At 65.9% G+C, this 56,489-nt stretch carries 54 protein-coding genes (1 of these 54 only partly in view); 37 read left to right on the top strand and 17 right to left on the bottom strand.

All coding sequences use genetic code 11. The annotated features are described in order from the left end of the window. The first annotated feature begins 47 nt into the window (after positions 1–47). The 3 genes from BM197_RS16305 to BM197_RS09595 all read left to right on the top strand — a co-directional run bounded on the left by BM197_RS16305 (position 48) and on the right by BM197_RS09595 (position 4,753). Positions 48–1,223: an IniB N-terminal domain-containing protein gene (locus tag BM197_RS16305; protein ID WP_177216795.1), complete on the top strand. Its 1,176-nt coding sequence runs from the start codon at positions 48–50 to the stop codon at positions 1,221–1,223. Between the two features lie 120 nt (positions 1,224–1,343). Then, the gene (locus BM197_RS09600; protein ID WP_090710941.1) at positions 1,344–3,173 is read left to right on the top strand and encodes a dynamin family protein; all 1,830 of its coding nucleotides are present in this window, start codon (positions 1,344–1,346) and stop codon (positions 3,171–3,173) included. Continuing rightward, on the top strand, positions 3,170–4,753 hold the full coding sequence (locus BM197_RS09595; RefSeq protein ID WP_425435710.1) for a dynamin family protein: 1,584 nt from the start codon (positions 3,170–3,172) through the stop codon (positions 4,751–4,753). The genes BM197_RS09600 and BM197_RS09595 overlap by 4 nt, the downstream gene beginning before the upstream one ends. On the opposite strand, the gene BM197_RS16120 is transcribed toward BM197_RS09595, so the two are convergent. Beyond that, the gene (locus BM197_RS16120) at positions 4,640–5,161 is read right to left on the bottom strand and encodes a hypothetical protein (RefSeq protein WP_143095047.1); all 522 of its coding nucleotides are present in this window, start codon (positions 5,159–5,161) and stop codon (positions 4,640–4,642) included. The two genes, BM197_RS09595 and BM197_RS16120, sit on opposite strands and share 114 nt — an antisense overlap. A gap of 343 nt (positions 5,162–5,504) precedes the next feature. On the opposite strand from BM197_RS16120, the gene BM197_RS09590 reads away from it, so the two are divergent. After that, positions 5,505–7,001 carry an aspartate ammonia-lyase gene (locus BM197_RS09590; RefSeq protein WP_090711202.1) on the top strand — a complete coding sequence of 499 codons (1,497 nt, stop codon included), beginning with the start codon at positions 5,505–5,507 and terminating at the stop codon, positions 6,999–7,001. An 8-nt stretch (positions 7,002–7,009) separates the two neighbouring features. Here BM197_RS09590 and BM197_RS09585 read toward each other — a convergent pair whose 3' ends face one another. Next, entirely contained in the window at positions 7,010–7,891 is an 882-nt protein-coding gene (locus BM197_RS09585; RefSeq protein ID WP_090710940.1) for a fumarylacetoacetate hydrolase family protein, read from the bottom strand. A gap of 140 nt (positions 7,892–8,031) precedes the next feature. Between BM197_RS09585 and BM197_RS09580 the strand changes: the two genes are divergently transcribed. Beyond that, positions 8,032–9,132: a PrsW family intramembrane metalloprotease gene (locus BM197_RS09580; RefSeq protein WP_177216794.1), complete on the top strand. Its 1,101-nt coding sequence runs from the start codon at positions 8,032–8,034 to the stop codon at positions 9,130–9,132. A gap of 227 nt (positions 9,133–9,359) precedes the next feature. Here BM197_RS09580 and BM197_RS09575 read toward each other — a convergent pair whose 3' ends face one another. Continuing rightward, entirely contained in the window at positions 9,360–10,418 is a 1,059-nt protein-coding gene (locus tag BM197_RS09575) for a hypothetical protein (RefSeq protein ID WP_143095046.1), read from the bottom strand. Between the two features lie 80 nt (positions 10,419–10,498). On the opposite strand from BM197_RS09575, the gene BM197_RS09570 reads away from it, so the two are divergent. Then, the gene (locus BM197_RS09570; protein WP_090710937.1) at positions 10,499–10,873 is read left to right on the top strand and encodes an FKBP-type peptidyl-prolyl cis-trans isomerase; all 375 of its coding nucleotides are present in this window, start codon (positions 10,499–10,501) and stop codon (positions 10,871–10,873) included. A 3-nt stretch (positions 10,874–10,876) separates the two neighbouring features. After that, positions 10,877–11,404, top strand: coding sequence for an adenine phosphoribosyltransferase (locus BM197_RS09565; protein ID WP_090710935.1), 528 nt, complete (start codon positions 10,877–10,879; stop codon positions 11,402–11,404). On the opposite strand, the gene BM197_RS09560 is transcribed toward BM197_RS09565, so the two are convergent. Continuing rightward, positions 11,401–11,796: a DUF1304 domain-containing protein gene (locus BM197_RS09560; protein ID WP_090710934.1), complete on the bottom strand. Its 396-nt coding sequence runs from the start codon at positions 11,794–11,796 to the stop codon at positions 11,401–11,403. The two genes, BM197_RS09565 and BM197_RS09560, sit on opposite strands and share 4 nt — an antisense overlap. Positions 11,797–11,806: 10 nt before the next feature. After that, positions 11,807–13,033 carry a trans-sulfuration enzyme family protein gene (locus tag BM197_RS09555; protein WP_090710932.1) on the bottom strand — a complete coding sequence of 409 codons (1,227 nt, stop codon included), beginning with the start codon at positions 13,031–13,033 and terminating at the stop codon, positions 11,807–11,809. A gap of 107 nt (positions 13,034–13,140) precedes the next feature. Between BM197_RS09555 and BM197_RS09550 the strand changes: the two genes are divergently transcribed. The 3 genes from BM197_RS09550 to BM197_RS09540 all read left to right on the top strand — a co-directional run bounded on the left by BM197_RS09550 (position 13,141) and on the right by BM197_RS09540 (position 16,152). Then, positions 13,141–13,620: an Lrp/AsnC family transcriptional regulator gene (locus tag BM197_RS09550; protein ID WP_090710930.1), complete on the top strand. Its 480-nt coding sequence runs from the start codon at positions 13,141–13,143 to the stop codon at positions 13,618–13,620. An 81-nt stretch (positions 13,621–13,701) separates the two neighbouring features. Next, the gene (locus BM197_RS09545; protein ID WP_245762477.1) at positions 13,702–14,751 is read left to right on the top strand and encodes an LLM class flavin-dependent oxidoreductase; all 1,050 of its coding nucleotides are present in this window, start codon (positions 13,702–13,704) and stop codon (positions 14,749–14,751) included. A 27-nt stretch (positions 14,752–14,778) separates the two neighbouring features. Further along, positions 14,779–16,152 (top strand): MFS transporter, encoded by a 1,374-nt coding sequence (locus BM197_RS09540; protein WP_090710925.1) that lies wholly within the window; start codon positions 14,779–14,781, stop codon positions 16,150–16,152. 3 nt (positions 16,153–16,155) lie between these two features. Here the strand turns inward: BM197_RS09540 and BM197_RS09535 are convergent, their stop codons facing one another. Next, the gene (locus BM197_RS09535) at positions 16,156–16,524 is read right to left on the bottom strand and encodes a protealysin inhibitor emfourin (protein ID WP_090710924.1); all 369 of its coding nucleotides are present in this window, start codon (positions 16,522–16,524) and stop codon (positions 16,156–16,158) included. A 19-nt stretch (positions 16,525–16,543) separates the two neighbouring features. Continuing rightward, complete coding sequence (locus tag BM197_RS09530; RefSeq protein ID WP_090710922.1) at positions 16,544–17,674, bottom strand: M4 family metallopeptidase; 1,131 nt, start codon at positions 17,672–17,674, stop codon at positions 16,544–16,546. A gap of 96 nt (positions 17,675–17,770) precedes the next feature. Between BM197_RS09530 and BM197_RS09525 the strand changes: the two genes are divergently transcribed. Next, positions 17,771–18,658: an LLM class flavin-dependent oxidoreductase gene (locus tag BM197_RS09525; protein ID WP_090710920.1), complete on the top strand. Its 888-nt coding sequence runs from the start codon at positions 17,771–17,773 to the stop codon at positions 18,656–18,658. A 176-nt stretch (positions 18,659–18,834) separates the two neighbouring features. On the opposite strand, the gene BM197_RS09520 is transcribed toward BM197_RS09525, so the two are convergent. Further along, the gene (locus BM197_RS09520) at positions 18,835–20,340 is read right to left on the bottom strand and encodes an AAA-type ATPase lid domain-containing protein (RefSeq protein ID WP_090710919.1); all 1,506 of its coding nucleotides are present in this window, start codon (positions 20,338–20,340) and stop codon (positions 18,835–18,837) included. A gap of 161 nt (positions 20,341–20,501) precedes the next feature. Between BM197_RS09520 and BM197_RS09515 the strand changes: the two genes are divergently transcribed. From BM197_RS09515 to BM197_RS09505, 3 genes are read left to right on the top strand one after another with little or no spacing between them, the layout of a single operon-like run. Continuing rightward, positions 20,502–21,545 carry an amidohydrolase family protein gene (locus BM197_RS09515; protein WP_090710917.1) on the top strand — a complete coding sequence of 348 codons (1,044 nt, stop codon included), beginning with the start codon at positions 20,502–20,504 and terminating at the stop codon, positions 21,543–21,545. Further along, positions 21,545–22,360 carry a metal-sulfur cluster assembly factor gene (locus tag BM197_RS09510; protein WP_090710916.1) on the top strand — a complete coding sequence of 272 codons (816 nt, stop codon included), beginning with the start codon at positions 21,545–21,547 and terminating at the stop codon, positions 22,358–22,360. The genes BM197_RS09515 and BM197_RS09510 overlap by 1 nt, the downstream gene beginning before the upstream one ends. Continuing rightward, the gene (locus tag BM197_RS09505; protein ID WP_218151852.1) at positions 22,357–23,391 is read left to right on the top strand and encodes an NAD(P)-dependent alcohol dehydrogenase; all 1,035 of its coding nucleotides are present in this window, start codon (positions 22,357–22,359) and stop codon (positions 23,389–23,391) included. Before BM197_RS09510 ends, BM197_RS09505 begins: the two co-directional genes overlap by 4 nt. A 103-nt stretch (positions 23,392–23,494) precedes the next feature. Here BM197_RS09505 and BM197_RS09500 read toward each other — a convergent pair whose 3' ends face one another. Then, positions 23,495–23,695: a DUF5302 domain-containing protein gene (locus BM197_RS09500; RefSeq protein ID WP_090710914.1), complete on the bottom strand. Its 201-nt coding sequence runs from the start codon at positions 23,693–23,695 to the stop codon at positions 23,495–23,497. 264 nt (positions 23,696–23,959) lie between these two features. Further along, entirely contained in the window at positions 23,960–24,616 is a 657-nt protein-coding gene (locus tag BM197_RS09495; protein ID WP_090710913.1) for a pyridoxine/pyridoxamine 5'-phosphate oxidase, read from the bottom strand. Between the two features lie 183 nt (positions 24,617–24,799). On the opposite strand from BM197_RS09495, the gene rpsO reads away from it, so the two are divergent. Continuing rightward, on the top strand, positions 24,800–25,069 hold the full coding sequence (gene rpsO / locus BM197_RS09490; RefSeq protein ID WP_090710911.1) for a 30S ribosomal protein S15: 270 nt from the start codon (positions 24,800–24,802) through the stop codon (positions 25,067–25,069). A gap of 97 nt (positions 25,070–25,166) precedes the next feature. Here rpsO and BM197_RS09485 read toward each other — a convergent pair whose 3' ends face one another. After that, the gene (locus BM197_RS09485; RefSeq protein ID WP_090710910.1) at positions 25,167–26,852 is read right to left on the bottom strand and encodes a glycoside hydrolase family 13 protein; all 1,686 of its coding nucleotides are present in this window, start codon (positions 26,850–26,852) and stop codon (positions 25,167–25,169) included. Between the two features lie 101 nt (positions 26,853–26,953). Here BM197_RS09485 and BM197_RS09480 point away from each other — a divergent pair, with 101 nt between their 5' ends. Continuing rightward, positions 26,954–28,459 (top strand): amino acid permease, encoded by a 1,506-nt coding sequence (locus tag BM197_RS09480; RefSeq protein ID WP_090711199.1) that lies wholly within the window; start codon positions 26,954–26,956, stop codon positions 28,457–28,459. Between the two features lie 4 nt (positions 28,460–28,463). Then, a complete protein-coding gene (locus BM197_RS09475) occupies positions 28,464–28,922 on the top strand; it encodes a VanZ family protein (RefSeq protein ID WP_090710908.1) in 459 nt (152 codons plus the stop codon). Positions 28,923–28,925: 3 nt separating this feature from the next. On the opposite strand, the gene BM197_RS09470 is transcribed toward BM197_RS09475, so the two are convergent. Further along, positions 28,926–30,083, bottom strand: a complete 1,158-nt coding sequence (locus BM197_RS09470; protein ID WP_245762476.1) for an acyltransferase family protein — start codon at positions 30,081–30,083, stop codon at positions 28,926–28,928. Between the two features lie 143 nt (positions 30,084–30,226). Here BM197_RS09470 and BM197_RS09465 point away from each other — a divergent pair, with 143 nt between their 5' ends. From BM197_RS09465 to BM197_RS09450, 4 genes are all read left to right on the top strand, one after another. Further along, entirely contained in the window at positions 30,227–31,363 is a 1,137-nt protein-coding gene (locus tag BM197_RS09465) for an LLM class flavin-dependent oxidoreductase (RefSeq protein WP_090710906.1), read from the top strand. Next, a complete protein-coding gene (locus tag BM197_RS09460) occupies positions 31,363–31,983 on the top strand; it encodes an FMN reductase (protein ID WP_090710905.1) in 621 nt (206 codons plus the stop codon). Before BM197_RS09465 ends, BM197_RS09460 begins: the two co-directional genes overlap by 1 nt. A gap of 137 nt (positions 31,984–32,120) precedes the next feature. Continuing rightward, complete coding sequence (locus BM197_RS09455; protein WP_090710903.1) at positions 32,121–32,309, top strand: hypothetical protein; 189 nt, start codon at positions 32,121–32,123, stop codon at positions 32,307–32,309. 317 nt (positions 32,310–32,626) lie between these two features. Then, positions 32,627–34,900, top strand: coding sequence for a polyribonucleotide nucleotidyltransferase (locus BM197_RS09450; protein ID WP_090710901.1), 2,274 nt, complete (start codon positions 32,627–32,629; stop codon positions 34,898–34,900). A gap of 209 nt (positions 34,901–35,109) precedes the next feature. On the opposite strand, the gene BM197_RS09445 is transcribed toward BM197_RS09450, so the two are convergent. Then, a complete protein-coding gene (locus tag BM197_RS09445) occupies positions 35,110–35,580 on the bottom strand; it encodes an Lrp/AsnC family transcriptional regulator (RefSeq protein ID WP_090710900.1) in 471 nt (156 codons plus the stop codon). A gap of 244 nt (positions 35,581–35,824) precedes the next feature. On the opposite strand from BM197_RS09445, the gene pdhA reads away from it, so the two are divergent. Genes pdhA through BM197_RS09425 form a run of 4 tightly spaced genes read left to right on the top strand, consistent with a single transcriptional unit; the run spans position 35,825 to position 40,851 of the window. Next, positions 35,825–36,919: a pyruvate dehydrogenase (acetyl-transferring) E1 component subunit alpha gene (gene pdhA / locus BM197_RS09440; RefSeq protein ID WP_090711195.1), complete on the top strand. Its 1,095-nt coding sequence runs from the start codon at positions 35,825–35,827 to the stop codon at positions 36,917–36,919. Continuing rightward, on the top strand, positions 36,916–37,929 hold the full coding sequence (locus BM197_RS09435; protein ID WP_090710898.1) for an alpha-ketoacid dehydrogenase subunit beta: 1,014 nt from the start codon (positions 36,916–36,918) through the stop codon (positions 37,927–37,929). Before pdhA ends, BM197_RS09435 begins: the two co-directional genes overlap by 4 nt. Further along, positions 37,926–39,407 carry a dihydrolipoamide acetyltransferase family protein gene (locus BM197_RS09430; protein ID WP_090711193.1) on the top strand — a complete coding sequence of 494 codons (1,482 nt, stop codon included), beginning with the start codon at positions 37,926–37,928 and terminating at the stop codon, positions 39,405–39,407. The genes BM197_RS09435 and BM197_RS09430 overlap by 4 nt, the downstream gene beginning before the upstream one ends. A gap of 58 nt (positions 39,408–39,465) precedes the next feature. Then, positions 39,466–40,851, top strand: a complete 1,386-nt coding sequence (locus BM197_RS09425; RefSeq protein WP_090710897.1) for an MFS transporter — start codon at positions 39,466–39,468, stop codon at positions 40,849–40,851. Positions 40,852–40,898: 47 nt separating this feature from the next. Here the strand turns inward: BM197_RS09425 and BM197_RS09420 are convergent, their stop codons facing one another. After that, a complete protein-coding gene (locus BM197_RS09420) occupies positions 40,899–41,525 on the bottom strand; it encodes an SACE_7040 family transcriptional regulator (RefSeq protein ID WP_090711191.1) in 627 nt (208 codons plus the stop codon). Positions 41,526–41,845: 320 nt separating this feature from the next. Between BM197_RS09420 and BM197_RS09415 the strand changes: the two genes are divergently transcribed. The 8 genes from BM197_RS09415 (at position 41,846) to BM197_RS09380 (ending at position 51,351) form a co-directional block, all read left to right on the top strand. Next, positions 41,846–43,453 (top strand): carboxyl transferase domain-containing protein, encoded by a 1,608-nt coding sequence (locus BM197_RS09415; RefSeq protein WP_090710895.1) that lies wholly within the window; start codon positions 41,846–41,848, stop codon positions 43,451–43,453. A gap of 4 nt (positions 43,454–43,457) precedes the next feature. Beyond that, a complete protein-coding gene (locus tag BM197_RS09410) occupies positions 43,458–45,509 on the top strand; it encodes an acetyl/propionyl/methylcrotonyl-CoA carboxylase subunit alpha (RefSeq protein WP_090710893.1) in 2,052 nt (683 codons plus the stop codon). After that, positions 45,506–46,672, top strand: coding sequence for an acyl-CoA dehydrogenase family protein (locus BM197_RS09405; protein ID WP_090710892.1), 1,167 nt, complete (start codon positions 45,506–45,508; stop codon positions 46,670–46,672). The genes BM197_RS09410 and BM197_RS09405 overlap by 4 nt, the downstream gene beginning before the upstream one ends. A gap of 36 nt (positions 46,673–46,708) precedes the next feature. After that, complete coding sequence (locus tag BM197_RS09400; protein ID WP_090710890.1) at positions 46,709–47,224, top strand: MaoC family dehydratase; 516 nt, start codon at positions 46,709–46,711, stop codon at positions 47,222–47,224. Next, entirely contained in the window at positions 47,221–48,042 is an 822-nt protein-coding gene (locus BM197_RS09395; RefSeq protein ID WP_090710888.1) for an HpcH/HpaI aldolase/citrate lyase family protein, read from the top strand. Before BM197_RS09400 ends, BM197_RS09395 begins: the two co-directional genes overlap by 4 nt. Positions 48,043–48,200: 158 nt before the next feature. Further along, entirely contained in the window at positions 48,201–49,253 is a 1,053-nt protein-coding gene (locus BM197_RS09390; RefSeq protein ID WP_425435707.1) for an aldo/keto reductase, read from the top strand. Positions 49,254–49,354: 101 nt separating this feature from the next. Continuing rightward, positions 49,355–50,743: a M16 family metallopeptidase gene (locus tag BM197_RS09385; RefSeq protein ID WP_090710885.1), complete on the top strand. Its 1,389-nt coding sequence runs from the start codon at positions 49,355–49,357 to the stop codon at positions 50,741–50,743. A gap of 5 nt (positions 50,744–50,748) precedes the next feature. Next, on the top strand, positions 50,749–51,351 hold the full coding sequence (locus BM197_RS09380; protein WP_090710883.1) for a histidine phosphatase family protein: 603 nt from the start codon (positions 50,749–50,751) through the stop codon (positions 51,349–51,351). A 30-nt stretch (positions 51,352–51,381) separates the two neighbouring features. Here the strand turns inward: BM197_RS09380 and BM197_RS09375 are convergent, their stop codons facing one another. Next, positions 51,382–51,840: a GNAT family N-acetyltransferase gene (locus tag BM197_RS09375; RefSeq protein ID WP_090710882.1), complete on the bottom strand. Its 459-nt coding sequence runs from the start codon at positions 51,838–51,840 to the stop codon at positions 51,382–51,384. A gap of 58 nt (positions 51,841–51,898) precedes the next feature. Here BM197_RS09375 and dapB point away from each other — a divergent pair, with 58 nt between their 5' ends. Both dapB and BM197_RS09365 read left to right on the top strand, forming a co-directional pair. Continuing rightward, the gene (gene dapB, locus BM197_RS09370) at positions 51,899–52,639 is read left to right on the top strand and encodes a 4-hydroxy-tetrahydrodipicolinate reductase (RefSeq protein WP_090710878.1); all 741 of its coding nucleotides are present in this window, start codon (positions 51,899–51,901) and stop codon (positions 52,637–52,639) included. Then, positions 52,636–53,076: a tetratricopeptide repeat protein gene (locus BM197_RS09365; protein WP_090710876.1), complete on the top strand. Its 441-nt coding sequence runs from the start codon at positions 52,636–52,638 to the stop codon at positions 53,074–53,076. Before dapB ends, BM197_RS09365 begins: the two co-directional genes overlap by 4 nt. An 824-nt stretch (positions 53,077–53,900) precedes the next feature. Here the strand turns inward: BM197_RS09365 and BM197_RS09360 are convergent. Both BM197_RS09360 and BM197_RS09355 read right to left on the bottom strand, forming a co-directional pair. Continuing rightward, complete coding sequence (locus BM197_RS09360; RefSeq protein ID WP_090710875.1) at positions 53,901–54,794, bottom strand: TIGR01777 family oxidoreductase; 894 nt, start codon at positions 54,792–54,794, stop codon at positions 53,901–53,903. A gap of 27 nt (positions 54,795–54,821) precedes the next feature. Then, positions 54,822–55,250, bottom strand: a complete 429-nt coding sequence (locus BM197_RS09355) for an OsmC family peroxiredoxin (RefSeq protein ID WP_090710873.1) — start codon at positions 55,248–55,250, stop codon at positions 54,822–54,824. A gap of 191 nt (positions 55,251–55,441) precedes the next feature. On the opposite strand from BM197_RS09355, the gene BM197_RS09350 reads away from it, so the two are divergent. Then, entirely contained in the window at positions 55,442–56,248 is an 807-nt protein-coding gene (locus BM197_RS09350) for a thymidylate synthase (protein WP_090710872.1), read from the top strand. Further along, positions 56,245–56,489, top strand: partial view of a dihydrofolate reductase gene (locus BM197_RS09345; protein ID WP_090710870.1) — the 5' portion only. It continues 271 nt past the right edge of the window; 245 of the gene's 516 nt are visible here — the first part of the coding sequence; it begins with the start codon at positions 56,245–56,247; its stop codon lies off the right edge, out of view. Before BM197_RS09350 ends, BM197_RS09345 begins: the two co-directional genes overlap by 4 nt.

The following is a 56,489-nucleotide window of genomic DNA, read 5'->3' as shown; positions in this document are numbered from 1 at the left end:
GCGGCACAGACTGCACAACCTTGACATCACGATTGCGAGAACACGCCATGCCAATCACCACAGTCCTTCTCGAGTTCCTGCTCAGCCTCCTTCGGGACCCTGCTGCGGCTGCCGAATTCCGCGCAGACCCTGAGGCTGCGCTGGAGAGCGCCGGACTCAGCAACGTCACCTCAGAAGATGTCGACGCCTTCATGCCGGTCGTCCTCGACTACGCTCCGGTCATCGGCGACCGTGAGTACAACGCCGGAGGCAACCAGACCAGCGGTGGCAACCACGACGGCGGCTGGCACGACAGCGACGACGACGACGCTGACCACGACCACGACGAGCACCACCACGATGACGACGAGCACCACCACGATGACGACGACCACCACCACGATGACGACGACCACGGCCACGCTGTCCAGCAGCTCATGCACGTCGTGAACAACTACTCGTACAACGACACCATCACTGACCTGTCGGTCAACCAGAACATCTGGGCGAGCGGCGACGTCACGCAGCTGTTCGACAACGACGCGATCATCGCATCCGGTGCCGGCGCCGTCGCTGCCGGTAATGACGCCATGGTGGACCAGTCGGAGGACAACTCGACGGCCATCGTCGTCGACGACTCGTTCAACGACAGCTCAGACAACTCTGACAACTCGGACAACAGCGACAACTCTGACAACTCCGACAACTCGGTGAACGACTCGTTCAACGACAACTCGGACAACTCGGACAACAGCGACAACTCCGATAACAGCGACAACTCGGACAACAGCGACAACTCGGACAACAGCGACAACTCGGACAACAGCGACAACTCCGACAACTCGATCAACGACTCGGGCAACACCGACAACTCGGTGGATGTGGACGTCGACATCTCGGATTCGTTTCAGGACAACTCCGACAACTCCGACAACAGTGACAACTCGGACAACTCGGACAACTCCGTCACGGATAACTCGGATAACTCGGACAACTCGGACAATAGCGACAACTCGGACAACTCCGTCACGGATAACTCCGACAACTCCGACAACAGCGACAACTCGGACAACTCCGACAACAGCGACAACTCGGACAACTCGGTCAACACCGACATCAACGTCGAGGACAACGAGCTGTTCAACGACAACGTCGTCGACTCCGGCAACGGCAATGCGATCGGCAACGAGTTCGTCGACGACGCACCCATCGTCGACGAGATGGACGCGGACCTCGCGCCCTAGCGTTATGCCGAGGTGACGATCAACCCACCCGACCATCGGCCCAACAGCTGGCGGAAGCTATCTGTTGGGCCGATGTGTGTGGTCTGATGGAGCAATCGATCTCCAAGGGAGGAGGCAATCGTGGTGGAGCTGGTCAGGCTGGTCGAACAGGGCGTCGAACTTGCGAGAGACGGGGAAAGGCCCGACCTGCGCAAACGACTCGAACTGACGCGTCAGCGCCTTCTCGATCCCAGCATCCGGGTGATCGTTGTCGGCGAGTTCAAGCAAGGTAAGAGCCAGTTGATCAACGCGCTGGTCAATGCGCCCGTCTGCCCCGTCGATGACGACATTGCGACCTCGGTACCGACCGTGGTGCGATACGGAAGCCCGCCGTCGGCGCTTATCCTGGTTCCCCGGGAAGGTGCAGGCTCGGCAGACGAACCGGTGTTGGAACGCAGGCAGGTCGCGCTCGAAGAGCTGCCCTCCTACGTATCCGAACGCGGCAACCCTGACAACACTCGCCGGTTGATGGCTGCGGAAATCTTCCTGCCCCGCAAGATCCTCCTCGGCGGACTGTCTCTCGTCGACTCCCCGGGAGTCGGCGGGCTCGATTCGACACATTCGGTGACTACGTTCTCAACGCTGCCGACGGCGGATGCGATGCTATTCGTCTCCGACGCGTCGCAGGAATACACCGAACCAGAAATGCAGTTCCTGAAGCAGGCACTTCGCATCTCGCCGAACGTGGCGTGTGTACTGGCAAAAACCGACCTCTACCCGCAATGGCGGGAGGTCGCGGAACTCAATCGAGCCCATCTCGACCGGCTGGGCACAGACATTCGCCTTTTCCCTGTCTCATCGGATGTGCGTCTCACGGCAGCCCGCCTTGGCGACAGCGATCTCAATACGGAGTCCGGTTTTCCCGAGCTCGTGGCCTTCCTGCGCAACGAGATCGTCGGCAAGGCTGAGCGCCTGCAGACGCGATCAGTCGCACAGGACCTGATGTCGGTCACCGAGCACCTCAGCCTGTCACTCCAGGCTGAACTCCGGGCGCTTGAGAACCCCGAGGGCACACCGCAGATGATCGTCGAACTCGAGGCGGCGAAAGCGAAGGCGGACGAACTTCGTCAACGTTCAGCACGATGGCAGATCACTCTCAACGACGGCATGGGTGATCTCATCGCAGACATGGACCACGACCTGCGTGAGCGGATGCGCAGCATCCAGCGCGAGGCGGAGGCGGCGATAGACGCTGGAGACCCCGGCCCGATGTGGGACCAATTGGCCGGCTGGCTGATCCAGCGCGTGGCGGCCGGCGTCTCAGATACGTTTGTCTGGACGAACGAACGTGCGCAGTGGCTTTCCGGCGAAGTGGCGAACCACTTCGCCCACGATGACGTGCCTCTGCCTGTGATCCGGGTCGACGACACCGAAGACGTGCTCGATCCGGTCGAGCTCATGCCGACGCTCGACCCGGGAACGCTCGGCGTGATGCAGAAAGTTCTCATCGGCGCCCGGGGATCGTATGGCGGTGTGCTCATGGTCGGTCTGCTCACCGGCATCGTCGGGATGTCGCTGATCAATCCGTTCTCCATAGCCGCTGGGCTCCTGATCGGCGGGAAGGCGTTTCGCGACGACAAAGAGGCTCGCCTGCAGCGCCGCCGCGCTGAGGCCAAGCAACTGGTGAGGCGTCAGATCGACGATGTCATCTTCCAGGTGGGAAAGCAGCTAAAAGACCGGCTGAGGCTCATCCAACGCGCCACGAGGGATCATTTCACCGAGATCGCCGAGGAACACCACCGCTCGCTGACCGACTCCGTACTCGCCGCGCAGAAAGCGGCGAACTCGTTCACCCAGGAGCGGGCGCACCGCATCACCGAGATCAAGCTTGAGCTGAAAAGGGTCGGAGCGCTGCGCAGCCAGGCCCCGTCGGTCAGAGACAAGCAGCCGGTGCGGGCGGCATCCGCGTGAGCTCTGCGACCAGCGTCGCTGTTCCCGAGCTTGTTCGAGAGGCGATGGCCGTTTACACAGACGACCCGATCGGACGCGACGTGCTCGAGGCCTACGCGCGGCGGCTGGATGAACCGCTGCGCGTCGCCATCGTCGGAATGGTGAAGGCCGGCAAGTCGACATTGCTCAACGCCATCATCGGCGAGGAGATAGCTCCGACAGACACCGCCGAGTGCACGCGGATCGTGACCTGGTATCGGTACGCAGACACTCCACGCGTGACGCTCCATCCCGTCACCGGAGAGCCGGAGGAGCTGCCGATCAGGCGCATCGACGGGCGGCTTCTCCTCGACATCGGCGACGCCCGCGCCGAAGACGTGGATCGACTGGTCGTGGACTGGCCGTCGAAGAGCCTGCGCAACATCACGCTGATCGACACCCCGGGCATCGCGTCGCTCTCGGAGGATGTCTCGGCGCGTTCGATCCGGTTCCTCACTCCGGAAGACGCGCCGTCCGAAGCCGACGCGATCGTCTATCTCCTGCGACACATGCACGCGTCAGACCTGAACTTTTTGGAGTCATTCCGAGACACAACCGCGGGGCAGTCCGGCACCGTCAATGCGCTGGCGGTCCTGTCCCGCGCCGACGAGGTGGGTGCTGGCCGCATCGACTCCCTGCTCTCCGCCCGCACCATCGCGGAACGGTATCGGAACGACGACCGGATGCGTGCGCTGACGCTCGGTGTCGTTCCCGTCGCCGGCCTGTTGGCGCAGAGCGCGCGCAGCCTCCGCGAGACGGAGTACTCCGCCCTCGTCGAGCTTGCACGGCTGGACCGAACCGACCGGGAGCGGCTTTTCGTCTCGGTTGATCGATTCGTGAGGGGCGAAGAACCCGTCAGCGTGAGTCCTGAGGTCAGGATGGCGCTGCTCGAACGTTTCGGGCTCTTCGGTGTCCGCCTGGCCACCGCGCTCCTTCGTGGCGGCATCCCCGATTCCACTGTTCTGTCACGCGAACTCGCTCGCCGCAGCGGCCTTGACGAATTGCTGCGGTTGATCGCAGCGCAATTCCACGCGCGTGCATCACAGCTCAAGGCGCGGGCCGCGCTCGTCGCTGTCGACACGCTCCTGCGCGAACGGCCGCGTCCAGGCACCGAGGAACTCTCCGCGTCGATCGAGCGAATCCAGTCGAGCGCGCACGAATTCCGCGAAATGCGGATGCTGGCTACCGCGCGCACAACGGGACTGGCCCTGTCCGCGGAGTTGACCGCAGAGGCGGAACGGATCGTCGGGGGATCCGGCCTCGACCTGCCACACCGCCTTGGTTTGCCGGACTCGGTGTCTGCGGATGAGCTGCGGGGCGCCGCGCTGGAGCATCTTCGTCGTTGGCGCTCGCTCGCGGAGAATCCGCTGACCGACAGCGTGGCCGGCGAGGCGTGCCGGGTCGTGGTCCGCAGTTGTGAGGCGGCCTTCACCGAGCTTCAGGCAAGCTCAGACCGACGTAATACCGTGCGGCTCGTCCTTCGCCCGGAACCAGTCGCCGGATCCGGGGAGCACACTGACGACGAGCGCCACGACTCCGAGCACCAGTTGCATGATCAGTAGCCCGGCGATCAGCACGCCCTGATTCCCCAGGGCGAGGAACGTTCCGGCAAGGAGCATGACCCCGGTATGGATGGCGAGTACCAGGAGTTGCGTCCACCGGGCCCATCGGTGACGGTGGACAATGGCTCGGAGCAGAAGCGCTTCGACGGCCATCACCACGACGATGGCGCCGAGGCACGACCAGAACACGATTGTCGCGGCGCTGGTGAGGGTGGCGGTGGCGCGACCGGGGTCGACGTCGGCGATGACGTCGCTCAACCGTTTGATCTGGTCGTCGCGGGACAGGAACGCGAATGCGAGAACCGCGAGGCCAAGCACGAAGCTGGCCAGCCAGAGGTAACGCGAAACCTTCACGGGACCGGTCGGCGTGGTCGGCAACGGAGCCGGTGGTGGCGTCGTATCTGACATCTCGGGACGCGGGGGTTTCGCGACTGAAGCCGGCGTGGCCCCCGTTGGACTGACGGGCTGAGTCGGGGCGGGTTGTTCTGCAGAGCCGCGCCCGTGCGATTCGTCGGACATAGTACGTAATGTAGCCGCTATCGACCACTGCGGCGTGGGGTTTCGTGCTGGCGACAGAGTGGCTTGTCGGCCGGGACCAATCTGCCAGTTGGGCCACCCCGGAGCCTGGAGCGGCGGGGTAGAGTCGGGAGAGTCCCGCCACAAGCACAGACAAGGCAATGGAGCCATAGTGAGACTGATCACGCCCGCCAACCGCGGCCTCGAGATTGAACCGCAAGCGAAGGGGTCCCCAATGACGTCCGACGAAAGAACGCGCACCGAGATCGATTCGCTCGGATCGATGGAAATTCCGGCCGGGGCGTACTGGGGAATCCACACTGCCCGAGCCCTCGAGAACTTTCCTATCAGCAAACGGCCGATCTCGGTCTACCCGGCCCTGATCGTGGCCCTCGCGACCGTCAAGCAGGCGGCAGCCCGCGCCAACGTCGAACTGGGGGTGCTCAGTGCGGAGAAAGGCTCGCTGATCGACCAGGCGTGCCAGCGCATCATCGACGGCGAGTTCCACGAGGAGTTCGTCGTCGGCGTCATCCAGGGCGGCGCGGGAACCTCGACCAATATGAACGCGAACGAGGTCATCACCAACGTCGCGCTTGAACTCGGCGGCAGGCCCAAAGGCGACTACGCGTATATCTCGCCGATCGACCACACCAATCGCAGCCAGTCGACGAACGATGTCTATCCCACGGCCATCAAGATCGCCCTGTCATTCTCGCTGCAGACACTGCTCGACGAGCTCGCCCTCCTGCAGGATTCGTTCTCGCGCAAGTCCGCCGAGTTCCGCCACCTCCTCAAAGTGGGTCGAACCCAATTGCAGGATGCCGTTCCGATGACCCTGGGCCAGGAATTCCACGGCTTCGCCACGACCCTCGGCGAAGATCACGCACGGCTCGTCGAGACCCGCTGGCTGCTCGCCGAAATCAACCTCGGTGCAACGGCCATCGGTACGGGCATCACAGCGGACCCGCGATACGCGGCGACCGTCGTCAGCCACCTCAACCGGATCACCGGGCTCTCCTGCGAGACCGCACCCGACCTGATCGAATCGACGAGCGACGCGGGCGCCTTCATGTCGTTCAGCGGGACCCTCAAACGGTCGGCGATCAAGCTGTCGAAGATCTGCAACGACCTGCGCCTCCTGTCGAGCGGCCCCCAGGCCGGATTCGGAGAGATCAACCTTCCCGCCGTGCAGGCCGGGTCGAGCATCATGCCAGGAAAGGTCAACCCGGTCATTCCCGAGGTCGTCAACCAGGTGGCCTTCTCTGTGGTCGGTGCCGACATGACCGTGACGATGGCAGCCGAGGCGGGCCAGCTGCAGCTCAACGCCTTCGAGCCGGTCATCGCCCACTCCCTGCTTCAGAGCATCACCTGGATGGCCCAGGCCTGCCACACCCTGCGGATCAACTGCATCGACGGTATCACCGCCAACGAGGAACGGCTCCAGACCATGGTCGGATCCTCCGTCGGCGTGATCACCGCCCTGACCCCGTTCATCGGGTACTCCGCGGCCGCCGCGCTGGCCAAGACGGCGCTGCTCACCAAGCGCAACATCGCCGATCTCGTCGTCGAATCCGAGTTGATGACGCGTGAAGAAGTGACCAGGCAGCTATCGCCGGCGCGACTCTCCGGCCTCGAGTCACTCACCACGGCGATCCCGATTCTCGACGGCACCGCCCCGACCAGCACCGAGGGTGAGGTCCACACCAGCCTGGAGGGGAGCGGGCAGCCCTGACAGGCGGCTCAGGTCATCCGGCAGTGTGTGGTGAGTTCGCCGATTCCTTCGACGGACACCGTCACCGTCGACCGGTCGCGCAGGAACACCTGCGGGTCACGGGAGTAGCCTGCTCCGCCCGGGCTCCCTGTGGAGATGAGTGTGCCTGGCTGCAGCGTCGCCGAGCGCGACAGATAGGAGATCAGTGTCGCCACCGACCGGATCATCATTCCCGTCGACGAGTCCTGCATGAGGTGGCCGTCGAGCACCGTGGAGATGTGGAGGTTCTGCGGGTCGGGGACTTCGTCCCTGGTGACGACGCTCGGACCGGTCGGGGTGAAGCCGTCGAACGACTTGCACCTCGACCACTGCGCTTCCGAATACTGGATGTCGCGGGCCGTGATGTCGTTGACGACGGTGTACCCGAACACGTAGTCGAGAGCATCCGCCTCTGACACGTCCTTGGCGGGTTTGCCGATGATCACACCGAGTTCGGCCTCGTAGTCGATTGATTCGCTGAGGGCCCGCGGCCACGCAGTTGTGCTGCCATGACCGGTGAGGGAGTTCGGCCAGAGTGAAAAGACCGTCGGCGCCTTGTCGGCCTTGAAATTCAGTTCCGAGGAGTGCGCGGAGTAATTCAGGCCGATGGCGATGATCTGCGGTGTCCTGAGGACAGCCGACGCGTGGCGGAGACCGTCGATCGGCGTGAGCTCGACACCCTGGCTGATGGCGACATGTGAGTGGGTGCGAACCCGCTGGAGTTCCTCGTCGCCCCGTTCGATCAGCTGCTGCAGTGTCTCGGGGGCATCGTCGAGGACCTCGTCGAGAAAGAGTGCATCGTCTCCGTGCACCAGTGCAAGTCGGACGGGGGAGCCGGTGTTCGCCTCATTGACGAAATGCGAGAATCTCACTGTCCTAACCTAGCCGACCTCAGGATGCCGGTCGGGCGGGCAGCGCCGGGCGCTACTCTGTTCGCATGTCCTCCTCGCCTCTCGATCATCCGCAGCCCGTTCGCGCGCCATATCCTGCGCGACCCGTGTGGAGCGGTCCAGTGCAGCGAGGCTCGGGTGCCGTCATTCTCGGTATCCTCGGCGTCGTCACCCTCGGCATCGTTTTCCTCGTCGTGTTCGGGTACCTCACGGTCTTTCTCGGACCAGGTGCCGCCGCTGTCGGGTTTTTCGCGGCGCTGCTCCCGCTTGTCGTCGTGCTTGCAGCCGTGGCCTGGATCGATCGGTGGGAGCCGGAACCACGGCTGGCCCTTGCCTTCGCTTTCCTCTGGGGTGCTGCCGCATCGGTGGCGATCGCCCTCCTCGTGGACCTGGGCGTGCAGCTTGCGGCGTTCCTGACAACGGGCCAGAACGCGGATGCCGTCTTCGGTGCGACCGTGCAGGCACCCATCGTCGAGGAACTGGCGAAGGGACTTGGGCTCCTGATTCTCTTCTTCGCAGCGAGCAAGCACTTCTCCGGGCCGGTCGACGGCCTCGTTTACGCCATCGTGATCGCCGCCGGTTTTGCGTTCACCGAGAACATCCAGTACTTCGGGCTGGCGCTGGTCCAGGGAGGGCTCGATGAGCTCGGGCTCACCTTCTTCATGCGCGCCATCATGGCGCCGTTCGCCCACGCCACGTTCACAGCGCTCACCGGTCTTGCTCTCGGACTCGCCGCCCGGCGGCATGCCGGCCGCGGCGCGATCGGCTACTTCCTCGCGGGTCTGGCGGGCGCCACCCTGCTGCACGCTCTCTGGAACGGCGCTACGTTCCTCGTCACGTCGCTCGAGTCGTACGCGTCGTACTTCGTGCTGGTACAGGTTCCCATCTTTCTCGCCCTCCTCCTCATGACAGTGCTGGTGAGGCGCCACGAGATCCGGCTGACCCGGGCGCGGCTCGGCGAATACGCGCGCGCCGGATGGTTCACCCCGACGGAAGTAGAGATGCTCGCCACCTGGCCCGGTCGCCGTCAGGCCCAGGCCTGGGCCAGAACGCTCCCAGAGAACCGGGGCGCAGCGATGAAGACTTTCACCCAGGATGCCACCCGACTCGCGATGACCCGCCAACGAATGATCACCGGACGGAACGAGCTCGTGCATCGACGGACGGAAGGTGAGCTCCTGAATTCCGTGGCCGCTGCGCGGGAGCGCATCCTCGGGCGCTGACACATCCGCCGGCGCTGAGGCGACGCCAGGTGAGGCAATATATGCCGTTAACAGACTCATCGCCCTGTGCCGCGGCAGTGCCTGCAGGTCGACGGGGCGATGAGTTGTTGTTCTGTCTCCAGCATGCACCGGACGAGTTCGGAGCGCAAGGTTTTTTCTCTGGCTCAGCCCCTCGGTCAGGCCCGGAACTCGGTCAGGCTCAGAACCCGATCAGGCCTAGAAGTCGGTCATGCCCAGAAGCGCAGGGCGTGGAAGGCCACGAAGCCGAGAAGCCCTGCGACAAACAGGGCGATCGCCGCAGGGGACATGCCTCGCCTCATCCGCCGGCCCTGTGGTGCGACGATGTTGAGGCTCGCGTCGTCCACCCGCTCGTCAGCGTAACGTTCGGTCTGGCGGAGCGTCTTCGACCCGACGGTGTCGACGATCTGGTCGAGTCGCTGCCAGACGGCCGGCCGCAGCAGGTCGAACGGCTCCGTCGAGTAGACGAACATCCAGTCATCCACGATCTCGACGTCGAACGCGGACGACTCGTCGATGAGGAGCGCCATCAGGTCAGGGGTGAAAACGTACAGTGCGTCGCGCCCGTACTCGGGAGGGCAGTAGAGAGTGAAATAGCGATCGAAATCGCCCTCAAGTGAGAGCGCCGAGCTCTTGCCGAACCGGCGCGGCAAGCTGGAGCCGAACAGCAGGTTGTTGCTCGTCGCGTCGAGCACAATGTGTGGCAGCCGGCGATCGAGTTTCAGGGCCAGGTAACCCCGGCGGTAGACGGTGCTGCTCTTGTCCCTTTTCACCGTGTACCGGTAGTTGGCCACGTCCAGTGCCCGGCCGGACGTGGCCCGAACCGAGTCGTACGACCGCCGGTCCGTGCCGATGTCGAAAATCATTCCCGGATAAGCGGGAGACGAAAGATGGGCGGCATAGGAGCATCCGCGGGCCGAAGCGAATTCGCGAAGACGCAGGCGCTTCTGCCAGGTCGCTCCGGTGCCCGTCCATCCGCGCCAGGCAGCCACCCCGGCTGCGGCGACCAGGCCCAACACGACGATCGGGGCGAGGACGCCCGCGCCGATGAGGACGCTTTGCGAGAACAGGGAGCCGGCGATGGACGCCATCATCACCAGAATGACCAGGAAAAAGATGACAAACAGGACCACAAAGACCACCTGCGTGGCGGAGACCGGTGGGCGCGTGGCCCGCACCCAGCCTGAGGTCCTGGCCCATTCGCGAAAAGCCTTCACCTCGGCCGGGGCCACGTTCCTTGTGAGGGCGGCGTAATCTCTGTGGGTCACGCGCCAGAGCTTATCGGCGTCCCGCTCGTTATCGTCGTTCCCGCTTTGACGCGTGGGCGGTGAGGGGGTTGGATGGTTCCATGACCGAATCGCAGAACACCAAGCCCGAGATCGACGCCCCGGAGGGCCCAGCCCCCACTGAACTCGAGGTCGTAGACCTCATCGTCGGCGACGGCGACGAGGCACAGGCCTCCTCGACCGTCAACGTGCACTACCTGGGCGTCTCGTACGACTCCGGCGACGAGTTCGACTCGTCCTGGAGCCGCGGCGAGTCGATCAACTTTCCGCTCCGCAACCTCATCGCAGGCTGGCAGGAAGGCATCCCCGGAATGAAGGTCGGCGGTCGCCGCAAGCTGACCGTTCCGCCGAGCCTTGCCTACGGCGCCGCTGGCGGCAACCACCCGCTGTCCGGCCAGACCCTTATCTTCGTCATCGACCTTCTTGGTGTGAAGTAACGCTTGAACGTCTCAGACCTCGTTCTCGAACGAAGCAACACGATCCCGGACTTTCCGAAGCCCGGGATCGTGTTTCGTGATCTGACCCCCGTTTTCGCCGACGCGGAAGCCTTCACCGCGGTGATCGACGACCTGGCTGCGCGATTCGCCGGCCGCTTCGACGCCGTCGCCGGCGTCGAAGCCCGCGGGTTCCTCCTCGCCGCAGCGCTCGCATACGCTTCCCACGTGCCGCTCGTCGCGGTTCGGAAAGGGGGCAAGCTGCCGGGTGTCGTCATCTCCGAGGATTACGCGCTTGAATACGGATCCGCGACCCTCGAGATCAAACCCGGCCAAGTCGCCGCCGGGTCGCGGATCCTGATTCTCGATGACGTGCTGGCGACGGGCGGCAGCTGTAGCGCAGCCGCTCGGCTGGTCGAACGTGCGGGATACGCGGTGGCCGGTATGGGCCTCGTGCTCGAGTTGCAAGGCCTCGGCGGTAGGGAACGGCTGGCCGACTACGACCTCTACGCGATCGTGGCTGAGCCGGCTTAACTCTCCGTTACCCGGCTCGCAATGTAGAGCACGATGGTGAGAAGCGGAAAGACCCCCTGGACGGCTGCTGCCCGCAGCCGACCAGGCCCGCTGGTCAGCAGCACGATCGCCGCTGCGAACATGCACGACACGGAGAACAGGCCGAGCGCGAATCCGGCATCCGTCGCCCCTAGCCCATACAAAATCGAGCCGATGAGCGCGCCGATCGCGAGGAACAGGTTGTAGAAGCCCTGGTTGTATGCGAAGACCTTCGTGGTCTCGGCGTCCTCAGCGCTCAGAAGCCCGAACCGTTTCCAGACCGCTGGCCTGGTCCATGCCAGAGACTCCCAATAGAAGATCAGCACGTGGATCGCGGCCGACAGGGTCGCGGCGATCGTGATGAGGATGGTCATGCGGCGAAGCCTATTGCGCCGGGAATCCGTTTGTCAGTACTCCCGGCCAGATATCGGTGGCCGCCGCGGCCGCGTCGAGCGCCCGGAAGAGGTCCGTCGCGAGGTCCTCGACGTGCTCGAGCCCGATCGACAAGCGCACGATCCCCGCACCCGGGCGCGCTTGCTCGGCGACGGGGCGATGGGTGAGCGATGCCGGATGCTGCACGAGTGAGTCCACCCCGCCGAGGGACACGGCGTGGGTAACCAGGGTGCAGGCCTCGGTGAATGCCCGGGCCGCCGCGAAACTGCCAAGGTCGAGGGCGAGAATCGATCCGGGGCCGGCGAGCTGGCGACCGATCAAGTGCTCCGGGTCGCGGCCGGCAAGCCCTGGATACAGCACCTCGCGCACCGCCGGGTGCCCGTCGAGCCGTGCGGCGAGGAGCGCTGCGGTCTCCTGCTGCGCCCGCACACGAATCGGCAGTGTGCGCAGGCCGCGGTGGAGCAGATACGCGGCAAACGGGTGCAGCAGCCCACCGGTGAGGGCGCGCACCTGGCGCAGGCGCACCATCCAGTCCTCGGGACCGCCGACCACGCCGCCCATGACATCGCCGTGGCCGCCGAGGTACTTCGTGGCGCTGTGCATCACGAGAGTCGCCCCGCACCTCAGCGGCTGCTGCAGGACGGGGGAGGCGAACGTGTTGTCCACGATGACAGGCACCGTGCCGGCCTGTTCGACGACGGCGGCGATGTCGATCAGGTCGAGAGTCGGGTTCGCCGGGGACTCGAGGATCACCAGGCCGGTGTCGGGGCGGAGAGCGCCCGCCACCTCATCCGCAGAACACCAGGTAACGCTCGTGCCGAGGAAACCGGATTCGAGCACATGGTCGGTCCCTCCGTAAAGAGGGCGGAGAGCGACCACGTGGCCGGAGCCCGCCCGGGACACGGCGATCAGCACGGCGGAGAGCGCGGCCATGCCCGTGCTGAACGCGACTGCGCCCTCCGCGCCCTCCAGCGCAGCAAGCGACTCTTCGAACCGCGCAACCCCCGGCTGCCACAGTCGCTGGTAGACCGCCGAGGCGCCATCAGCCAGCGGATGCCCGGTCGCCAGGTTCTCGTATGAGTCACCGCCGGATTCGATTCCCGGCAGCGAATTCGTCGTCGACAGGTCAATCGGCGGAACGTGGCCTCCGCTCGTCCGCAATCCGTCCATACCGCCGTGGACGGCGAGAGTCTCCAACCGTGCGTCATCGTTGAGCATGCGGGAATCTCAGCATCTTCTTCGATCGCGCACAAGAGCACTAACAGGTACTCTGGGGGTACGGCATTTTTGCCGCAGATAATGCAAAGGCGCGAGGGGAAGCAGCAATGGAACCGAAGAAGCCGCAGCTTGACAGTACCGATCGCGCACTACTCCGTGCCCTCTCAGCCAACGCGAGGGCATCCGGGTCCCAGCTCGCGACAGACCTCGGGCTCGCCGAGTCAACGGTGTCGCTCCGCCTGCGTCGGCTTCACCAGTCGGGCCATATCACCGGATACCACGCCGACATCGACCTCGCCGTTCTCGGGGCGCCGCTCCAGGCCCTCATCGCCGTACAGCTTGCGCAGCACAATCGTGCCGACATCCAGAAGTTTCGTCGTGAGGCGCCCACCTGGCCTGGCGTGCTGTCGATGTTCCACATGGGCGGCCGTGACGACTACCTCATGCATGTGGCGGCGCGCAGCACCGCGGACCTTCGCGAATTCGTGGTGCAGTACCTGACCGGTCACCCCGCCGTTGCCCACACCGAGACGAACCTCGTGTTCGAGCACGCAGCAGGGACCGGCTGGCAGCAACTGCTCGCCTGAGCTCGGCGTTCGCCAGCCGGCGACCGCTGGCGGGAATTCTTCGAGGGGGCAGTGACTTGGGTTCAACGAAAGGTTGTGTGTGTGAAACTCTCTGTTCTTGATCTCGTCCCTGTTCGTTCGCGGCAGTCCTCCAGCGAGGCGCTCGCCGCATCCCTTGACCTGGCCCGGGTAGCCGACGACCTCGGCTATGAGCGCTACTGGGTGGCTGAGCACCACAACATGCCGTCGGTCGCGTCGACGAACCCGGCGGTGATCATCGGCATTATCGCGTCCCACACGAAGCAGATCCGGGTCGGGTCCGGTGGGGTCATGCTGCCCAACCACGCACCGCTCGTCGTCGCGGAGCAGTTCGCGCTGCTCGAAGCGGCGGCGCCTGGCCGGATCGACCTCGGCCTCGGCCGTGCCCCTGGAAGCGACCCGGTGGTGACCGCGGTCCTGAACCGCTCGGGGGCCACCAGCGATGTGAACAGCTTCCCGAACTACGTCAGCGACATCGCTGCCCTGCTTAGTTCCGATGGGGCGACCGTCCGGCTCACGAATGGGTCAGAGTATGAACTCCGGGCGACCCCGGCGGCCACCAGTTCGCCTGACATCTGGCTTCTCGGCTCAAGCGAATATTCGGCGACCCTCGCCGCATCGCTCGGGCTGCCATACGTTTTCGCCCACCACTTCGCCGGTGCGGGTGCCGAACGCGCTCTGGAGATCTACCGCAGCCAGTTCCGTGCGTCGCCGCTGCTTGACGCCCCGCGCACCTTCGTGACCGCGAACGTGGTGGTCGCGCCGACGGCATCCGAGGCTCTCGCCCTTGCGCTCCCGAACCTGCAGCACATGGCACGGCTGAGGACGAACGAGCGCCTGGAGCGGCTGGCAACGGTGGAGGAGGCACAGGCCACGACGATGACCCCGCTGCAGGACGAATTCATCGCGGCGTCGCTGGACAGCTGGATCATCGACGAACCGGTCGCCGCCGCCCGCCGGGTCCGCGAACTCGCCCGGCGTTTCGACGTAGACGAAGTCATGGTGTCGCCGTCGGCGTCAGCGTTCGACGCCGAGCCGGCTGACCGGACGCCCGGCCGAACCACCACGTTGCGTCTCCTCTCGGAACAGTTCGAGGTCGACGCGCGCTCCTGACACCGCTGCACGCGAGAGAATGATGGAATGAGCGAAACCGAACGCCCGACCACGCGGCTGGCGCGGCTGGACGCCCTGCCCTTCACGAAAGAGCATCGAAAGCTGCTCGTCGGCTCAGGCATGGGCTGGGCGCTCGACGCGATGGACGTCGGACTCATCTCCTTCGTCCTCGCGCAGCTGGCCGTGACGTGGAGCCTGACCGGCACGGAACTGAGCTGGATCGCGTCGGCAGGTTTCATCGGGATGGCGATCGGGGCGAGCCTCGGTGGGCTCCTCGCCGACCGGTTCGGACGGCGCCAGGTCTTCGCGATCACACTGCTGGTCTTCGGAGTCGCCACCGGCGCGTCGGCGCTTGCCTGGTCGGTCGGGGCGCTCATCGCTCTCCGCTTCCTCGTCGGGCTCGGGCTCGGAGCTGAACTCCCGGTGGCCTCGACCCTCGTATCGGAGTTCGCCCCGCCGCGAATCCGCGGACGGGTCATCGTCCTGCTCGAGGCGTTCTGGGCCGTTGGGTGGACCCTCGCGGCGATCATCGGATTCGTCGTTGTTCCTGCGAGCGCTGAAGGATGGCGCTGGGCGCTGGCCATCGGCGCCGTTCCTGCCGTGTACGCGGCCGTCGTCCGGTTCGGTCTGCCTGAGTCCGTTCGGTTCCTCGAGTCGAGGGGTCGGGTCGCCGAAGCCGAAGCGACGGTTCAGCGCTTCGAACGGTCGGCCGGCGTGAAACCTCCCGACCAGCCCCTCCCGCTGGGGGACGCCCCCACCCAGCCGCGCGTTCGCGCCGGTCGCCAGGTGGCAGCGCTGTGGGCCCGGCCCCACCGGGTGCAGACTGCGGCGCTCTGGCTCGTCTGGTTCTGCGTGAACTTCGCGTACTACGGTGCGTTCGTCTGGTTGCCGACGATCCTCGTGGCATCCGGATTCTCGCTTGTCCGCTCCTTTGGCTACACCCTCATCATCACCCTCGCGCAGCTGCCCGGTTACCTCGTCGCCGCCTGGCTGGTCGAGAAGTGGGGCAGGAACAGGACGCTTGCGGTCTTCCTCGCCGGGTCCGCCGTCTCCGCCGTGCTCTTCGGGCTCGCGGGGGCTGAATGGCAGGTGATCGGCGCGGGCATGCTGCTGTCGTTCTTCAACCTCGGTGCCTGGGGTGCGCTCTACGCCGTGACCCCTGAGCTGTATCCGACCGCGCTTCGCGCGACCGGATCGGGGTGGGCTGCCGGCGTTGGGCGCATCGCCTCGATCCTCGCCCCGCTCGCAGTGCCGCTGCTCACCGGGGTCGGCGGCAACGTCCTGCTCTTCAGCGTGTTTGCCGTCTTCTTCCTCATCGCCGCCGGTGCCGCACTGGCGCTCGCCGATAAGCGAGGGAAGTCCCTCGACGACGTCGTCCCGCCCGAGCTCGCCAGGGTCTGAACGTCAGCCGTCGTTCCGGGTCGGATGCGCCAGGTTGCGTTCCTGCTCGTCCCTTTCCCGAACACGGTCGACCAGTTCCCGCCACGGCCCGGTGAGGCGTTGTTCGGGGATGACGACTTCTCGCGGTTCGGCGATGACGGGTTCCGTGATCCGGTTGCGGTCAGGGGAGGCGGCAGTTGCGTTGTTCCGCGGCTCGTAATTGATCCGGTACAGGTAGCGGTCAGGCTGCGGGGGTTCCTGTGCGATCTCGTTCCAGGGGAGCTTGCGCAGGAGGAGAATCCACGATTCCTCGTCGGGTTCACTCTCGACGGACACCTGCCAGCGCCTGGCAAGCCCGGCAAATCCGCCACTTCGGGTCACCGTCACCTTCATGCCCGCGATCGTACTCCGCTCAGCTGGTGACGCCTACCACCTGCCAGGCGGATCGGACGGCTTCCACCTCGCCGGACCCGTCGCCGTAGATCCTGCCCGCTACTCCGATCGTCGCACCGGCGAAGCCGCGGAAGTCAGCGTTCGCCTTGATCTCGGTGGTGACTGTCTCGTACCAGATGCGACCGGCACGTTCCCACGCGTTGCCGCCGATACCCGCCGCGGTGAGATAGAAAGCTCGGTTGGGAATGCCGGAGTTGATGTGCACGCCACCGTTGTCGTCATCGGTTTGGACGAAGTCGTCCATGTGGGCCGGCTGGGGGTCCTTCCCCAGCACATCGTCGTCGTACGCGGTGCCGGGAGCTTTCATCGAGCGAAGGGCGGTGCCCTCGACCTCGTCGGTGAAGATGCCCTCGCCGATGAGCCAACTCGCCTCGGTCACGTCCTGATCCCGTGAGTGCTGTTCGACGAGCGCTCCGAAGACATCGGCCACTGACTCGTTGAGCGCACCGGACTGGCCGGAGTAGACGAGGTTGGCGGTGTACTGGATGAACCCGTGCGTGAGCTCATGCCCGATGACGCTGAGCGAACGGGTGAACCCTGAGAAGACCTGGCCGTCGCCGTCGCCGAAAACCATACGGCTGCCGTCCCAGAAGGCGTTGTCATATGCCTCTCCGTAGTGCACGGTTGCTTCGAGGGGCAGCCCGGCGCCGTCGATGGACGCCCGCGAATACGCGTCGCAGAAGAGCGCGTGCGTGTAGCCGAGACCGTCATAGGCCTCGTTGACACTCGCGTCGGTGTGCGGCGGCTCACCTTCGCTGCGGACGAGGCGACCGGGCAGGGTTTCGGTGCCGGCGGCATCCGAGATGAACCGGTTCGGCCTCGACAGGTCATCGTCCGGGGAGGCCCTCGGGTGCGCAGCGGGCGGGCGCATGGTGCCCGGCTCGCCCGGGCGGATGGTGTGGAAGACGTGTTCGCTCTCGAGAGCGCGCCGGGCTGCGTGGCGGGTGTGCTCCAACCGCGGGTCCTCGAGCGAGGCAAGATGCGCGAGCAGGTACGGCGGCACAATGAAGCAGCGGTGCGCGGTGAACGAGCGGTGTGGGGTCGTGGATGCCCGGGGTGCGGTCGGTGTCTGGTTCGGTCGCGACGTCATACCGGAATTCTCACACCGGCCCCCGACAGAGGGGGGAACCGTGCGGCGGGGCGGACAAATCGGCCTCTGCGGGGCCACAACCGTAGACTCGGGCGCATGCGATGTGGAATCACAATCCTGCCGCAGGATCCCTGGCCAGAAGCCCGACGCAAATGGCAGGCCGCCGAAGAGTATGGTTTCGACACGGCATGGACGTATGACCACCTGTCGTGGCGGACGCTTGGGGACGAACCGTGGAACGCGACGATCCCGACCCTGACCGCCGCCGCCCTTGTCACGAGCACGATCGGGCTTGGGACGATCGTGGCGTCGCCGAACTTCCGGCATCCGGTGCCATTCGCGAAGGAAATCGCAACCCTCGACGACATCGCCGGCGGCCGGTTCCGTCTCGGGATCGGTGCCGGCGGCACTGGTTTCGACGCGTTCGTGCTCGGGTTGCCGGAGTACACAGCGAGGGAACGACACGAACGATTCGAGGAGTTCGTCTCCGGGCTCGACCTGCTGTTGCGGCACGAGTTGCCCCACAGCGGTGGCGTGGGCTTCGACGGCGACTGGTTCACGGCCGTGAACGCACGGATGGTGGGGACCCCGGCACAGCACCCCCGTGTGCCCTTCGTGATCGCCGCCAACGGCCCCAAAGGGATGCGCGTCGCCGCCGAATACGGCCAGGGCTGGGTGACGACGGGCACGGATGGTGACGTCGACGAGCAGTGGTGGGCCTCGGTCGCCGATCTTGCCGCCCGTTTCGAAGACGCCGCGGTCTCGGTCGGCACCGACCCGTTGTCTGTAGACCGGTATCTCATGATCGACTCCGGCGGCTCGTTCGCGCTGGAGAGCATCGGCCGTTTCGACGACGCGGTCGGCCGGGCAGGCGAACTCGGGTTCACGGATGTCATCACGCATTGGCCGAGGGCCGAAGGCGTCTACGCCGGGTCGGAAAGCATTCTGGCTGAGGTTGCCGGGCGGCTGCCCGGCCTGCGCTGAACGCAAAACAGGAGATCACATGATTATCGGGACCGAAAGCGGACCTTTCTCCTGATTACCGAGCGATCTCCTGCTAACCGTTCGCCGGATGCTGCGGAGACGTCGCGCGCGTGGTCGAAAAACGTTGACGACGCATCAACGGGCAGCACACCGCCTGGCGCCGGCGTCGTGGTCTCCTATTTGGGCAGGGTTATACCGAGCCGTGCCATGCGGCGGTAGATGGTCGCGCGGCCTATCCCTAGTTCTGCTGCTGCGGCAGCAACGGTGGTGCCGGGGCGGGACAGGCACCGGACGATCTCATCGCGTTCGACGGACTCGATCCGGCTGAGGTGGGGACCCGGTCGTCCGACCAGCGTGGAGGGTAGGTGCCGTACGTCGATGGTTTCGGCGAGGAGCGCCGCGGCCTGGACAGCGCTGAAAAGTTCGTCGATGTTGCCCGGCCAGGGGTGACTTGTCAGCATGTGCTCCGCTGCGCGGGTGAAGTCGACCTCACGCAGGCGTGTCTGGCGGGCGGCGTACCGGGCCAGTGGCAGAACGTCGGCGGCACGTTCGCGCAACGCGGGGACGGGCACGACGGTGTCCACCAGGGCGGCCAGCGGCTGAGGGACCGCGTCGAGCCCTTCTGCGGTGACCGCCCACGCGAGAGTCGGTTGCCCTCCCGCCGCGGGCACCGGCAGTGATCGCAGCGCACCGGCTACCCGGGCGCGTAATTCCTCGGCTGCCCACGCGGGCAGGGAATGGACGTTCTCGACGATGACGGCGGTTCCCGGTTTGGCCAGCTCGGGCGTCCACAAGGACAGCCAGTAGTCGACATCTTCGGGCGCGGGAACGGCAGCGCACAGGATCCGGCTCCCGGGACAGGCCTGACGCAGGGCCTGTCCTAACAGTGTGGCGCGTCCGGACCCAGGCTCCCCGACGGCGGCGACCACCCTGCCGGCGGCCAGCGCCTGCACCGCCTGATCGAGGGCTTCTGTCCACCCAGATGACATGGCCCGCAAAGTGCCGGCCCCCGTGTCCAGCCGTTCACGCTGGACACGGAACACCCCGCCCTTCGGCTCTGGTCTGGTCCGGTGTCCCTGCGACCGGGCGAGCATGAGCGCTGATGTGTTGCCCGCGGCGGACTGTGCCAGCGCCAGCAGGAGTTCGGGCGAGGACCGGGCCCAGGTGGTGATGTTGACGCTGCCTTCGAGGCGGCCTGTGTGAGGGTCGAGGACGGGGACAGCGGCGCAGGTGTAGGTGCGCAGGCTGGCACTGTAGTGTTCCTCGGCCCGCACGAGGGTGGGGGTCCGGTCCGCCAGCGCGAGACCCATCCCGTTCGTTCCGGCTTCGCGCTCCGAGAACGCGAAGCCGGGCGCCAGGTGGACCTTGTCGAGGGCCCGCAGCAGCGAGGTGTCACCGCTGAACCGGTTGAGGACCAGACCATCGGCGTCGGTGAGCATCAGGCTCACCGGTTCGTTTGCGAGAGTTCCATGGAGGCCGGCGAGTACCTCTTGTCCACACTGGAAGAACAGCGAGTCGCTTGCGGCCGGGCCGGCCCACGCCGGGTCGACGATCTCGGCCGAGACGCCATACTCCTGGCTGCGCTGCCACGACGCGAGAAGGCGTCTGGCAGCAGGGACGATCTGGCCTGCATGTGGCTCTCGCGCCAGCTTGGCGAGCCCTTCGTCCTGGTTCGGCACCATCGCCGTTCTCCTTGCCTCGGTACTTAGAGGGTAACGCCCCGGGCTGTGAGCGACCATTCAAACTGTCTCAAAATGAGACACGCACCACGTGTTGGCGCTCTCCCCGGGGACCTAGCCTCGATGGTGTCGGGACTATGGCAGTCCCGAGGAGGAGACCAGACATGTACAGCAAAGATGGCGAAAACTATTTCATCGTTGACGCCCACATCGCACTGTGGGACGCCCGGCCGGAGAACCAAAGCAACATTCACGGCAAGCAGTTCATCGATTGCTTCTACGACTACCACCGCAACCTCGGCCCGGACGAGGAACACTGGTCCTACGAGGAATTCCTTTACCAGGGAGGCGAACGCCTCATGAAGGATCTGTTCGAGGACGGCTACGTCGACCACGCGATCTTTCAGCCGGCCTATCTGCGCGAGTTCTACAAGAACGGATTCGCACAGGTGGAGGAGGCGTACGACTTGGCCGCGGCGAATCCGGGCAAGCTGACGTACAACCACTGCTATGACCCGCGGGATGGTGAGGCAGGCCTTGACCGGCTCCGCGCCGACCACGAGAAGATGCAGTTCAAGGGGGTCAAGCTCTACACCGCTGAGTGGTACGGAGAGTCCCGCGGCTTCAAGCTCTCGGATCCCTGGTCCTACCGGTATTTCGAGGAGTGCCGCAAGCTCGGGATCAAGAACATCCACATCCACAAGGGTCCTACTGTCCGCCCGCTGGACCGGGACGCATTCGACGTCGCCGACGTCGACCACGCCGCTTCCGACTTCACCGACCTGAACTTTGTGGTCGAGCACGTCGGCCTGCCCCGACTGGAGGACTTTTGCTGGATCGCCACCCAGGAGCCGAACGTTCATGGCGGCCTGGCCGTCGCGATGCCCTTCATGCACACCCGGCCGCGGTACTTCGCCCAGATCATCGGCGAGCTCATCTATTGGATCGGGGAGGACCGCATCCAGTTCTCCAGCGACTACGCGATCTGGTCACCCCGCTGGCTGATTGAGCGGTTCGTCGACTTCCAGATCCCGGAAGACATGACCGAGTACGCCCCGATCACCACTGCCCAGAAGAAGAAGATCCTGGGACTCAACGCCGCGAAGATGTATGACATCCCGGTACCCGCAGAGCTCAGGCTCCCGGATGCCGACGAGACGACAACCGGACCGCGTCAGCCGGAGCGGGCCGATTTGGCGGCCGCCTGATGACTATCACCCAGCTCGAGCGTACGAGGCGGGCCGCCGCGGTCAGCGAAGAGGACATTCGCCGGGCGCTCGGCGCAGTTCTCGATCCGGAACTCGACGAGCCGATCACCGATCTTGGATTCGTCCGTTCGGTGGCCGTCTCCGCTGGTCCAGAGGGGACGCAGGCAGTTGTTCACCTGCGGCTCCCCACATCGTTTTGTTCGCCCAATTTCGCCTACTTGATGGCGTCCGACTCCAAGGACGTCATTTCAGCGCTGGAAGGAGTGGAGAAGGTGCTCGTCGAACTGGACGACCACCACGATTCCGACCTCATCAATGCCGGATTGGCCGCTGATGCCGGCTATCGCGGGACCTTTCGGCACGAGGCCGAGGACAGCCTGGAAGAACTGCGGCAAACGTTCCGTCGAAAGGCGCACACGGCCGCTATGGAGCGTTGCCTCACGGACCTCCTGCGAAAGGATCCGGGTCTTTCGGAAACCGACCTGGGAACGGTGCGTCTCCAGGACCTTCCGGCGGCAAGGAACACAGAAGCTCTGCTGCGCCGACGGGCGGCCCTCGGACTGCCCGGGGGCGGGGGCGCAATAGTCTTCGTCAACCACGAGGGCCGTCCCTACCCGCCAGGAGACGTCCCCATGGCGTTGCGCCGCGCCCGCGCGACGCGCATATCCATTGACGGAAATGCCCACTTCTGCCGCGGTCTGCTGCGCACACGCTACGAGGGCTCCGGCGACGAACAGGTGCACCGGCCCGAGGGCGCCGAAGCCGCCGACCACCACAACCTGCTTCCGTTTACAGTCAAGGAGATTCACTCATGAACACCATGCGAGCCGTTCAGGTCGTTGGCTACCACCAAGAGCTCAAGATGGCCGAAGTGCCCGTTCCCGAGGTGACCGGCCCCTGGGACGTCATCGTAAGAATTGGCGGAGCCGGAGTATGCAGGACCGACCTGCACATTCTCGAGGGCCAGTGGGCCGAGAAATCCCACGTCCACCTGCCCTACACGATCGGGCACGAAAACGCCGGCTGGGTGCACGCCGTCGGGAGCGCCGTCACCAACGTGAGGGAAGGAGACAAGGTCATCCTTCACCCACTGGTCACCTGCGGCCTGTGCCGCGCCTGCCGCTCCGGCGATGACGTGCACTGCGAGGTCAGCAAATTCCCCGGAATCGACACCAACGGCGGGTACGCCGACTACCTCCTGACGTCGGCCCGGTCCGTCGTCAAGATCGACGACTCGCTGGAACCGTCCGATGTCGCTGCTCTGGCCGACGCCGGCCTGACCGCCTATCACGCGGCGGCCAAAGCGGTCACAAAGCTGACAGCCAGGGACACCTGTGTGGTCCTCGGCGCAGGAGGCTTGGGCCACATCGGAATTCAAGTCCTCAAGGCGCTCACCCCGGCCCGCATCGTTGTCGTCGACCGCAGCTCCGCCGCCCTCGACCTCGCGAAAGAGATCGGAGCGGACGTGGGCGTGCTCGCCGACGGGTCCCAGGTCGAGCAGGTACTCCAGCTCACCGGCGGCAAAGGCGCCGAGGCTCTCATCGACTTTGTCGGAGAAGGAGGGGCGACCGCCCAGGGCATCGCAATGCTGGGGCAAGCGGGTAACTACTACGTGGTGGGCTATGGCGAGAACATCAACGTTCCCACGATCGACATTGTCTCTTCCGAGATCAACATCATCGGCAACCTGGTCGGCTCATACAACGATCTGCAGGACCTGATGGCCCTTGCTGCCCGCGGGGCTGTCACGCTTCATACCCAGAAATACGCTCTTGCCGACTTCCAGAAAGCGATCAGCGACCTGGATGCAGGCAAGGTCCGCGGTCGGGCCATTCTCGTGCCCTGACGGACAGCAGCAGCAAAGGGTCTCTTTCCTGATCCGCAGTCAGGAGCAGGGAATCGATGGAAATCCGTGCCCAACACGACTTTGTGGGACAGCCCGGCGGGCCTCAGCCGCTCTTTCGCCGGAACTCCTTCTGGTTCGACACAGGTCCGTGAGTAGCGTGGATCGCTGAGTTCCCATCGAGGTGGTCGGTGCCTTTGCCCTGGGACTGTCGCTTCTTGCGGTCGAGCGCTTCGCGGAACTTGCGCTTCGTCTCCTCCGACGCCTGGCCGTCGTCGGCGTTCGGTGCTGGGGTTTGGGTATCCATGGTGTCCTCGAGATTTCTATAATGGCGTCCATCGTATGCACGGGTTGCGTCGCTCGGGAAGGTTTCCTCCGTCTCGATACTCGGCGCCCGTTCCTTGCATCGCTATTCGACGAGCGGCAGTCACCGCTGGATCCCGAGCGGGCCCAGCAACTCCTCGATCACGGATGCCAGCCGCGCGGGCTCCGTCAGCGCCAGCAGGTGCCCTCGAAAGGTGCACCTTTCTCCTGCTGGGCGTGCGTGAGTGGCCGATCATCCTGTTGAGCGTCACGGCCAGAGCAGGCCACGATCCCAGGTCCGTCCGTGCAGCCGGTACCGCAGCCGGGTGTGAGCCCGGTCCGGGGACGCCTGCCAGAACTCGACACTGTCGGCGGCGACCGCCCAGGTGTTCCAGGAGCGGGCGACGAGAGACGGGTTCGTGGCGAGGCGCGCAACGGAATCCACGTACGCGGCGGCGAACTCGTCGAGTGACCCGAGTGGCTCACTCTGGTGCCCTACGAACGCCGCAGCCCGCGACTCTTCCGGCCGGGAGAGGAAGTCCGCCTCACCGTCCGCCCTTGGCAGCTTGCGGACGGGGCCGGTGACCCGCACCTGCCGCCCGAGCGCCGGCCAGAAGAAGGTGAGAGCCGCAAACGGGTTCGCCCCGAGGTCCCGCGCTTTGGCGCCGTCGTCGCGGGACGCGAACACCCAGCCCCGCTCGTCGATGTCCTTGAGGACAAGGGTCCGCGCGGTGACGACTCCGTCGGGTCCGCTCGTCGACAGGGTCATGGCATGCGGGGCGAGCACGCCGGCACCGACGGCCTGGCTGAGCCAGTCGGCGAAGAGATTCACCGGATCCTCAGGCGCCTCACTCACAGCGAACGACGGAAGGTCGTCCGGGAAGCTGGGCAAAGACCGCAGGAGAGAGGGGAGAAGGTGGCTCATGGCATCCCTTTCAAAAGGTGACCTCACGGCATCCGTTGTTGCTGCTGGACGGGTTCACCCTAGCGCCGACCGGGCCGGTAAAAGCTGCTAAACTCTTGAGGTTGCCGTCCAACGGCCGCGGATAAAGAGAGCCTGCACATCCTGTGACGGGCACCGCGCAGCGAGAGAAAAGGGGATTCACCTATGGCACTTGAAGGCGAAGCCAAGAAGGCGATCATCGAAGCATACGCAACTCACCCCGGTGACACCGGATCCCCAGAGGTCCAGATCGCCGTGATGACCCAGCGGATCAAGGATCTCACCGAGCACCTCAAAGAGCACAAGCACGACCACCACTCACGTCGTGGACTGCTTCTGCTCGTTGGTCAGCGTCGCCGCCTCCTTGGCTACCTGGCTGATGTCGACATCAACCGTTACCGCTCGCTCATCGAGCGTCTCGGACTGCGTCGCTAATTCCAGTCCTCGAGATCAAATAAATCTCACAAGAACGGGCCGTTCACCGCGAGGTGGACGGCCCGTTTTTCGTGCCCGGATGCTGGCGGTGCGGCAATTACAGCCGGTACAGTCGTGCCTCCCACGGCCGCAGGGGAGTGTCTGCCTCGACCGGGTAGTTGCCGAGGAGGAGCTCGGCCGCAGCGATGTCGACCGGGAGGTCACCCTCGAACGGTTGATCCGACACGTTGGCGACCACGGCGAGGACCTCTGAACCGCGCGAGCGCGTGAAAGCGTAGAGCGTCGGATGCGACGGCGCGAGCAGTTCGAACGCACCAAGCGCGACGGTGTCGTTCTCGTGCCGGAGCGCGATGAGCTTGCGGTAGAAGTCGAAGACACTCATACCGGACGCCCGGTCCGACTCCGCGTTCAGCTCGGGGTAGTTCGGATTCACGGCGATCCACGGGGTTCCTGTGGTGAATCCGGCGTGCTCGGTCGCATCCCACTGCATCGGGGTACGCGCGTTGTCCCGTCCGCGCGCGTGCACTCCGGCGAGCACGCTCGACGGAGCCTGGTCGAACTGCTCGACGGCCTCACGGTAGTGGTTGAGCGACTCGATGTCCCGGTAGTGCTCGATCGACTCGAACCGCACGTTGGTCATGCCGATCTCCTCTCCCTGGTAGATGTAGGGCGTCCCCCGGTGCAGGTGAAGCACGAGCGCCCACAGCGTGGCCGACTCGACCCGGTACTCGGCGTCGTTCCCGAAGCGGGACACCAGCCGCGGCTGGTCGTGGTTGTTGAGGTACAGGCTGTTCCAGCCCCGTTCGGCGAGCCCGGCCTGCCAGCGGGCCAGATTCGACTTGAGGGCGACGAAGTCCAGCGGGATCGCGTCGAACTTGTGGCTGCCCGAGTCCAGCGACACGTGTTCGAACTGGAACACCATGTCGACCTCGGCACGCGCCGGGTCCGTGAACAGCACAGCGTCCTCAATGCTCACGCCGGGCATCTCGCCGACGGTGAGGTACTCGCCCTCCCGGCCGGCGAAGACCTCCCGATGCATCTCCTGCAGGAAGTCGTGGATCTGCGGGCCCATCGTGAAGCCGAGGCCCGACCCCCGCTCCTCCCCGTCGATCAACTCGGTGCGCTTCGCGATGAGGTTGATCACATCCATCCGGAACCCGTCGACCCCGCGGTCGAGCCACCGTCGCATCATCGCGTACACCGCTTGCCGCACCTCGGGGTTCTCCCAGTTGAGGTCGGGCTGCTGCTTCGCGAACAGGTGCAGGTAGTACTCGCCCGTCGTCTCGTCGAGCGTCCAAGCCGGGCCCGAGAACGCGCTCGTCCAGTCGTTCGGAGCGCTGCCGTCCTCCCGCGGTGCACGCCACCAATACCAGTCGCGCTTCGGGTTGCTCGTCGACGACCGTGATTCGGCGAACCAGGCGTGCTCATCGCTCGTGTGGTTCACGACAAGGTCCATGACGATGCGGATGCCGCGCGCGTGCGCCTCGGCGACCAGCTCGTCGAAGTCGGCGAGGCTGCCGAACACCGGATCGATGTCCTCGTAGTCCCGGATGTCGTACCCGTTGTCGTGCTGCGGCGACGGGTAGACCGGCGATAGCCAGATCACATCGACACCGAGGTCGGCGAGGTAACCGAGTTTCGAGCGGATGCCGGCCAGATCGCCGATCCCGTCCCCGTCGGAATCCGCGAAACTCCGCGGGTACACCTGGTACACCACCGCCCGCGTCCACCAGGGGGCTGCTGCCCGGTCGTCTTCGATTGCCTTCGTCGTCGCATCCGTCATGCAGTCGATCCTCTCATCAGTGTGGCGTTCTCGACGCGGGGGTTGATGTCTGGCATCCTCAGTACGTGCCCTGTTCGGGTCACGTTACCGGGAGGACCATGATGAGCCTGTGGCGCACGAAAAGCATTGAGGCGTCCCTCGCCGATTCGCACCTTGAACACCGCAGCCTGAAGCGGACCCTTGGCACCTGGGACCTCATGATCATGGGTGTCGCCGTCGCTGTGGGCGCCGGTATCTTCTCGGTCGGGGCGAGGGCGGCCGGTGATTACGCCGGGCCTTCAGTCAGCCTCGCCTTCCTCCTCGCCGCTGTCACCTGTGCGCTCGCCATCATGTGTTACGCGGAGTTCGCGTCGACCGTGCCTGTCGCCGGGTCCGCGTACACCTTCACCTACGCCACTCTCGGCGAACTGCTGGCCTGGATCATCGGCTGGGACCTCATCCTCGAGATGCTGACGGCCGGGGCGGTCATCGCCAAGTACTGGGGTATTTACCTCTCTCTCGTCTTCGAACTCTGGAATTGGGACGTCCCCGACACGATTAACCTTCTCGGGCTGCAGGTGAGCTGGGGACCGTTCCTCATCGTCGCCGTGTTCACCACCCTGCTCGTACTCGGCACCCAGTTGTCGGCGAGGGTCGGCGCAGTGTTCACGATCATCAAGGTCGCCATCGTCCTGTTCGTCATCGTCGTCGGTGCATTCTTCATCAAAGTGGAGAACTACACGCCGTTCATCCCGGCGGCACGTCCTACCGAGGGCGGCTCGGACGATGTCTGGGCCCAGTCGCTGTTCTCGTTCATGACCGGCGCCGCTCCCGCGCAGTACGGCGTGTTCGGACTGCTGGCCGGCGCATCCCTCGTCTTCTTCGCATTCATCGGTTTCGACGTCGTCGCAACGAGCGCTGAAGAGGTACGGGACCCGCAGAAGAACCTGCCCCGCGGCATCTTCGGTGGTCTCGCCATCGTGACCGTGCTCTACATCGGTGTGAGCCTCGTGCTGACCGGCATGGTTCCGTACACCACACTCGCCGAAGCCGAGGATCCTTCCCTCGCCACCGCGTTCGTCGCCGTCGGCGCGGACTGGGCCGCCCAGGTCATCTCGGTGGGCATCCTGGCGGGGCTGACGACGGTCATCATGGTCCTCCTGCTCGGACTCGCCCGGGTGCTGTTCGCTATGAGCCGCGACGGCTTGATGCCCCGCGCCCTCAGCGTCACGAGTGACAAACGGCGCACGCCGGTCCGGACACAGATCCTCACCGGCGCACTCGTCGCCCTGCTCGCCGGGCTGACCGACGTGGGAGTGCTCGAGGAGATGATCAACATCGGAACCCTCAGCGCGTTCGTCCTCGTCAGCATCGCCGTCATCGTGCTCCGGAAGAAGCGCCCGGATCTGCCGCGGGCGTTCCGGGTTCCCCTGTCGCCGTTCCTGCCGATCCTCTCCGCTGTCCTCTGCACCTGGCTGATGCTCAACCTCACAACGCTGACCTGGGTGCGGTTCCTGGTCTGGCTGGCCATCGGGTTGATCATTTACTTCGCTTACGGACGTCACCACTCCGTCCTCGGCCGTGAACAGGCCGATGTGGCGCGCGCTCAGAAAGTTACTGCAGACTAGGCGGATGCTTCATCGTCACCCGGTACTCGGGCTCTTCACGCTCGCGTACCTGGCGTTCGTCGGCTGGGTGACCCTGGGGCCGCAACCGTTCGACGACGACCCCAACGGCATGGTCTTCCGGTTGCTTGCCTTCTTCGACCGGCACGCTGCCACCTCGTGGATCACGTACAACGGGCTCGAGTTCACGGCCAACATCGGCATGTTCCTTCCGATCGGCCTGTTCCTCGTCCTGCTTTTCGGCCGGAGGCTGTGGTGGTTCGCCATGCTGCTCGGCTTCGGCATCACCGTCGCCATCGAGACCGCACAGCTCTTCCTGCCCACCCGGGTCTCCGACCCGCGCGACATCGTGGCGAACACCTGCGGCGCGGTGATCGGGGTGCTCGTCGGACTTATTCTCACGGCGCGGAAAGCCCGCGCTCTCCGCCTGGCGCAGGCTCGGCGCCCGGTCGCCGCGACCCGCTGAGCCTCAACGGTGCGACGGCGGAGCCGGCGGGTGCGTTCGCGCCGGGGGCACCACTCGTTGCGCGCCGGTCGGGTCACGCCGTGACGGACCGGGACGGGCATCCTTGTGGTCGGCGAAGATCCACTTCGGTTTGGGTTCGACGATCGGCCGAAAGAGCTTCCGCACCGGCCCGCTGGACAACACAATGACGATGACAAGTGCGAAGATGAGCATCGCCACGAGGTACAGCTCGGGGAACTCCTCACCGCGAAGAACTCCGCTTTCACGAAGCGGGTAGAGAACGAAACTGTGCAGCAGATACACATACATCGTGTACTGGCCGAGGGTTGTCATCCAGGTCTCCCGCCGCGGGAGCAGCACGAAGAAGGCCGCGCTGAGCAGAACCGCGAGGACGATGAGTCCCAGCCGGACCGCACCCGCCCACCACAGGTCGTCGCCGAGCCCGGAGTATGACTGGTCGTAGAAGAACCAGTGCTGCAGGTTGATGGCGCGCCACAGGTCTACGAAGGCTACGAGCACTGCAATCCACGCCAGCATGAAGACGACGGCGCAGCTCCGGATCAGCCAGGTCTGGCGTTCCGCGACCCGCCACCGGTCGATGAGCTTCCAGCGATGAAGTTGCCAGCCGAGCACGAAGAAGGGCAGGATGCCGAGCGCGCGCGACAGCGAAAATGTGCTGTCCACGTTGTCGAGGTAGCCAACCCCGACCGAGATGACCAGGGACCAGGCGAGGGGCCAGCGCAGCAGTGCCAGGTAGGGCAGGACGAGGCGGAAGATTCCGAGTGCCAGGAGGAACCAGAGCGTCCAGCTGGGTTGTGTCGGGTTGAGCTCCTGCTTGCCTTCGACCAGGAACTGGACGAGGGTCCAGATCGATTCCATGATGATGTACGGCAGGAGAATGTCGGTGATCACGCGCTTCATCTGGCGGATGTTCGGCGGGCCGCTCTTCGTGAAGTAGCCGCTGACGATCGCGAACGCAGGCATGTGGAACGAGTAGATCCACAGGTACGTGACGAGGGCGGCATCCGAGTCGTACGTAATCCGCTGGATGCCGTGACCCATGACGACGAGGACGATGCAGGCGAACCTCGCATTGTCCCAGAACGGTACCCGGGGTTTCGGGGCCGTCGCCGCCTGTTGTTCCTGTGGTTCAGCGCTCACCGGTGCTCCCTACTGTGCATCGCTCGCTCCTCCAGCCTATTCCGAGAATCTTTTTCGTCGGACGGAATAGATCGGGGAGGCACCCCGTTACACTGGATATCCATTCAACTGAATGGATCGAAATCTTCTGCTGGAAGGTCATCATGCAGTTCGGAATCTTCAGCGTCGGCGACATCACCACCGACCCGACCACCGGTCACACTCCCACCGACGCGTCGCGTCTTCAGGACATCCTCACCATCGCGCAGCACGCTGAGGCCGTCGGGCTTGATGTCTTCGCCATGGGTGAACACCACAACCCGCCGTTCTTCCCTTCCAGCCCGGTTGCGATCAATAGCTACCTCGCCGCCAAGACCGAGAAGATCATCCTCTCGACAGCGACCACGCTCATCACCACGAACGACCCGGTGCGGATCGCAGAAGAATACGCGATGCTGCAGCACCTCTCAGGTGGCCGCATGGACCTCACCCTCGGCCGAGGCAACACTGGCCCCGTCTACCCGTGGTTCGGTGAGGACATCCGCCAGGGCATCCCGCTGGCGCTGGAGAAGTACGCGCTGCTCCGCAAGCTGTGGCGCGAAGACGTCGTCGACTGGGAAGGCCAGTTCCGCACGCCTCTGCAGGGATTCACCTCGACCCCTCGCCCCCTCGACGACGTGCCGCCGTTCGTCTGGCACGGCTCGATCCGCAGCCCCGAAATCGCCGAACAGGCGGCTTACTACGGTGACGGGTTCTTCTCCAACCACATCTTCTGGCCTGCATCCCACACGGCGAAGATGGTCGGATTCTACCGCCAGCGCTTCGAGCACTACGGTCACGGTCGCGCCGACCAAGCCATCGTGGGACTCGGCGGCCAGGCGTTCATGCGCAAGAACTCGCAGGATGCCGTCCGCGAATTCCGCCCGTACTTCGACAACGCGCCTGTGTACGGCCACGGTCCGAGCCTGGAGGACTTCACCTCGCAGACACCGCTCACCGTCGGCAGCCCCCAGCAGGTCGTCGACAACACGCTCGGCTACCGGGACTACGTCGGCGACTACCAGCGCCAGCTGTGGCTCATGGACCACGCCGGTCTGCCACTCAAGACCGTCCTCGAGCAGCTCGACCTGCTCGGTGAGGAGGTCGTCCCTGTGCTTCGCCGCGAGTTCGCCAAGAACCGCCCGGCGGATGTTCCGGATGGCCCCACCCACGACGCACTCAAGGCAGTCGCCGAAGCCACCACCCAGGACGCCGCACTCTCCGGAGTTTCCGGCGCCACCTACTCTGTCGAGGTGAAGTAATGACTGTACGTAAACTTGCCATGATCTCGGCCGGACTCAGCCAGCCGTCGTCCACCCGTATGCTGGGCGACCGGCTCGCCGCTGCCACGGTGGCCCGGCTGGAAGAGCAGAGCCACGAGGTCGACGTGACGAGAGTTGAGCTCCGCGACGTCGCCCAGGACATCATGAACAACATGCTGACCGGGTTCGCCAGCCCGAAGCTCGAGGGCGTCATCGACGCGGTCACCACCGCCGACGGCCTCATCGCCGTCACGCCGATCTTCACGACGAGCTACAGCGGACTTTTCAAGTCGTTCTTCGACGTGATCGACAACCGGGCGCTCACCGACATGCCTGTCCTGATCGGCGCAACCGCCGGGACCGCCCGCCACTCGCTCGCGCTCGACTACGCGATCCGGCCGATGTTCACCTACCTGCACGCCGTGGTCGTCCCGACCGGCGTCTTTGCGGCATCCGAAGACTGGGGGAGTGGCGCAGACAAGGTGAAGACCCTGCCCGACCGGATCGACCGTGCCGCCGGTGAACTGGTGCCGCTGGTGATCGCCTCGGAGCGGTCGACCGCCGTTCGCGACCCGTTCGGTTTCGACGCGGCGCTGAGCCCGTTCGGGGTCGGTTCCTGAGCCTGTCGAAGGACCAGCCCAGAGCACCGATTCACGCGCTGCGGACCGAAACACCCGGCGCACCGCGTGAAGCCGTCTGAACCAGGTGAAATCGTGCCCTGTCGAATCCGCACTGCAGGATGTGCTCAACTGGTGTCATGAAGACTTCCACGAAGAACCTGCTCATCGGCATTGTTGTCGTTATCGTTGCGGTGTTCCTGGCATCCGTCATCGTCAACGTTGCCTTGGCGTTCCTGGCGGCGGCATTCAAGCTCGCGCTGATCGCGTTTGTCGCGCTGGTGCTCATCGCAATCGGGTGGGCGTGGTTGAAGCGAACCCGCGACTGAGCCCGGTCTCGCCGGCCGCGTCGAAGGACAGAGCTGCAAAAAACCCCTCCTCTGCTAGGCTTTAGGTGGTCCGATAGTGATATCGGATACACATTCACGGAGCAGGCCGGCAGGAAGCTGGTCCTCGGTGGTGGATTTCTCTCACGTCGGGATCCCGGCGATTCCCCCCTTGCGGTAGACAGGCACCTGCGGCGCTGAGAGCGATTTTCTACTGGAGATCAGCCAGACCCTCGAAGGTCTGAGTAATCACTGCCTGTTCCTGCTCCTATGCAGAGCGTGCGCCCACACGGGGCGGCGCTAGACGTAAGGAGAGACCTATGGAAGGTCCAGAAATCAAGTTCGCCGAGGCAGTCCTCGACAACGGCAAGTTCGGTAAGCGCACGGTCCGATTCGAAGCAGGGCGTCTCGCCCAGCAGGCACAGGGCGCCATCGCCGCGTACCTCGACGAAGAGACCATGCTTCTCTCGGCCACCAGCGCCGGCAAGCACCCCAAAGACAACTTCGACTTCTTCCCCCTCACGGTGGACGTCGAAGAGCGCAGCTACGCTGCGGGCAAGATCCCCGGTTCGTTCTTCCGTCGTGAAGGCCGTCCGTCCACCGAGGCCATCCTCGTCTGCCGTCTGATCGACCGCCCGCTGCGCCCGTCCTTCGTGGACGGTCTGCGCAACGAGGTCCAGATCGTCATCACCGTCCTGAGCATCGCTCCCGACGAGTTCTACGACGCCCTCGCCATCAACGCGGCATCCATGTCGACCCAGATCTCGGGACTTCCGTTCTCGGGTCCGATCGCCGGTATCCGCCTCGCCCTCATCGACGGCCAGTGGGTCGCCTTCCCGAAGGCGTCGCAGCTCGCTGACGCCGTCTTCGACCTCACGGTCGCCGGGCGCCTCGTCACCGACGAGAACGGCAACGAAGACATCGCCATCATGATGGTCGAGGCCGAAGCCACCGAAGGTGCGTGGAACCTCATCCAGGGCGGCGCCATCAAGCCGAACGAAGACGTCGTCGCCGAGGGCCTCGACGCTGCGAAGCCGTTCCTCCTCCAGCTGGTCAAGGCTCAGTCCGAGCTCGCTGCCCAGTCTGCCAAGGCAGTTCGCGACTACCCGGTCTTCCTCCCGTACACCGACGAGACCCTCGCCGCTGTCTCCGACCTGGCCAAGGACGAGCTCGCCTCGATCTACCAGATCGCCGACAAGACCGAGCGACAGAACGCCGACGACGAGCTCAAGGACCGCGTCAAGGCTGCCATCGCAGCCAAGGTCGAAGCTGGCGAACTGCCGGCAGAAGCCAACGCTCAGGTGTCTGCTGCGTACAAGTCCGTCACCAAGAAGATCGTGCGCGACCGCATCCTGACCGAGGGCGTCCGCATGGACGGCCGTGGTCTCGCTGACATCCGCCCGCTCGACGCCGAGGTGCAGGTCATTCCTCGCGTCCACGGTTCGGCCATCTTCCAGCGCGGAGAGACCCAGATCCTGGGCGTCACCACGCTGAACATGCTCAAGATGGAGCAGCAGATCGACTCACTGAGCCCGATCACGAAGAAGCGCTACCTGCACCACTACAACTTCCCGCCGTACTCCACCGGTGAGACCGGTCGTGTCGGTTCGCCGAAGCGTCGCGAGATCGGGCACGGCTTCCTTGCCGAGCGCGCCCTCGTTCCGGTTCTGCCGAGTCGCGAGGAGTTCCCCTACGCCATCCGTCAGGTGTCCGAGGCTCTCGGCTCCAACGGTTCGACGTCGATGGGTTCCGTCTGCGCGTCCACCCTGTCGCTGCTCAACGCCGGTGTGCCTCTGCGCGCCCCGGTCGCCGGCATCGCCATGGGCCTCGTGTCCGATGAGGTCGACGGTCAGACCCGCTACGCGGCGCTGACCGACATCCTCGGTGCTGAAGACGCCCTCGGCGACATGGACTTCAAGGTCGCAGGTACCTCTGAGTTCGTCACCGCCATCCAGCTCGACACGAAGCTCTCTGGCCTCCCCGCCTCCGTGCTGAAGGCTGCGCTGACCCAGGCCAAGGAGGCTCGCACCACGATCCTCTCCGTCCTGAACGCCGCAATCGACGCTCCGGATGAAATGGCACCGACCGCGCCTCGCGTGATCAGCGTCAACATCCCCGTCGACAAGATCGGTGAGCTGATCGGCCCCAAGGGCAAGACGATCAACGCCATCCAGGACGAGACCGGCGCAGACATCTCGATCGAGGAAGACGGCACCGTGTACATCGGCGCTGTCGACGGACCGTCGGCTGAGGCCGCTCGTGCCCAGGTCAACGCCATCGCAAACCCGACCAACCCTGAGGTCGGCGAGCAGTTCCTCGGAACTGTCGTGAAGATCGCCACGTTCGGCGCCTTCGTCTCGCTGCTCCCGGGCAAGGACGGCCTGCTGCACATCTCCGAGGTGCGCAAGCTCGCCGGCGGCAAGCGTGTTGAGAACGTCGAAGACGTCCTCGGCGTCGGCCAGAAGATCCTCGTTCAGATCACGAAGATCGACGACCGCGGCAAGCTGTCGCTCGAGCCGGTCATCGCTGAGACCGCCGACACCAACGGCCGCGAAGCAGAGCGTGTCCACGCCGATGCTCCCGCCGAAGGCTAAGCAGCTGCTCTAGAGCCTCCTGCGAACAACGGATGCCCCGTCTCGAGAAATCGAGGCGGGGCATCCGGCGTCAACGCGGTAGTGTCGTGCGGTCGATCGGTCCCAAAGGGGCGTTCGCCCGATCGAGTGGTCCCAAACGGTCGTTCGTCCCGGTGCGCAACAGGCGTTTGGGCCCGATCGACGGGCCCGCGCGTGACACGGCGTCGGCGTCAGGCGTCCTGGCTACGCTCGAGCAGGGGACGAGCGCGGAACGGAATGAGCTCTCCCATCGCCAGCGACGTCTCGGCGCGCTGCACGCCATCGCACTCGAGGATCAGCCCGGTGATCCGGAACAGGTCGTCAGCGTCGGTGCACACCACCCGGACGAGGAGATCACTCGTTCCGCTGAGCCCGTGCGCCTGAACGATCTCAGGAATCTCGCTCAACTTCCCGACGATAGCGCCGAGTTTGTGCTGCTCAAGGTGGACCGAAATGAAGGCGGTCAGCGGGTACCCGAGCGCGGCGGGATTGATCCGACGGTCGAACGAATGGAGCACGCTCGAGGCGTCGAGAGCGCTCATCCTCGCCTGCACAGTGTTGCGTGACAGTCCAAGCTTCTCGGCGAGCGCCACGATGGTGGATCGCGGGTCCTCGGTCAGCGCGATGAGAAGACGCGTGTCGGTGCGGTCCAGCTTGTGCATAGTGCCCGACCTTAGCAGGCGCTTTTCGCCTCGTATAGAGCAGAATGTGCAGTTCGCGCGGGGATGGTTGTGCGCAATGGGGTATCGGGCGTACCGTCTGAAGGACTTCTGGCAACGGCGCCGGATGCTGAGCGCGGCTGCGATCCAGGCGCGCGCAGTGCACGAGAGAGAGTTGCGTGTAATTGTGTCCACAACCCACGAACACACCCGAACCGAAACGCTGGCCGAAGGATCCGACCAGGACATGGGCCCAGGCCAGCTCGAAGATATCGTCCAACTGATCCGCCCAGACGGCAGTCGCGCCGAGAGCCCGGGCTTCGACCCGTGGGTCGCCGATGTCACTGACGACCAGCTCGTCGACCTCTACGAAGACATGGTCGTCATCCGTCGCATCGACACGGAAGCGACAGCGCTCCAGCGCCAGGGCGAACTCGCACTGTGGGCGCCGCTGCTCGGCCAGGAGGCCGCGCAGATCGGCTCAGGCCGCGCCCTCCGTACCGACGATTTCGTCTTCTCGAGCTACCGTGAGAACGGCGTCGCCTACACGCGGGGCGTCGACTTCGGCGACATGCTCAAGGTCTGGCGAGGTATCGCCTCCGCCGGCTGGGACCCATACGCCATCGGCATGGCGACCCCCGCCGTCATCATCGGCGCTCAGACCCTCCATGCCACGGGCTACGCACTCGGCTGCACCTACGACGGTGTGGATTCCGTCGCGATCGCGTACTTCGGCGACGGGGCCACCAGCCAGGGCGACGTCAACGAGGCGATGGTGTTCGCGTCGAGCTTCCAGGCACCCGTGGTCTTCTTCTGCCAGAACAACCAGTGGGCCATCTCCGAGCCCGTCGGGCTGCAGGCCCACCGCCACATCTCGGACCGCGCCCCTGGGTTCGGCATCCCGAGCATGCGTGTGGACGGCAACGACGTTCTCGCCGTGATGGCCGCCACTCGGATCGCCCTTGACCGGGCCCGCAGCGGAGGAGGCCCCACTTTCATCGAAGCCGTCACCTACCGGATGGGACCGCACACGACCTCAGACGACCCCAAACGCTATCGTCCAGCAGACGACCTCGAGGAATGGGGACGCAAGGACCCGATCTCCCGGCTCGGCCGCCTGCTCGAGAGCCGCGGCGCGCTGACCGGTGACGTGACCAAACGGGTCAACGACAAAGCGGATGCCGTCGCTCGCGAGATGCGCGCAGCGTGCGTAGCGCTCGACAAGGAACTCGACCCGATGATGGTGTTCGACGGCGTGTATGAAGAGCCCCACTCCGGGCTTGAGCGGCAGAAGAGCCAGTACGCGGCGTACCTCGCGTCGTTCGAAGGCGGTGAGCAATGACCCAGATGACCCTTGGTGGAGCAATCAACTCAGGACTCCGGCACGCCCTGGCCGACGACGACAAGGTCGTTCTCCTCGGTGAAGACATCGGCAAACTCGGCGGCGTGTTTCGCGTCACCGACAAGCTCCAGGAAGAATTCGGCCCACGCCGGGTGATGGATGCCCCACTGGCGGAGGCCGGCATCATCGGCACAGCCGTCGGCCTCGCGTTCCGCGGCTATCGCCCGGTCTGCGAGATCCAGTTCGACGGGTTCATCTACCCGGGCTTCGACCAGATCGTCGCGCAGGTGGCGAAACTGCACTACCGGACCCGCGGCAAGGTGAAGGTCCCCATCACCATCCGAGTGCCCTTCGGCGGCGGAATCGGAGCGGTCGAACACCACTCGGAGTCGCCGGAGGCGTACTTCGCCCACACGGCGGGGCTCCGCGTGATCTCCTGCTCGAATCCGCAGGACGCCCACACAATGATCCGGCAGGCCATCGCCTGCGACGATCCCGTGCTCTTCTTCGAACCGAAGCGCCGCTACTGGCTCAAGGGCGAGGTGTCCGAGGAACTCGGTGCAGACACCCTGCCGATGGGAAGCGCGCGCGTCGCACGGGAGGGCACGGATGTCACCCTCGCCGCATACGGCCCGCTCGTTCCCACCGCGATGGATGCCGCCGCCGCGGCCGCGGACGACGGCATCTCGATCGAGGTGATCGACCTCCGGTCGCTGTCGCCGATCGACTTCAGCACGGTCGAGAAGTCCGTTCGAAAGACCGGCCGGCTCGTCGTCACTCACGAAGCCGCCCAGTCTGGCGGCATCGGAGCCGAAGTCGCCGCCGCCGTCACCGAGCGCTGCTTCGACTGGCTCGAGGCAGCGCCGGCCCGCGTGACCGGGTTCGACACCCCGTATCCGCCCGCCGCCCTCGAAGAAGCGTTCCTGCCAGACCTCGACCGGCTGCTCGACGCCGTCGACCGGGTGATGGGCCGCCGGAACTCCCTGACCGGATGGAAGGCAACAGCATGAGCGCGAAGAAGTTCGCCCTCCCTGACCTCGGCGAGGGTTTGACCGAATCGGAGATCGTGGCGTGGAAGGTCGCGGTCGGCGACACTGTCGCGCTCAACCAGGTCATCGCCGAGGTCGAAACGGCCAAAGCACTGGTCGAACTACCGTCGCCGTTCGCCGGGGTGGTGTCGCAGTTGTTCGCCGACGAAGGCGCCACGGTGCAGGTCGGTGAACCGATCGTTGAATTCGACGTCGACGCTGGGGACGGCGACGCCGGGGACGGTGACGCGGGGAACGTCGAAACCTCGCCGAGCACACCGGTGTCGGAAGCGGCAGCCGATGCGGCGGCCGACGGAGTGCCCGCGGAACTCGACGCGGCCCTCGCGCCCACGTCGCCGGCGCTCGCCGAACGGCAGGCCGTGCTCGTCGGCTATGGGCCCAAGGTCGAGGGCGGTCCGCGACCCGCGCGCCGGGCACGCGCCTGGTCGGCGCATGAGCCACAGCCTCAGGATGCCCTCCAGTCACAGGATGCAGCGGCGACGGTACCGGAAGCGCGCGACGATGTGGCGGCCGACATCCCGACCGCCGACGCGGGAGAGAGGCCCCGCTCGACGCCTCCGGTCCGCAAACTGGCACGCGACCTGGGCATCGACCTGACGCAGGTGAACGGCACCGGTGAGGACGGGCTCATCACCCGGGACGACGTGCAGCGCGTGGCCGCAGCCGGCAAGGCGGCATCCGCCGTGACCATCGACGAGGCAGCGCGCGCCACCCTGCGTTCCGGCAGTGATGCGGGCAGGCAGGAGACCCGGATGCCGATTCGCGGCATCCGCAAGGCAACCGCGCAGGCGATGGTGAACTCGGCGTTCACCGCGCCGCACGTGACCGAGTTCCTCACCGTCGACGTGACGGCGGGCATGGATCTCGTGCGGTCGCTGGCATCGTCGTCCGCTTTCGCGGGCAAGCGGATCACCATCCTCAGCATCGTGGCCAAAGCCCTCATCCTGGCGGCCAGGCGGACGCCCGCCGTGAACTCGCACTGGGACGAGGATGCCCAGGAGATCGTGCAGTTCGGGCACATCAACCTCGGCATCGCGGCCGCCACCGGGCGCGGGCTCATCGTGCCGAACATCAAGGACGCAGACACGCTGAGCCTCGGCGAACTCGCCGATGCCCTCGTCGACCTCGTCGAGGCGGCGCGTTCCGGTGCGACAAGCCCGGCGAACCTCAGCGGGGGAACGATCACCATCACCAATGTCGGCGTCTTCGGGGTCGACGCCGGCACACCGATCCTGAACCCGGGTGAGGCCGCTATCCTGGCGATGGGCGCCGTCCGGCGGATGCCGTGGGAGTACCGCGGTGAGATCGCCCTGCGTGAGGTGATGACACTCAGCCTGTCGTTCGATCACCGGCTGATCGACGGCGAACAGGGATCACGATTCCTGGTTGACATCGGTACGGTCCTCAGCGACCCCGGGATGGTCCTGACCATGGTGTGACCCCGCCACATTCCGGGGACCCACTGACGATGTCGGACCCGTCGAATATCATCGGGGCATGCCGGAGATCGATTCGGACGCAACACCTGCATACCCGCCACCGCGTGGTGGGCTGCCACGGGCGCTGAGGCCGTTCCGCCTCGGCCAGTACCGCCTGCTCGCAGGGGCGTTGACGCTGTCCCTCCTCGGCGCAGGAATGTGGATCGTCGCCGTCGTCTGGCAGGTGATCGAGCTCGGCGGAGGGCCGGCGGAACTGTCGTTCGTCGCGGCGGGCAATGCGGCGGGGATGCTGGTCGCCGTCCTGTTCGGCGGAGTCCTCGCCGACCGCGTACCCCAGCGCAACATCCTGCTCGCCGTCGAAGCGACGAAAACCGTGTCCATCGCCACTGCGGCGGTCCTGGCGCTCAGCGGAACCCTCGAACTGTGGCACCTCGTGATCGTGACGACGATCCTCGGCCTCGCCGACGGGTTCTTCTACCCCGCGTACTCCGCCCTCCTCCCGGCCATCCTTCCGGCGGAGGACCTGCTCGCGGCGAACGGCGTCGAGGGGATGTTGCGACCCACCATCATGCAGGCGGCGGGCCCCGCCCTCGCGAGTGCGGCCATCGCCGCTTTCTCGCCCGGGCTGGCGTTCGCCTTCGTGGCGGCGGCGCAGGCACTCGCCGTCGGGGGACTTCTGCTTATCCGTTCGACGCCCGTCCGCCGCGAGATCGGTAAGCCGCAGCATCCGCTTCGCGCGCTGTCGAGCGACCTGCGCGAAGGGTTCGTCTACATGTGGCGAACCCCGTGGCTGCTCGGCACCCTGCTCTATGCCTGCCTTCTCGTCTTTGTCATCATGGGACCGATCGAGGTGCTCCTGCCGTTCGCTGTGCGCGACCAGACCGGGGGAGGACCCGGTGCCTTCGCCCTGGTCCTCGCTGCGTTCGGTGTGGGCGGCGCTCTCGGCTCGCTGGTGGTCGCGTCGCTGACGCTCCCGCGGCGCTACCTCACCATCATGAACCTGCTGTGGGGCGCCGGCTGCATCCCCCTCGCCGTTATCGGCACCACTTCTCAGCTCTGGCTGATGGTCGTCGCCCTCTTCCTCGTCGGCTTCACCTTCTCCGCGGCTACGGTGATCTGGGGAACCCTGCTCCAGAGGCGGGTACCTCCGGCCCTGCTCGGGCGCGTGTCCAGCCTCGACTTCTTCGTCTCACTCGCCCTGATGCCGATCTCGATGGCCGTCGCCGGTCCGGTCGGTGAGGCGATCGGGCTCGCACCGGCCTTCCTCGCAGCAGGGGCCATCCCGTTCGTCCTTGCGGTGGCGACCATCCTGCTCTTCAAACTGCCGGAGGACGAAATCCTCCATCCGCTCGACCCCGCTGGAGAACCGGCGGTCGACATCGAAACGGATGCTGTCAGCAGCGACAGCGGTGACGGCATCCGCCGCGACGCTGGTTCCGAGTGATGCCCGTTGCTTGCACGAACGATCGCCGGTCACCTCGAGCGGCACCGCTACCGCAGGGCCGAGAACGCCATTCGCTCGAGCACGTCACGCAGCTCGTCGTGGGGAAGCTCCTGTCCGCTGTACGGAGTCGAGTTCATCAGCCCGAAGGTCGCATGCGCACGAATCCGGAGGATCCCCACGTTCGTGGTCGGCTGCATCCGCTGGAGGATGCCGACCCACAACTCGACGTAACGGCGCTGCAGGGTGCGCACCGTATGGCGGTCCTCGTCCGAAAGGCTGTCGAGGTCACGATCCTGGACGCGGATGACATCCGGGTTGTTTAGTGCGAACCGCACGTGGAACTCGACAAGGGCCCGCAGGGCGAGCTCCCCATCAGGGGCCCGCTGCACCACCTCGGTGCCGCCGTGAAGCAGTTCGCGGCTGACGTCGATGAGGATGGCGGCAAGCAGAGCCTGCTTGCTCTCGAAATGGCGATACACGGCGGGGCCGCTCATGCCGACCGCCGAGCCCAGGTCTTCGATCGAAACACCGTTGAAGCCACGTTCTGCGAAGTAGCGGGCGGCGGCGCCGAGGAGGGCTTCTCGACGCTGGGCTTTCGCTTCGGTGCGTCCCACCCGGAGGGGCCCGGAATCGGTGTCATCAGGGCGAACGTCGAGCCGCGTTCTCTCGGCCATGGCATCCTCCATTGGAAGCGAAGCTGGGGGAATTGAGTTAATTCATCCTAACGCACTCGGTCTGTTCTCCGAAGGCCGACTGGGGGCCGAGGGCCCCGTCACGCACCGGGAATGCAGCATCGTCGACTCTGTCGCTGATGTGCGTTGGCTTGACTCAGCTGGCGGCTGGCACGGGGACCGGTCCACTCAGACAGCCCAACGGAGAGCGGGAGAGTCTCTGTCTGGGGCGCTGGACATTTCAGTTAGTTCCCGCTAACCTCGACATCAGTTAGTACCGCCTAACCGAATCGTCGGGGCGATGCTGGTGTAAAGGACTGTCAATGCAGACACTGATCTCGTCCGTCTCTCCGTCGAGCGAGACGTTCGCGCTCAACGAGGACGGGCAGCGCGCGCTCGTCGCCGACCTGCGGGAGCGGCTTGCCGCCGCTGCACGCGGCGGTTCGAAAGCCTCCCGCGAACGGCATGCCTCCAGGGGCAAGCTGCTGCCGAGGGAACGCATCGATGAGCTGCTCGACGAAGGCAGCCCGTTCCTTGAGATCGCGCCGCTTGCCGCGACCGGCCTCTACGACGACGCCAGCCCCGGCGCCGGGGTGATCGCGGGGATCGGCCTCGTCCATGGCCGGCATGTTCTGGTGATTTCCAACGATGCCACCGTCAAGGGCGGCACCTACTACCCGCTCACCGTTAAAAAACACCTTCGTGCGCAGGAGATCGCCCTCGAGAACCGGCTCCCGTGCATCTACCTGGTCGACTCCGGAGGCGCCTTCCTGCCGATGCAGGACGAGGTGTTCCCCGACCGCGACCACTTCGGCCGTATCTTCTACAACCAGGCCCAACTCTCGGCTCGCAGGATCCCGCAGATCTCGGCGGTGATGGGCTCATGCACGGCGGGCGGTGCGTACGTGCCCGCCATGAGCGATGAGACGGTCATCGTCCGAAACCAGGGAACGATCTTTCTCGGCGGGCCGCCACTGGTGAAGGCTGCGATCGGCGAGATCGTCACAGCGGAGGAGCTCGGCGGAGGGGACCTGCACGCGAGCGTGTCCGGAGTCGTCGACCACCTTGCGGAGGACGACTCCCACGCGCTCGCCATCGTCAGGGACATCGTCGCGACTCTGCCGCCGGCATCCGCCCCCGACTGGTCGATTGCCCCGAGCCGCGAGCCTGTCGCGTCGATCGACGAACTTTACGGAGTGGTCCCGGTCGACGTGCAGGCGGCGTACGACGTCCGCGAGGTGATCGCCCGGCTCATCGACGCGAGCGAATTCCACGAGTTCAAGAAGGACTACGGCACAACGCTGGTCACCGGTTTCGCCCGGCTCCACGGACACTCCGTCGGCATCGTCGCGAACAACGGCGTGCTGTTCTCCGAGTCGGCGCAGAAGGGCGCCCACTTCATCGAACTGTGCGACCAGCGCGGCATCCCGCTGATCTTCCTGCAAAACATCTCGGGCTTCATGGTCGGCCGAGACTACGAAGCCGGCGGCATCGCCAAGCACGGCGCGAAGATGGTAACCGCAGTCGCTACCACCCGCGTTCCGAAGCTGACCGTCGTCATCGGCGGGTCCTTTGGCGCGGGCAACTACTCGATGTGTGGTCGCGCCTACTCGCCCAGGTTCCTCTGGATGTGGCCCGCCAGCCGCATCTCGGTGATGGGCGGCGCCCAGGCGGCTGGCGTCCTCGCGACCGTCAAGCGCGACCAGCACGATCGGGCGGGCACCGAGTGGAGCCGCGATGACGAAGAAGAGTTCAAAGCGCCGATCCGCGACCAGTTCGAGTCCCAGGGCAGCCCCTACTATTCCACCGCACGGTTGTGGGACGACGGGGTCATCGATCCAGCAGACACCCGCACGCTCCTCGGCCTCGCCCTCGACGTCTGCGCGAACGCCCCGCTTCCCGAGCCGGCCTTCGGCCTGTTCCGGATGTGACGCGATGGCCGACACCTCCTCGCCGCTCTTCGGCACCGTCCTCGTCGCCAACCGCGGTGAGATCGCCTGCCGTGTCCTCCGCACCCTCCGTACCCTCGGCATCCGCTCGGTCGCGGTCTACAGCGACGCCGACCGGAACGCGAAACACGTGACGGATGCCGACACCGCCGTACGGATCGGCCCGGCGCCTGCCGCGCAGAGCTACCTCGACATCTCCGCCGTGATCGGCGCGGCCGTGGCGAGCGGTGCTGACGCGATCCACCCCGGGTACGGCTTCCTGTCCGAGAACGCCGCGTTCGCTCGGGCGTGCGCCGACGCCGGCATCGTGTTCATCGGGCCTGGGGTTGAGGCACTCGAGGTGATGGGCGACAAGATCCGTTCGAAGAACCACGTCGCTTCAAGCGGGGTACCGGTCATCCCAGGCGACTCCCGCCCGGGCCTCAGCAACGCCGAACTGGCCGACGCCGCAGCGACGGTCGGCTACCCGCTCCTCATCAAACCCTCGGCGGGGGGAGGGGGCAAGGGCATGCACGCCGTCTCGGGCCCCGCCGACCTCGAATCAGCGCTCGTCACCGCGCGCCGCGTCGCGGCGGCGGCGTTCGGAGACGACACCCTGTTCCTCGAACGACTCGTCGCCCACCCGCGCCACATCGAGGTGCAGTTGCTCGCCGACACCCACGGTTCCGTCATTCACCTCGGGGAGCGCGAATGCTCCCTGCAGCGCCGCCACCAGAAGGTGATCGAGGAGGCTCCTTCGCCTCTCCTCGACTCCGGCACCCGGTCGCGGATCGGCGAGGCTGCCTGCCGGGTGGCTGAGAGCGTCGGCTACGTCGGCGCAGGTACCGTCGAGTTCCTGGTGTCGGCGGATCGGCCTGACGAGTTCTTCTTCATGGAGATGAACACGCGGCTCCAGGTCGAGCACCCGGTGACCGAGGAGGTCACCGGGCTCGACCTCGTCGCCGAACAGATCCGAATCGCTGCCGGCGAACCGCTCCGAGAGGCGCAACGTGATGTCGCGATGAGCGGGCACGCGATCGAGGCGCGCGTGTACGCGGAGGACCCGGAGCGGGGCTTCCTCCCGGCGACCGGCACCGTCCTCGAACTGCACGAAGCGACCGGGGACGGCATCCGCGTTGACAGCTCTCTCCGACGCGGCCTCGTGGTCGGCAGCGACTACGACCCGATGCTGGCCAAAGTGATCGCGCACGGCTCCGACAGGAACGAAGCGCTCGCCCGACTCGACCGTGCGCTCGCCGACACGACCGTCCTCGGCGTTAGGACGAACATTGAATACCTGCGTTTGCTCCTCGCCGACGGCGACGTGCGGGCAGGCGACCTCGACACCTCGCTGATCGACCGACGACTTCCCGAGCTCACCTTCCGCCGCCCGGCGGAGGACCTCTTCGCCGCCGCAGCGCTCCTGCTTCACGCCGAACGGGAGGCGGCGTCCACACGATCGCCGTGGTCTCGTCCGAGCGGCTGGCGTCTCGGCGACCCCCGCCCGAGCTCCTACGTTTTCGCCGTCGGCGACGACACGACGACCGTGTCCGTCCTCGGTGGCGAGCCGATGGCATCCGTCGGAATCGGCGACGGCGACGAGACGCCCGCAACGCTGCGGCTGATCGACGGCATGAACTACGCACTGACCTGGGGGGCCGGCACGCGGATGCTCCGCCTCGCGCATGCGGGAACGTCGGTCTGGGTCGCCGACAACGGTTTCAGCGTCGAACTGCCCATCCTCACTCGCGAGCAACGGCTGGCCGCCCGACTCGCGCTTCTCTCGCGCAAGGACACCCCGAGCAGCCCGGAGGTGCGGTCGCCGATGCCGGGGACGGTCATCAGCGTCGAGGCAGCCACCGGGGAGAGTGTCGACGCCGGCGACACTCTCGTCGTCGTCGAGGCCATGAAGATGGAGCACAAACTCGTCGCCTCGGTTTCGGGGCAAGTCACCGTCCATGTGACCCCCGGCGACCTCGTCAAACTCGACCAGCTCGTGGCCACCCTCATTCCGCCAGCCCAGCCAGAGAACTCGACTGTCGAAGGAGACACCGAATGAACACCGAACTCAGCGAAGCGCACCAGAGAGTCGTCGACGAGGTCCGCGATTTCGCGAGAACCGTTGTCGCCCCGGCTGCGTACTCCTACGACACCGAGCGTCGGCTGCCGATGGAGATCATCGCCCAGATGGGTGAGATGGGACTGTTCGGTCTGCCGTTCCCCGTCGAGTACGGCGGGCAAGGCCAGGACTACTTCGCGCTGTGCCTCGCCGTTGAAGAACTCGGCCGGGTCGACCAGTCCATCGGCGTCACTCTCGAAGCAGGAGTCGGCCTCGGCGCGATGCCGGTGTTCCGTTTCGGAACCGACGCCCAACGCTCCGAATTCCTGCCGATGCTCGCGACGGGTGAGGCGCTCGCCGGATTCGGCCTGACCGAAGCCGAGGCCGGGTCGGACGCGTCAGCGACGAAGACCCACGCGCACCTGGACGGCGGGGAGTGGGTCATCAACGGCACCAAGCAGTTCATCACCAACTCAGGCACCCCGATCACCCGCCTCGTCACGATCACCGCCGTCACCGGCGAGAGCGACCGCCCCGACGGCACCGTCAAGATAGAGTTGTCGACGATCCTCGTCCCAACGCCGATCGACGGATTCACCGTCGGACCGGCCTACGACAAGGTTGGCTGGCACACCTCGGACACCCACCCGCTCATCCTCGAAAACGTGCGGGTGCCTGAGGCGAACCTGCTCGGGCAGCGGGGCAGAGGCTACGCGAACTTCCTCGAGGTCCTCGACGAAGGCCGCATCGCGTTCGCGGCGCTCTGCACCGGAGCGGCGCAGGGATGTGTCGACGAGGCGGTCCGCTACGCGTCGACCCGCAACGTCTTCGGCAAGAACATCGGTTCGCACCAGTACGTGGCGTTCAAAATCGCCCGGATGGAGGCGCGCGCGACCGCCGCCCGAATGGCCTACTACCACGCGGCATCCCTTCTCCTCGCGGGCAAGCCGTTCAAGAAGGAGGCGTCGATCGCCAAGCTGCTCGGCAGCGAAGCGGCCATGGACAACGCGAGGGACGCCACGCAGATCTGGGGCGGCTACGGCTACCTCAACGAGAACACTGTTGCCCGTCATTACCGCGACTCGAAGATCCTCGAGATCGGCGAGGGGACCAGCGAGGTGCAGCTGATGATCATCGCCCGTGAACTGGGATTCGAGGCCTAGGCTGTGGCACAGGAGAGCGCCAGGGGAGGGGAGTCGATGCCAGACGAGCCGACTCAGGTCGATCCGCGCGAGGCCGAACGCCGTGACGTCGAGCAACGCGGACTGTACTTCGAGGAGTTCGAGCCAGACGTCCGCTACCTGCACCGCCCGGGCCGGACGGTCACCGAAGCGGACAATGTGATCTTCACAACTCTGACGATGAACACGCAGGCGCTGCACCTCGACGCAGCGTGGAGTGCTGAGCAACCGTTCGGGCAACGCCTGGTGAACTCCATGTTCACCCTGGCCACCGTCGTCGGGGCATCCGTCGCCCAGCTCACCCAGGGCACCATCGTCGCGAACCTCGGCTTCGAGAAGGTTCGGTTCCCCGCGCCGCTGTTCCACGGCGACACCCTCTACTCCGAGACCGTCGTGCTCGGCAGTCGCCTGTCGACGTCCCGCCCGGGGCAGGGCATCGTCACCCTCGAACACACAGGACGCAACCAGCACGGCGTCGTCGTCGTCACCGCCGTCCGCAACACGCTGGTCTGGTGCAGGGACGCCGCCTCGTGACCGATTTCTCCCTCGGGCCTGCTCTGCTGTTCTGCCCGGCGGACCGTCCTGACCGTTTCGGCAAAGCCGCGGAGCGAGCGGATGCCGTCATCCTCGATCTCGAGGACGGCGTCGCCCCGGCAGACAAACCGGCCGCGAGACGCGCCCTCGCGGAGCATCCGCTGGACCCGGAAACGACGATCGTCCGTATCAACCCCGCTGGAACCGTCGACTTCGCCGACGACCTCGACGCGCTGGCGTCCACTCCGTACCGCACGCTCATGCTCGCCAAAGCGGAGTCGGCCGCCGAGATCGATCGGATCGGTGACGGATTTCGGGTGATCGGGCTCTGCGAAACAGCCCGAGGCGTGCTCGCCGCACCCGACATTGCGGCGCACCCGGCGGTCGTCGCATTGATGTGGGGCGCGGAAGATCTCGTCGCCTCGCTCGGCGGCACATCGAGCCGGACGGCGGATGGCCGGTACCGCCACGTCGCACTGCACGCGCGGTCCGCCGTGCTTCTCGCTGCAGGCGCGAACGGCAGAGCCGCCATCGATTCGGTGTACCTCGACATCGAGGACCTCGACGGGCTGAGTGCGGAGGTGCGCGACGCGGCGGCATCCGGGTTCGCGGCGACGGCGTGTATCCATCCGGGCCAGGTGGCAACGATCCGGTCGGGATACGCACCGAACGGCGCCGAGATCGCGGCGGCTGAGGCCGTCCTCGCGGCCGCCGAAAACGCCGCCGGTGTGTTCCGATTCGAGGGAAGAATGGTCGACGAACCGGTGCTCAGACACGCCCGTTCGGTGCTTCGCCGAAGCCGTTCAGGACGGCTCTGAAAGACCGACGCCAAATCGTTATGAAGTATTTCGCGCGCTGACGCCGGGGCGGTTCAAACGTGTCGGTGGACTGGCATATTCTGGCCACAGGTGCGGGGGCGCGTCGGCTCCCACATCCCGCGAGATTTCGGGCAAAGGGGTGGGATCGGATGGTCAGGATGTCACCTCGCCGCTTCGCATCCGATCTGCCGGACCGGGGCCCATCCGGCACCCGCCAGACGCAGCCGGATCCGTCGCTCCACCCCTCGTCGCCGATCCCGGTGATGGGCGATGGCGCCGGTCTCGGCGCACGCATCCGGCGCCCCCTCGGCGAGACCGACCTCACGGTGTTCCCCCTCGCCCTCGGCACGAGCACTTTCGGCTGGACGGCGCAGGTTGACGCGAGCGCCGCGATCCTCAACCGCTACTTCGACTTCGGCGGCAACTTCGTCGACACCGCCGACAGCTATTCGGCCGGGCGCAGCGAGCACATCATCGGCCAGTGGATGGCACGCCGCAAGAACCGCGACAGCATGGTGGTCGCAACGAAGATCGGAAACCACCCTGACAACCCGGGCCTCGGTCCGGTCGCCATGGTGCGCGCCGTTGAGGCCAGCCTCGAGCGGCTGCAGACCGACCACATCGACCTGCTCTACTTCCACCTCGACGATCGCACCGTCCCGCTCGAGGACACCCTCGGCACGGCGCAGTGGCTGATCGAATCCGGCAAGGTGCGGTATCTCGGCGCGTCGAATTTCTCAGCCGAGCGACTCGTCGAAGCACGAATCCTCAGCGCCGCCGGGTACCCGCGGGTCGAAGCACTCGAAACGCACTACAGCCTGCTGCACCGCCAGCCGTTCGAGGGTGACCTCGGGCTGGTCAGCCGGGGGCAACGGCTCGGCGTCATGCCGTATTTCGCACTCGAGAACGGGTTCCTGACCGGCAAGTACCGGTCCCGGTCCGACCTCGACGGGTCCGCCCGTGGTGCCCGCGTCGCGCGTCATCTCAACCGGAACGGCCTGCGCGTGCTTCACGCCCTCGACGGAGTCGCCGCGGAGCAGGACGCTCCGGTAGCGTCGATCGCCCTCGCCTGGCTGCTCGCGAAGCCCGGCGTCGTCGCCCCAGTGGTCAGCGCATCCACGGCAGATCAGGTCGACGCCCTCGTGCGGTCGACTGTGATCCGCCTCACCCGCACCCAGTTGCTCGAACTTGAACGTGCCGCCCGGGTCTGAGCTTTCACAAGCCGTGCTGTCACGAGCTCTGCTGTCACAAGCTGTGAGAAGCCCCGGACGGGCGTGCGACACGACGGCTCCGCTGCCGTAGGGTGGAAGCGATGAACGGCGCCGTGGAACTTCCGCTCGATATTGCCGAGCTCTCCTTTGCCGCATCCGGCGACGCTCTCGTCCGCCGCAGTGTGCTGCCAAGCGGCGTTCGGATCCTGAGCGAACACGTTCCGGGCAGCAGCAGCGCCACGCTCGGCTACTGGGTCGCCGTCGGCTCACGTGACGAGCACGGCGCAGAGGACGCCACCAAGACACGCCCGGGAAGGGAATCCGGTTACGGTTCCACCCACTTCCTCGAACACCTGCTGTTCAAGGGAACACCCACCCGGACCGCTCTTGACATCGCCATCGCCTTCGACTCGGTCGGCGGCGAACACAACGCGCTCACCGCGAAAGAGCACACCTGCTACTACGCCAGGGTGCGCGACCACGACCTCGCGATGGCCGTCGACGTCATCGCCGACATGCTCACCAGCAGCCTGCTTGATCCGGCAGACTTCGAGAACGAACGGGGCGTGATCCTCGAAGAGCTCGCCATGGCGGAGGACGACCCCGCCGACGTCGCCAGCCAGAAGCTGTTCGAGGCGGTCCTCGGCGACCACGACCTCGGCCGTCCGATCGGCGGAACACGGGATGCCGTCCGGCAGGTGTCCCGCGACGCCGTCCACGCCCACTACCGCGAGAATTACCGCCCGCAGGACCTTGTGATCACCGCCGCGGGAGCCGTCGACCACGACGCGCTCGTCGCAGACGTCACCACAGCATTGACCGCAGCAGGCTGGGACCTTTCAGCGACCGCCCGACCGGTGGAACGCCGGGGCCAGTCCGAGTCGCTCGTGACTCGAGGATCAGCGCTCTCGGTCGAAACCCGCCCGATCGAGCAGGTCCACCTTCTCATCGGGTTCCCTGGCCTGTCGGCGTCCGATGATCGACGACTGATCATGGGAGTGCTCAACTCCATCCTCGGTGGCGGGATGTCGTCCCGGCTCTTCCAGGAGGTCCGCGAGAAGCGTGGCCTGGCCTACTCGGTCTACTCGTTCGCCGCGTCGTACTCCGATGCCGGAGTGTTCGGACTGTACGGCGCCTGCTCACCGGCGAAGGCACGCCAGGTCGCCGACCTCATGCTCGAAGAATTACGCCTCCTCGCCGCAAACGGCGTCACACCCGAAGAATTGGCCCGGGCGAACGGCCAGCTGTCCGGAGCATCCGCTCTGGCCCTCGAGGACTCGGACACCCGGATGTCCAGGCTCGGCCGCGCCGAGATCACCCTCGGTGAGTTCCTCGACCTCGACGAGAGCCTGCGAAGGTTGGCTCTCGTCACCGCTGACGAGGTGCAGGCGCTTGCCGCCGATCTCGTCTCCCGACCTCTTTCCCTTGCCGCAGTCGGAGCCGTCGATGAAGACGTGTTCGCCGGGTTCGGGACAGATCACCAGGAGTAACACTCGTGTCTCAGTACATTTACCTCGTTCGCCACGGAGAACAGCAGGATGCCCAGCATGGGCTCGGCGACGGTCCTCTCTCAGCCAGGGGCAGGCGGCAGGCACACCTGCTCGCCGAACGCATCGGCGGCCTGCCGCTCACCGCGGCACACCATTCCCCATTGCAGCGGGCGTCCGAGACAGCAGGCATCGTCGGCGAGCGGATGCCGGCGATCGTCTCCGAGCCGTCGGCGCTCTTGATGGACTGCGTCCCGACGGGGCGGATGTCCCAGATGCCCTCCGCGTACCTGCCGTTCTTCGGGTCGGTGACCGAGGCGGAGATCGAGGCGGGAACCGCACAGATGGCGGATGCCGTCTCCGAGTTTCTCGCACCGCGCAAGGGTGACCGGCACGATCTGCTGATCACCCACAACGTCGTCATCGCCTGGTTCATCCGCGAGGTGCTCGGTGCGCCCGAGTGGCGTTGGATGACCCTCGACCAGGCACATTGCGGGCTCAGCGTGATCCAGCGGAAGCCCGGCCGGCCGTGGACGCTCCTCACCCACAACGACCTTGCGCACCTCCCGATGGAGCTTCGAACCGGGTTACCTGACGTGCCGCTGGTCTGAGCCGGACGGCATCCGTTCGCTCCCGCACGTTCAGAGGGTGAGGGACTTGCGGTACCAGTTGGTGGCGTTGGGGTTGTCGTTGTACGGCTCGACGCTCTCGTAGCCCGTCGACTGGTAGAGCCCGCCGGCAGCGGTGAGCGTCGCGTTGGTGTCGAGCACGACCTCAGTGGCCCCGAATTCGGCCGCGCGACGCTCCAGCTCGGCGAGAAGCTGCTTTCCCCAGCCCTTGCCGCGCGTTTCGGGGCGGAGGAACAGGTGCTTGACCTCGTACCGGGTCGGCGCAAGCCGGCGGACGCCGCCGCAGCCGACGGCGCGATCGCCGTCGTGGACGACGACGAAGACCCCCGCCGGTGGTTCGAACTGCTCGGGCGCGGGGAAGGTGACGGAGTAGGTTCCGCCGATAAAGGTCAGCTCTCTGCTGTGGAAATACTCCGCCAGCAGGTCGTGGGCTGTGGCGTCTGTGACAGGTGTAGGTGTGAAGTCGGGCACCCGATCAGCTTAAACCGGCGCCGGCGGGTGCATCGGCAACGGCCTGTAGATTGGGAGCATGGTTACGAGCGTGGCAGTGGTGGGTGCGAACGGCACGATGGGGCGATTGTTCACGCGGCTCATCGAAGAGACGCCGGGGTTCGACGTGTCGGCCCGGCTTGGCTCGTCGAGTTCCCTCGATGAGATGAACGGCGCCGACATCGTCGTCGACGTCACAGCGCCCGCCGTCTCACCGAAGGTCGTCGAGCACGCTCTCCGCTCGGGCGCTAATGTCCTCGTCGGCACCTCCGGCTGGTCGCGGGACCGGGTCGCCACGTTGCGCAGCCAGCTCGCAGACGCCGACAACGGCGTCGTGATCATCCCCAACTTCTCGCTCGGGTCTGTGCTCGGCACCACCCTCGCGACGATCGCCGGCCGGTTCTTCGACTCGATCGAGATCGTTGAGGCGCATCGGGCTGCGAAGATCGACTCGCCGAGCGGAACCGCTGTGCGAACGGCTGAGCTGATCGGTGAGGCACGGGTAGGGCTCGGGCCCGTTGAGGCGCCGTACACCGACCAGCGTGCGCGCGGACAGCAGGTGTCGAGCATCCCGATCCACAGCCTGCGGCTCGCCGGGGTTGTCGCCCGCCAGGAAGTGACGTTCGGTGGCACGGGGGAGACCCTGTCGATTACCCACAACACCATCGACTCGAGTTCGTACGAGCAGGGGATCCTTCTCGCGCTCGAGGCGACGCGAACCGCGACGGGCCTCACGGTCGGGCTCGAGAATCTCATGGATCTGGGGCTCTCCCGCGCATGACCACACGCATCGGTGTGGTTGTGATGGCTGCGCTCCTCGTTCTGTACCTTGTGCTCGTCGGGGATCGTGCGATCAAGTTCCTTGCCACCGGTGAGCCGATTGCCATTGCGATCGGGGTCGCCCTCCTGGTTCTTCCGATCATCGGGGCGTGGGCCCTTCTTCGGGAGCTTTTGTTCGGGGTGCGGGCGGAACGTCTTGGACGTATCCTCGAGGCAGAAGACGCCCTCCCCGCCGACGAGTTGCCGGTGCGCCCGAGCGGTCGCCCGGAGAGGGATGCTGTCGACGCGATCTTCCCCGAGTACCGCGCGGCCGTCGAGGCCGCGCCGGAGGATTGGCGCGCCTGGTACCGCCTCGGGCTGGCCTATGACGGCGCTGGCGACCGTCGGCGGGCGCGGCACGCCATCCGTGAGGCGATTCGGTTTAGCGCCCGCTCCTGACGCGCTGCGTTGATTGGGCCCAAAGGGTCATTCCCGAAATCCATTGGTCCCAAAGGGTCGTCCATCGCGGCCTGGACCGCCCTATGGGCCCGGCCGAGCCATCCGCGTCCAGTCCCCTCAACGCCCTTTGCGGTGAGTCGATTGGGCCCAAAGAGTCATTCACGTGATCGATTGGTCCCAAAGGGTCGTCCATCGCGAACTGGACAGCCCTTTGGGCCCAATCGAGCCCCATGCTCGTCGAGCCGCCCGAGGGGAGTCGATTGGGCCCGAAGGGTCATTCGCGTGATTGATTGGTCCCAAGGGGTCGTCCATCGCGAACTGGGCCGCCCTTTGGGCCCAATCGAGCCCCATGCTCGTCGAGCCGCCACGAGGGGAGTCGATTGGGCCCGAAGGGTCATTCACGTGATTGATTGGTCCCAAGGGGTCGTCCATCGCAAACGGGACCTCCCTTTGAGCCCAAGCGAATCCTGCGGCGGTCGAGTCGCACGAGGTGTCGTTGCGGTCGTCGGGTTGCCGCCCTGTGTTGCTCGCGGCCGTGCCGAATCACCCGATGTGGTGAGCGATTGGGCCCAAAGGGTCATTCGCCCTGTTCGATTGGTCCCTAAGGGTCGTCTATCGCGGGCTGGACCTCCCTTTGAGCCCGGTCGAGCCCTGCCGCGGTCGAGTCGCCACGAGGCGAGTCGATTGGGCCCTAAGGGTCATTCGCCTGATCGACCGGTCCCAAAGGGTCGTCCATCGCGGCCTGGACCGCCCTTTGGGCCCGATCGAAACCTTGGAGTCGATCGAGGTGCAAAACGTGAGCTACCCGAACGCTCGGAGCGCCCTCAGCGCCCCCGCCTCAGCGCCGCATTCACGGCCCGCTCGACGGTGGTGTGCTCGAACACGTACCCGTCGTCGAGAAGCCGCTTCGGCTGCGGATGCTGGTCGACCAGTAACAGGTCACGCGCAGCATCACCGAGCACCGCCTTCAGAGCAAAGCTCGGAACTGGCACGAAGAACGGGCGTTTCATCCGCGCGGCGAGGTGACGCATGAGGTCGTTAGCGCTCGCCGCGGTCGGTCCGGTGACGTTCACCGGGCCGGAGAGGGTGCCGTCGAGGATGTGCAGGAGCGCTCCCACCTCGTCGGCGAGGCTCACCCAGGGCCAGAGCTGGTGTCCGCCGGCGAGCGGCCCGGCCACACCGGCTCTCGTGATCAGCAGCAGCGGCTTCAGCACGCCGTCCGTCGCCACCACGATGCCGCTCCGGGCGATCGCCACCCGGGTGACGGATGCCGCGCGCAGTGCCGTTCGCTCCCACTCGGGGGTCACATCGCTGAGGAAACCCGTACCCCGTGGGCTCTCCTCGGTGAGGACCTCCCCGGGGCGGGACCCGTAGTAGCCGGCAGCCGACGCGCTGAGAAACACCTCGGGTGCCTCCCGCGCGGCCAGGATAGCCGTCACAAGAGTGCTCGTCGCGTCGATGCGTGAGGAGAGGATCTCCCGCTTGTACCGCGGCGTCCACGGCAACCGTCCGATGGATGCTCCCGACAGGTTCACGACGGCGGATGCGCCGTCGAGAACACCGGCATCCAGCCGCCGCGACGCGGGATGCCACAGCACCTCACCTGGGCCGGGCTCCCGGCGCACGAGGCGAACGACCTCATCACCCCGGGCCCGCAGCGCGTCAGCAAGGGCGGTTCCGATGAGGCCGGACGCACCGGCGAGAACGACACGTTTCACGGCATCCGCTCCAGCGCCGCTATCGGCTTAGGCCAGGCTCGCCTCGATCGTGATCGCGGTGCCCGCGAGCGCTTGCGAAACGGGGCACGTCGCCTTCGCTTCGTTCGCGATGCGTTCGAAGTCCTCTTCGCTGATGCCGGGGACGCTTGCGCTGACGAGCAGGTGGCTGCCGGTGATGCCCGTACCGGGCTGGAAGGTGACGGCCGCGGTCGTCTGGATGCTCTCCGGCGGGGTGCCCGCCTGGGTCAGCATGTTCGAGAACTGCATGCTGAAGCAGGCGGCATGCGCCGCCCCGAGCAGCTCCTCGGGGGTGGTGACGGTGTCTGAACCCTCAGCGCGGGCCGTCCAGTTCACCGGAAGGTTCGTCGCCGCCTTCGACGAGTCGAGCGAGACGGTGCCCGAGCCCTCGAAAAGCGTTCCATTCCACACGGTCGTTGCTTCGCTGGTTGCAGTCATGGCATCCTCCAGGAGATCGGGGCGGCAGTGTCGCCGCTGCCCCGAGCCTAACCAAAAGGCCCAACGGGGTCACCAGCTTGCGGCGTATCCCCAGCCCGTGCCAGAGCGCGAACGGATGCCACGGCGTCCACCCGCGAAACACGGCACAGCTCGTGCTTCCGCCGCGGCCAGGGGTCGGTACCCTTGGAGTCATGGCTGCGATCCCCACCCCGTACGAGGACCTTCTCCGCGACACGCTCGAGAACGGCACACGCAAGACCGACCGAACGGGGACCGGCACCACGAGCGTGTTCGGCCGGCAGCTCCGGTTCGACCTCTCCGAGGGATTCCCGCTCATCACCACCAAGCGCGTCCACTTCAAGTCCATCGCCTATGAACTGCTGTGGTTCCTCCGCGGTGAGAGCAACGTCGGCTGGCTGCGCGAGAACGGCGTCACCATCTGGGACGAATGGGCGGATGCCGACGGCGAGCTCGGCCCTGTCTACGGCGTTCAGTGGCGCTCATGGCCGACGCCAGGGGGCGACACCATCGACCAGATCTCCGAGGTGATCGACGCCATCAAGGAGACCCCGGACTCCCGCCGGCTGATCGTGTCCGCCTGGAACCCCGCCGACATCCCCGACATGGCGCTCGCGCCCTGCCACGCCCTGTTCCAGTTCTACGTCGCAGACGGCAAACTGTCGTGCCAGCTGTACCAGCGCAGCGCCGACCTGTTCCTCGGCGTCCCCTTCAACATCGCCAGCTACGCGCTGCTCACCCACCTCGTCGCCGAGCAGGCCGGGCTCGAGGTCGGCGACTTCGTCTGGACCGGCGGCGACTGCCACATCTACGACAACCACATCGAGCAGGTCACCGAGCAGTTGACCCGTGAGCCGTTCCCGGCGCCGAAGCTGCGGATCACGACCCAGCCGGTGAGCATCTTCGACTATGCGTTCGAGGACCTCGTCGTCGAAGGCTACGAGCACCACCCGGCGATCAAAGCACCGGTGGCAGTATGACGCTTCCGCGCGTCGGTCTGGTCTGGGCTGAGGCTGCCAACGGAACCATCGGCAAGGACGGCGTCCTGCCGTGGCACCTCCCGGAAGACCTGGCGCACTTCAAGGCCGTCACGCTCGGCAGTGCTGTTGTGATGGGACGCAAGACCTGGCTGTCGCTGCCTGAACGCTTCCGCCCATTGCCCGGCCGCCGCAACATCGTCATCACCCGCCAGCCAGACTGGAAGGCGCCAGGCGCCGAAGT

Source organism: Mycetocola miduiensis (assembly GCF_900115155.1).
GTDB lineage: Bacteria > Actinomycetota > Actinomycetes > Actinomycetales > Microbacteriaceae > Mycetocola_A > Mycetocola_A miduiensis.
The sequence above is the reverse complement of the archived record's forward strand: the minus strand, read 5'-3'. Positions and strand labels throughout refer to the sequence as shown.

What these genes read in the sequence shown, in the direction of transcription:
- BM197_RS16305 (WP_177216795.1), top strand. Translation starts at nt 48, where the DNA reads ATGCCAATCACCACAGTCCTTCTCGAGTTCCTGCTCAGCCTCCTTCGG.
- BM197_RS16120 (WP_143095047.1), bottom strand. Translation starts at nt 5,161, where the DNA reads ATGTCAGATACGACGCCACCACCGGCTCCGTTGCCGACCACGCCGACC.
- BM197_RS09590 (WP_090711202.1), top strand. Translation starts at nt 5,505, where the DNA reads ATGACGTCCGACGAAAGAACGCGCACCGAGATCGATTCGCTCGGATCG.
- BM197_RS09570 (WP_090710937.1), top strand. Translation starts at nt 10,499, where the DNA reads ATGACCGAATCGCAGAACACCAAGCCCGAGATCGACGCCCCGGAGGGC.
- BM197_RS09560 (WP_090710934.1), bottom strand. Translation starts at nt 11,796, where the DNA reads ATGACCATCCTCATCACGATCGCCGCGACCCTGTCGGCCGCGATCCAC.
- BM197_RS09555 (WP_090710932.1), bottom strand. Translation starts at nt 13,033, where the DNA reads ATGCTCAACGATGACGCACGGTTGGAGACTCTCGCCGTCCACGGCGGT.
- BM197_RS09550 (WP_090710930.1), top strand. Translation starts at nt 13,141, where the DNA reads ATGGAACCGAAGAAGCCGCAGCTTGACAGTACCGATCGCGCACTACTC.
- BM197_RS09540 (WP_090710925.1), top strand. Translation starts at nt 14,779, where the DNA reads ATGAGCGAAACCGAACGCCCGACCACGCGGCTGGCGCGGCTGGACGCC.
- BM197_RS09535 (WP_090710924.1), bottom strand. Translation starts at nt 16,524, where the DNA reads ATGAAGGTGACGGTGACCCGAAGTGGCGGATTTGCCGGGCTTGCCAGG.
- BM197_RS09530 (WP_090710922.1), bottom strand. Translation starts at nt 17,674, where the DNA reads ATGACGTCGCGACCGAACCAGACACCGACCGCACCCCGGGCATCCACG.
- BM197_RS09525 (WP_090710920.1), top strand. Translation starts at nt 17,771, where the DNA reads ATGCGATGTGGAATCACAATCCTGCCGCAGGATCCCTGGCCAGAAGCC.
- BM197_RS09520 (WP_090710919.1), bottom strand. Translation starts at nt 20,340, where the DNA reads ATGGTGCCGAACCAGGACGAAGGGCTCGCCAAGCTGGCGCGAGAGCCA.
- BM197_RS09515 (WP_090710917.1), top strand. Translation starts at nt 20,502, where the DNA reads ATGTACAGCAAAGATGGCGAAAACTATTTCATCGTTGACGCCCACATC.
- BM197_RS09510 (WP_090710916.1), top strand. Translation starts at nt 21,545, where the DNA reads ATGACTATCACCCAGCTCGAGCGTACGAGGCGGGCCGCCGCGGTCAGC.
- BM197_RS09505 (WP_218151852.1), top strand. Translation starts at nt 22,357, where the DNA reads ATGAACACCATGCGAGCCGTTCAGGTCGTTGGCTACCACCAAGAGCTC.
- BM197_RS09500 (WP_090710914.1), bottom strand. Translation starts at nt 23,695, where the DNA reads ATGGATACCCAAACCCCAGCACCGAACGCCGACGACGGCCAGGCGTCG.
- BM197_RS09495 (WP_090710913.1), bottom strand. Translation starts at nt 24,616, where the DNA reads ATGAGCCACCTTCTCCCCTCTCTCCTGCGGTCTTTGCCCAGCTTCCCG.
- rpsO (WP_090710911.1), top strand. Translation starts at nt 24,800, where the DNA reads ATGGCACTTGAAGGCGAAGCCAAGAAGGCGATCATCGAAGCATACGCA.
- BM197_RS09485 (WP_090710910.1), bottom strand. Translation starts at nt 26,852, where the DNA reads ATGACGGATGCGACGACGAAGGCAATCGAAGACGACCGGGCAGCAGCC.
- BM197_RS09480 (WP_090711199.1), top strand. Translation starts at nt 26,954, where the DNA reads ATGAGCCTGTGGCGCACGAAAAGCATTGAGGCGTCCCTCGCCGATTCG.
- BM197_RS09475 (WP_090710908.1), top strand. Translation starts at nt 28,464, where the DNA reads ATGCTTCATCGTCACCCGGTACTCGGGCTCTTCACGCTCGCGTACCTG.
- BM197_RS09465 (WP_090710906.1), top strand. Translation starts at nt 30,227, where the DNA reads ATGCAGTTCGGAATCTTCAGCGTCGGCGACATCACCACCGACCCGACC.
- BM197_RS09460 (WP_090710905.1), top strand. Translation starts at nt 31,363, where the DNA reads ATGACTGTACGTAAACTTGCCATGATCTCGGCCGGACTCAGCCAGCCG.
- BM197_RS09455 (WP_090710903.1), top strand. Translation starts at nt 32,121, where the DNA reads ATGAAGACTTCCACGAAGAACCTGCTCATCGGCATTGTTGTCGTTATC.
- BM197_RS09450 (WP_090710901.1), top strand. Translation starts at nt 32,627, where the DNA reads ATGGAAGGTCCAGAAATCAAGTTCGCCGAGGCAGTCCTCGACAACGGC.
- BM197_RS09445 (WP_090710900.1), bottom strand. Translation starts at nt 35,580, where the DNA reads ATGCACAAGCTGGACCGCACCGACACGCGTCTTCTCATCGCGCTGACC.
- pdhA (WP_090711195.1), top strand. Translation starts at nt 35,825, where the DNA reads ATGGGCCCAGGCCAGCTCGAAGATATCGTCCAACTGATCCGCCCAGAC.
- BM197_RS09435 (WP_090710898.1), top strand. Translation starts at nt 36,916, where the DNA reads ATGACCCAGATGACCCTTGGTGGAGCAATCAACTCAGGACTCCGGCAC.
- BM197_RS09430 (WP_090711193.1), top strand. Translation starts at nt 37,926, where the DNA reads ATGAGCGCGAAGAAGTTCGCCCTCCCTGACCTCGGCGAGGGTTTGACC.
- BM197_RS09425 (WP_090710897.1), top strand. Translation starts at nt 39,466, where the DNA reads ATGCCGGAGATCGATTCGGACGCAACACCTGCATACCCGCCACCGCGT.
- BM197_RS09420 (WP_090711191.1), bottom strand. Translation starts at nt 41,525, where the DNA reads ATGGCCGAGAGAACGCGGCTCGACGTTCGCCCTGATGACACCGATTCC.
- BM197_RS09415 (WP_090710895.1), top strand. Translation starts at nt 41,846, where the DNA reads ATGCAGACACTGATCTCGTCCGTCTCTCCGTCGAGCGAGACGTTCGCG.
- BM197_RS09410 (WP_090710893.1), top strand. Translation starts at nt 43,458, where the DNA reads ATGGCCGACACCTCCTCGCCGCTCTTCGGCACCGTCCTCGTCGCCAAC.
- BM197_RS09405 (WP_090710892.1), top strand. Translation starts at nt 45,506, where the DNA reads ATGAACACCGAACTCAGCGAAGCGCACCAGAGAGTCGTCGACGAGGTC.
- BM197_RS09400 (WP_090710890.1), top strand. Translation starts at nt 46,709, where the DNA reads ATGCCAGACGAGCCGACTCAGGTCGATCCGCGCGAGGCCGAACGCCGT.
- BM197_RS09390 (WP_425435707.1), top strand. Translation starts at nt 48,201, where the DNA reads ATGTCACCTCGCCGCTTCGCATCCGATCTGCCGGACCGGGGCCCATCC.
- BM197_RS09385 (WP_090710885.1), top strand. Translation starts at nt 49,355, where the DNA reads ATGAACGGCGCCGTGGAACTTCCGCTCGATATTGCCGAGCTCTCCTTT.
- dapB (WP_090710878.1), top strand. Translation starts at nt 51,899, where the DNA reads ATGGTTACGAGCGTGGCAGTGGTGGGTGCGAACGGCACGATGGGGCGA.
- BM197_RS09365 (WP_090710876.1), top strand. Translation starts at nt 52,636, where the DNA reads ATGACCACACGCATCGGTGTGGTTGTGATGGCTGCGCTCCTCGTTCTG.
- BM197_RS09355 (WP_090710873.1), bottom strand. Translation starts at nt 55,250, where the DNA reads ATGACTGCAACCAGCGAAGCAACGACCGTGTGGAATGGAACGCTTTTC.
- BM197_RS09350 (WP_090710872.1), top strand. Translation starts at nt 55,442, where the DNA reads ATGGCTGCGATCCCCACCCCGTACGAGGACCTTCTCCGCGACACGCTC.